Annotated in this window: 49 protein-coding genes, 9 tRNA genes, 1 pseudogene and 1 riboswitch (1 of these 60 running past the window's edge); of the genes and pseudogenes, 42 read left to right on the plus strand and 17 right to left on the minus strand. The window is 41.1% G+C overall.

The window, feature by feature from the left end:
• Window positions 1-53 precede the first annotated feature (53 nt).
• The 9 genes from PCY08_RS08570 to PCY08_RS08610 all read left to right on the plus strand — a co-directional run bounded on the left by PCY08_RS08570 (window position 54) and on the right by PCY08_RS08610 (window position 833).
• Window positions 54-126, plus strand: a tRNA-Val gene (locus tag PCY08_RS08570).
• Window positions 127-128: 2 nt separating this feature from the next.
• Window positions 129-201 (plus strand) — tRNA-Asp (locus PCY08_RS08575).
• A gap of 24 nt (window positions 202-225) precedes the next feature.
• Window positions 226-298: transfer RNA gene (locus PCY08_RS08580), tRNA-Lys, on the plus strand.
• A gap of 5 nt (window positions 299-303) precedes the next feature.
• Window positions 304-385 (plus strand) — tRNA-Leu (locus tag PCY08_RS08585).
• Window positions 386-397: 12 nt separating this feature from the next.
• Window positions 398-470, plus strand: a tRNA-Thr gene (locus PCY08_RS08590).
• A gap of 26 nt (window positions 471-496) precedes the next feature.
• A tRNA-Gly gene (locus PCY08_RS08595) sits at window positions 497-568 on the plus strand.
• Window positions 569-575: 7 nt separating this feature from the next.
• Window positions 576-661 (plus strand) — tRNA-Leu (locus PCY08_RS08600).
• An 8-nt stretch (window positions 662-669) separates the two neighbouring features.
• Window positions 670-743: transfer RNA gene (locus PCY08_RS08605), tRNA-Arg, on the plus strand.
• A gap of 16 nt (window positions 744-759) precedes the next feature.
• A tRNA-Pro gene (locus PCY08_RS08610) sits at window positions 760-833 on the plus strand.
• Between the two features lie 74 nt (window positions 834-907).
• On the opposite strand, the gene PCY08_RS08615 is transcribed toward PCY08_RS08610, so the two are convergent.
• Entirely contained in the window at window positions 908-1,972 is a 1,065-nt protein-coding gene (locus tag PCY08_RS08615; RefSeq protein WP_223140430.1) for an ISL3 family transposase, read from the minus strand.
• Window positions 1,973-2,278: 306 nt separating this feature from the next.
• On the opposite strand from PCY08_RS08615, the gene PCY08_RS08620 reads away from it, so the two are divergent.
• From PCY08_RS08620 to PCY08_RS08695, 16 genes are all read left to right on the plus strand, one after another.
• Window positions 2,279-3,430 carry an iron-containing alcohol dehydrogenase gene (locus PCY08_RS08620; RefSeq protein ID WP_301560064.1) on the plus strand — a complete coding sequence of 384 codons (1,152 nt, stop codon included), beginning with the start codon at window positions 2,279-2,281 and terminating at the stop codon, window positions 3,428-3,430.
• 185 nt (window positions 3,431-3,615) lie between these two features.
• Window positions 3,616-4,887: a glycosyltransferase gene (locus PCY08_RS08625; protein WP_301560065.1), complete on the plus strand. Its 1,272-nt coding sequence runs from the start codon at window positions 3,616-3,618 to the stop codon at window positions 4,885-4,887.
• Complete coding sequence (locus PCY08_RS08630; protein ID WP_045762793.1) at window positions 4,887-5,867, plus strand: NAD(P)-dependent oxidoreductase; 981 nt, start codon at window positions 4,887-4,889, stop codon at window positions 5,865-5,867. The genes PCY08_RS08625 and PCY08_RS08630 overlap by 1 nt, the downstream gene beginning before the upstream one ends.
• The gene (locus PCY08_RS08635) at window positions 5,842-6,657 is read left to right on the plus strand and encodes an MBL fold metallo-hydrolase (protein WP_045762784.1); all 816 of its coding nucleotides are present in this window, start codon (window positions 5,842-5,844) and stop codon (window positions 6,655-6,657) included. The genes PCY08_RS08630 and PCY08_RS08635 overlap by 26 nt, the downstream gene beginning before the upstream one ends.
• Window positions 6,635-7,897 carry a F390 synthetase-related protein gene (locus tag PCY08_RS08640; RefSeq protein ID WP_045762783.1) on the plus strand — a complete coding sequence of 421 codons (1,263 nt, stop codon included), beginning with the start codon at window positions 6,635-6,637 and terminating at the stop codon, window positions 7,895-7,897. The genes PCY08_RS08635 and PCY08_RS08640 overlap by 23 nt, the downstream gene beginning before the upstream one ends.
• Before the next feature lie 14 nt (window positions 7,898-7,911).
• A complete protein-coding gene (locus PCY08_RS08645; protein WP_301560066.1) occupies window positions 7,912-8,856 on the plus strand; it encodes a 3-oxoacyl-[acyl-carrier-protein] synthase III C-terminal domain-containing protein in 945 nt (314 codons plus the stop codon).
• 172 nt (window positions 8,857-9,028) lie between these two features.
• Window positions 9,029-10,561, plus strand: coding sequence for a cardiolipin synthase (gene cls / locus PCY08_RS08650; RefSeq protein ID WP_301560067.1), 1,533 nt, complete (start codon window positions 9,029-9,031; stop codon window positions 10,559-10,561).
• A gap of 107 nt (window positions 10,562-10,668) precedes the next feature.
• A riboswitch (TPP riboswitch) is annotated at window positions 10,669-10,771 on the plus strand.
• Window positions 10,772-10,847: 76 nt separating this feature from the next.
• On the plus strand, window positions 10,848-11,138 hold the full coding sequence (locus PCY08_RS08655) for a thiamine-binding protein (RefSeq protein ID WP_301560068.1): 291 nt from the start codon (window positions 10,848-10,850) through the stop codon (window positions 11,136-11,138).
• Window positions 11,101-11,859: an ABC transporter permease gene (locus PCY08_RS08660; protein ID WP_301560069.1), complete on the plus strand. Its 759-nt coding sequence runs from the start codon at window positions 11,101-11,103 to the stop codon at window positions 11,857-11,859. Before PCY08_RS08655 ends, PCY08_RS08660 begins: the two co-directional genes overlap by 38 nt.
• A gap of 34 nt (window positions 11,860-11,893) precedes the next feature.
• Window positions 11,894-12,901, plus strand: a complete 1,008-nt coding sequence (locus tag PCY08_RS08665; protein ID WP_301560070.1) for an ABC transporter substrate-binding protein — start codon at window positions 11,894-11,896, stop codon at window positions 12,899-12,901.
• Entirely contained in the window at window positions 12,901-13,629 is a 729-nt protein-coding gene (locus tag PCY08_RS08670; protein WP_301560071.1) for an ABC transporter ATP-binding protein, read from the plus strand. The genes PCY08_RS08665 and PCY08_RS08670 overlap by 1 nt, the downstream gene beginning before the upstream one ends.
• 115 nt (window positions 13,630-13,744) lie before the next feature.
• A complete protein-coding gene (locus PCY08_RS08675) occupies window positions 13,745-14,203 on the plus strand; it encodes a CtsR family transcriptional regulator (protein WP_001237459.1) in 459 nt (152 codons plus the stop codon).
• Window positions 14,204-14,209: 6 nt separating this feature from the next.
• Window positions 14,210-16,642 (plus strand): ATP-dependent Clp protease ATP-binding subunit, encoded by a 2,433-nt coding sequence (locus tag PCY08_RS08680; RefSeq protein WP_301560072.1) that lies wholly within the window; start codon window positions 14,210-14,212, stop codon window positions 16,640-16,642.
• Between the two features lie 246 nt (window positions 16,643-16,888).
• A complete protein-coding gene (locus PCY08_RS08685; RefSeq protein WP_301560073.1) occupies window positions 16,889-17,947 on the plus strand; it encodes an AAA family ATPase in 1,059 nt (352 codons plus the stop codon).
• A gap of 9 nt (window positions 17,948-17,956) precedes the next feature.
• A complete protein-coding gene (gene pnuC, locus PCY08_RS08690) occupies window positions 17,957-18,733 on the plus strand; it encodes a nicotinamide riboside transporter PnuC (RefSeq protein ID WP_301560074.1) in 777 nt (258 codons plus the stop codon).
• A 1-nt stretch (window position 18,734) separates the two neighbouring features.
• Window positions 18,735-19,508, plus strand: a complete 774-nt coding sequence (locus PCY08_RS08695) for an NUDIX hydrolase (RefSeq protein ID WP_301560075.1) — start codon at window positions 18,735-18,737, stop codon at window positions 19,506-19,508.
• Between the two features lie 211 nt (window positions 19,509-19,719).
• Here PCY08_RS08695 and PCY08_RS08700 read toward each other — a convergent pair whose 3' ends face one another.
• On the minus strand, window positions 19,720-19,950 hold the full coding sequence (locus PCY08_RS08700) for a hypothetical protein (protein WP_301560076.1): 231 nt from the start codon (window positions 19,948-19,950) through the stop codon (window positions 19,720-19,722).
• A gap of 280 nt (window positions 19,951-20,230) precedes the next feature.
• Here PCY08_RS08700 and PCY08_RS08705 point away from each other — a divergent pair, with 280 nt between their 5' ends.
• From PCY08_RS08705 to PCY08_RS08715, 3 genes and pseudogenes are all read left to right on the plus strand, one after another.
• Entirely contained in the window at window positions 20,231-20,923 is a 693-nt protein-coding gene (locus PCY08_RS08705) for a hypothetical protein (RefSeq protein WP_301560077.1), read from the plus strand.
• Window positions 20,924-21,135: 212 nt separating this feature from the next.
• Window positions 21,136-21,822, plus strand: coding sequence for a YoaK family protein (locus PCY08_RS08710; protein WP_301560078.1), 687 nt, complete (start codon window positions 21,136-21,138; stop codon window positions 21,820-21,822).
• A 77-nt stretch (window positions 21,823-21,899) separates the two neighbouring features.
• Window positions 21,900-22,247, plus strand: a pseudogene (locus PCY08_RS08715) (group II intron maturase-specific domain-containing protein); the annotation flags it as partial.
• Window positions 22,248-22,291: 44 nt separating this feature from the next.
• On the opposite strand, the gene PCY08_RS08720 reads toward PCY08_RS08715, so the two are convergent.
• The 5 genes from PCY08_RS08720 to PCY08_RS08740 all read right to left on the minus strand — a co-directional run bounded on the left by PCY08_RS08720 (window position 22,292) and on the right by PCY08_RS08740 (window position 27,649).
• A complete protein-coding gene (locus PCY08_RS08720; RefSeq protein ID WP_301560079.1) occupies window positions 22,292-24,943 on the minus strand; it encodes a valine--tRNA ligase in 2,652 nt (883 codons plus the stop codon).
• Window positions 24,944-24,954: 11 nt separating this feature from the next.
• On the minus strand, window positions 24,955-25,800 hold the full coding sequence (locus tag PCY08_RS08725; protein ID WP_301560080.1) for a hypothetical protein: 846 nt from the start codon (window positions 25,798-25,800) through the stop codon (window positions 24,955-24,957).
• Window positions 25,801-25,826: 26 nt separating this feature from the next.
• A complete protein-coding gene (locus PCY08_RS08730; protein ID WP_301560081.1) occupies window positions 25,827-26,396 on the minus strand; it encodes a GNAT family protein in 570 nt (189 codons plus the stop codon).
• Entirely contained in the window at window positions 26,383-26,961 is a 579-nt protein-coding gene (locus tag PCY08_RS08735; RefSeq protein ID WP_301560082.1) for a flavin reductase family protein, read from the minus strand. The genes PCY08_RS08730 and PCY08_RS08735 overlap by 14 nt, the downstream gene beginning before the upstream one ends.
• A 292-nt stretch (window positions 26,962-27,253) precedes the next feature.
• Window positions 27,254-27,649 (minus strand): helix-hairpin-helix domain-containing protein, encoded by a 396-nt coding sequence (locus PCY08_RS08740; RefSeq protein WP_301560083.1) that lies wholly within the window; start codon window positions 27,647-27,649, stop codon window positions 27,254-27,256.
• Window positions 27,650-27,864: 215 nt separating this feature from the next.
• On the opposite strand from PCY08_RS08740, the gene PCY08_RS08745 reads away from it, so the two are divergent.
• From PCY08_RS08745 to PCY08_RS08770, 6 genes are all read left to right on the plus strand, one after another.
• Entirely contained in the window at window positions 27,865-28,617 is a 753-nt protein-coding gene (locus PCY08_RS08745; RefSeq protein ID WP_301560104.1) for an isoprenyl transferase, read from the plus strand.
• A gap of 8 nt (window positions 28,618-28,625) precedes the next feature.
• The gene (locus PCY08_RS08750; protein WP_000613843.1) at window positions 28,626-29,429 is read left to right on the plus strand and encodes a phosphatidate cytidylyltransferase; all 804 of its coding nucleotides are present in this window, start codon (window positions 28,626-28,628) and stop codon (window positions 29,427-29,429) included.
• A 21-nt stretch (window positions 29,430-29,450) separates the two neighbouring features.
• Window positions 29,451-30,707, plus strand: a complete 1,257-nt coding sequence (gene rseP / locus PCY08_RS08755) for an RIP metalloprotease RseP (protein ID WP_301560084.1) — start codon at window positions 29,451-29,453, stop codon at window positions 30,705-30,707.
• Window positions 30,708-30,724: 17 nt separating this feature from the next.
• Window positions 30,725-32,578, plus strand: a complete 1,854-nt coding sequence (locus PCY08_RS08760) for a proline--tRNA ligase (protein WP_301560085.1) — start codon at window positions 30,725-30,727, stop codon at window positions 32,576-32,578.
• A 260-nt stretch (window positions 32,579-32,838) separates the two neighbouring features.
• Window positions 32,839-34,218: a glycoside hydrolase family 1 protein gene (locus tag PCY08_RS08765; protein ID WP_301560086.1), complete on the plus strand. Its 1,380-nt coding sequence runs from the start codon at window positions 32,839-32,841 to the stop codon at window positions 34,216-34,218.
• Window positions 34,219-34,476: 258 nt separating this feature from the next.
• Entirely contained in the window at window positions 34,477-35,529 is a 1,053-nt protein-coding gene (locus tag PCY08_RS08770; RefSeq protein ID WP_301560087.1) for an LLM class flavin-dependent oxidoreductase, read from the plus strand.
• A 175-nt stretch (window positions 35,530-35,704) separates the two neighbouring features.
• Here the strand turns inward: PCY08_RS08770 and PCY08_RS08775 are convergent, their stop codons facing one another.
• From PCY08_RS08775 to PCY08_RS08810, 8 genes are all read right to left on the minus strand, one after another.
• Window positions 35,705-36,379 (minus strand): rhomboid family intramembrane serine protease, encoded by a 675-nt coding sequence (locus PCY08_RS08775; protein WP_301560088.1) that lies wholly within the window; start codon window positions 36,377-36,379, stop codon window positions 35,705-35,707.
• Complete coding sequence (locus PCY08_RS08780) at window positions 36,363-36,902, minus strand: 5-formyltetrahydrofolate cyclo-ligase (RefSeq protein ID WP_301560089.1); 540 nt, start codon at window positions 36,900-36,902, stop codon at window positions 36,363-36,365. Before PCY08_RS08780 ends, PCY08_RS08775 begins: the two co-directional genes overlap by 17 nt.
• A 3-nt stretch (window positions 36,903-36,905) precedes the next feature.
• Complete coding sequence (locus tag PCY08_RS08785) at window positions 36,906-38,036, minus strand: N-acetyldiaminopimelate deacetylase (protein WP_301560090.1); 1,131 nt, start codon at window positions 38,034-38,036, stop codon at window positions 36,906-36,908.
• Window positions 38,037-38,097: 61 nt separating this feature from the next.
• Window positions 38,098-38,796 carry a 2,3,4,5-tetrahydropyridine-2,6-dicarboxylate N-acetyltransferase gene (dapD, locus tag PCY08_RS08790; protein WP_301560091.1) on the minus strand — a complete coding sequence of 233 codons (699 nt, stop codon included), beginning with the start codon at window positions 38,794-38,796 and terminating at the stop codon, window positions 38,098-38,100.
• Between the two features lie 84 nt (window positions 38,797-38,880).
• Window positions 38,881-39,792, minus strand: coding sequence for an EamA family transporter (locus PCY08_RS08795; RefSeq protein WP_301560092.1), 912 nt, complete (start codon window positions 39,790-39,792; stop codon window positions 38,881-38,883).
• A gap of 87 nt (window positions 39,793-39,879) precedes the next feature.
• Complete coding sequence (gene pbp1b, locus PCY08_RS08800) at window positions 39,880-42,420, minus strand: penicillin-binding protein PBP1B (RefSeq protein WP_301560093.1); 2,541 nt, start codon at window positions 42,418-42,420, stop codon at window positions 39,880-39,882.
• 148 nt (window positions 42,421-42,568) lie between these two features.
• Entirely contained in the window at window positions 42,569-43,468 is a 900-nt protein-coding gene (gene galU, locus PCY08_RS08805) for a UTP--glucose-1-phosphate uridylyltransferase GalU (protein WP_301560094.1), read from the minus strand.
• Between the two features lie 21 nt (window positions 43,469-43,489).
• Complete coding sequence (locus PCY08_RS08810; protein ID WP_049528397.1) at window positions 43,490-44,506, minus strand: NAD(P)H-dependent glycerol-3-phosphate dehydrogenase; 1,017 nt, start codon at window positions 44,504-44,506, stop codon at window positions 43,490-43,492.
• A 238-nt stretch (window positions 44,507-44,744) separates the two neighbouring features.
• On the opposite strand from PCY08_RS08810, the gene leuS reads away from it, so the two are divergent.
• The 5 genes from leuS (at window position 44,745) to PCY08_RS08835 (ending at window position 50,353) form a co-directional block, all read left to right on the plus strand.
• The gene (gene leuS / locus PCY08_RS08815) at window positions 44,745-47,246 is read left to right on the plus strand and encodes a leucine--tRNA ligase (RefSeq protein ID WP_301560095.1); all 2,502 of its coding nucleotides are present in this window, start codon (window positions 44,745-44,747) and stop codon (window positions 47,244-47,246) included.
• 258 nt (window positions 47,247-47,504) lie between these two features.
• Complete coding sequence (locus tag PCY08_RS08820; RefSeq protein WP_000447946.1) at window positions 47,505-47,918, plus strand: YjdF family protein; 414 nt, start codon at window positions 47,505-47,507, stop codon at window positions 47,916-47,918.
• 121 nt (window positions 47,919-48,039) lie between these two features.
• Window positions 48,040-48,735, plus strand: a complete 696-nt coding sequence (locus PCY08_RS08825; RefSeq protein WP_301560096.1) for a GNAT family protein — start codon at window positions 48,040-48,042, stop codon at window positions 48,733-48,735.
• A 411-nt stretch (window positions 48,736-49,146) separates the two neighbouring features.
• On the plus strand, window positions 49,147-49,800 hold the full coding sequence (locus PCY08_RS08830) for a DUF4352 domain-containing protein (RefSeq protein WP_061863481.1): 654 nt from the start codon (window positions 49,147-49,149) through the stop codon (window positions 49,798-49,800).
• A gap of 130 nt (window positions 49,801-49,930) precedes the next feature.
• Complete coding sequence (locus tag PCY08_RS08835; protein ID WP_301560097.1) at window positions 49,931-50,353, plus strand: GNAT family N-acetyltransferase; 423 nt, start codon at window positions 49,931-49,933, stop codon at window positions 50,351-50,353.
• 587 nt (window positions 50,354-50,940) lie between these two features.
• Here the strand turns inward: PCY08_RS08835 and PCY08_RS08840 are convergent.
• Window positions 50,941-51,819 (minus strand): AraC family transcriptional regulator, encoded by an 879-nt coding sequence (locus PCY08_RS08840; protein WP_301560098.1) that lies wholly within the window; start codon window positions 51,817-51,819, stop codon window positions 50,941-50,943.
• Window positions 51,820-51,893: 74 nt separating this feature from the next.
• A complete protein-coding gene (locus PCY08_RS08845) occupies window positions 51,894-53,093 on the minus strand; it encodes an OFA family MFS transporter (RefSeq protein WP_301560099.1) in 1,200 nt (399 codons plus the stop codon).
• 222 nt (window positions 53,094-53,315) lie between these two features.
• Between PCY08_RS08845 and PCY08_RS08850 the strand changes: the two genes are divergently transcribed.
• From PCY08_RS08850 to ruvB, 3 genes are all read left to right on the plus strand, one after another.
• The gene (locus tag PCY08_RS08850) at window positions 53,316-53,924 is read left to right on the plus strand and encodes an NADPH-dependent FMN reductase (RefSeq protein ID WP_000779599.1); all 609 of its coding nucleotides are present in this window, start codon (window positions 53,316-53,318) and stop codon (window positions 53,922-53,924) included.
• 25 nt (window positions 53,925-53,949) lie between these two features.
• A complete protein-coding gene (locus PCY08_RS08855) occupies window positions 53,950-56,361 on the plus strand; it encodes a flavocytochrome c (protein WP_301560100.1) in 2,412 nt (803 codons plus the stop codon).
• A 592-nt stretch (window positions 56,362-56,953) separates the two neighbouring features.
• Window positions 56,954-57,671: the 5' portion of a Holliday junction branch migration DNA helicase RuvB gene (gene ruvB / locus PCY08_RS08860; RefSeq protein ID WP_301560101.1), read on the plus strand. Its footprint extends 281 nt past the window's final position; the window shows 718 of its 999 coding nt (coding positions 1-718); its start codon is at window positions 56,954-56,956; its stop codon lies beyond the right edge, outside the window.

Here is a 57,671-nt window from a genome sequence, read left to right on the forward strand (position 1 = left end):
CCGGAAGTAGTTGGGGGTTGCCCCCTGTGAGATAAGGAAGTCGCTTAGCTAAAGGGAGTTTAGCTCAGCTGGGAGAGCATCTGCCTTACAAGCAGAGGGTCAGCGGTTCGATCCCGTTAACTCCCATAGGTCCCGTAGTGTAGCGGTTATCACGTCGCCCTGTCACGGCGAAGATCGCGGGTTCGATTCCCGTCGGGACCGTTTAAGATAACGGAAGTTATTTTAGACTCGTTAGCTCAGTTGGTAGAGCAATTGACTTTTAATCAATGGGTCACTGGTTCGAGCCCAGTACGGGTCATCATTGCGGGTTTGGCGGAATTGGCAGACGCACCAGATTTAGGATCTGGCGCTTAACGGCGTGGGGGTTCAAGTCCCTTAACCCGCATAATAGAAATAAGCCGGCTTAGCTCAGTTGGTAGAGCATCTGATTTGTAATCAGAGGGTCGCGTGTTCAAGTCATGTAGCCGGCATTTTTTAATATAACCAAGAGGTCGATGCGAACGTAGTTCAGTGGTAGAACACCACCTTGCCAAGGTGGGGGTCGCGGGTTCGAATCCCGTCGTTCGCTTAGAGAGGCCGGGGTGGCGGAACTGGCAGACGCACAGGACTTAAAATCCTGCGATTGGTAACGATCGTACCGGTTCGATCCCGGTCCTCGGCATATAATGAGCACCCTTAGCTCAACTGGATAGAGTACCTGACTACGAATCAGGCGGTTAGAGGTTCGACTCCTCTAGGGTGCATTTTTTCTATTTAACTCGGGAAGTAGCTCAGCTTGGTAGAGTACTTGGTTTGGGACCAAGGTGTCGCAGGTTCGAATCCTGTCTTCCCGATTGATATTACAGAGTAAGAACACTGGTTGTTCTTTTTTTAGGCTCTCTGTCAACTGTAGTGGGTTGATGAAAAGTTATAACCTGGAGAGGACCAACATGGTTCTCTCCTTTTTTATGTTCAAAGCAATGAGGATTCTGGTTTTAAAGTTTTCAAAGTTCCGGAAGCCAAAAGCATTTCGTTTGATAAGTTTGATGAGATTATAGTGGTGTTTCAACTTTTCTGAATAGCTCAAAAGCTTGTCTAGAATCTCTTTATTCGTTAAGTGCATGCGAAAAGTAGGGTGATAAAATCGTTTATCGCTGAGTTTACGACTATCTTGTTGGATGAGTTTCCAATACCGCTTGATAGCCTTGTATTCATGAGATTTTCGATCAAATTGATTTATGATTTGGACACGAACCCGACTCATAGCTCGGCTAAGATGTTGAACAATGTGAAAACGATCCAAAACGATTTTAGCACACGGAAAAAGTTGTCTAGCTAAGTCATAGTAAGGGCTAAACATATCCATAGTAATGATTTTCACCTGATAGCGAACAGCTCTATCGTAGCGAAGAAAGTGATTGCGGATGATAGCTTGTGTTCTTCCTTCAAGAAGGGTGATGATATTGAGCTTGTCAAAATCTTGTGCAATAAAGCTCATCTTTCCCTTGGTAAAGGCATACTCATCCCAAGACATAATCTCTGGAAGACGAGAAAAATCATGCTTAAAGTGAAAGTCATTGAGCTTACGAATAACAGTTGAAGTTGAAATGGATAGCTGATGGGCAATATCAGTCATAGAAGTCTTTTCAATCAACTTTTGAGCAATCTTTTGGTTGATAATACGAGGAATTTGGTGTTTTTTCTTGACGAGAGAGGTCTCAGCGACAGCCATTTTCGAGCAATGATAGCACTTGAATCGACTCTTTCTAAGGCGAATTCTAGTAGGCATGCCCGTCGTTTCAAGGTAAGGAATCTTAGACAGTTTTTGAAAATCATATTTCTTCATTTGATTTCCACAATCAGGGCAAGACGGGGCGTCATAGTCCAGTTTAGCGATGATTTCCTTGTGTGTATCCATATTGACGATATCTAGAAACTTGATGTTAGGGTCTTTGATATCAAGGAGTTTTGTGATAAAATGTAATTGTTCCATATGAATCTTTCTAATGAGTTGTTTTGTCGCTTTTCATTATAGGTCATATGAGGCTTTTTTTCTACAACAAAATAGGCTCCATAATTCCTACGGTGGTTTTACCCATTACAGAAATTATAGAGCCATTTTTTTTCAATAAAATAATCCATCTCAAATTTGTCTGGTTATCTGTTCCTTATGAAATTTTATTAAAATATTTTTTCAATCTCCTATTTGTTAAAAAAATCACAAATATTTGAAAATACAGAAAATATATTATACAATTAACCTAAATATATAGCGTGAAAAGCGCAAGGAGGATAAAATATGGCAACATTTTACGTTCCAGCAGTTAACCTTATTGGTAAAGGTGTGATAAATGAAGTTGGGCCTTATGTTAAGGAGTTGGGTTATAGTAAGGCTCTTTTGGTGACAGATAAGTTTATCGAATCAAGTGATATCTTGCCAAAAATTTTAAAACCTTTAGATGATGAAGGAATTGCTTACGTTATCTTTAGTGATGTTGAACCGAACCCTACTTGTAAAAATGTTATGGATGGGGTTGCTGCATTGAAAGAGCACAACTGTGACTTTATCATCTCGGTCGGTGGTGGCTCTCCACAGGATGCAGCTAGCTGTATTTCTGTAATCGCGACGAATGGTGGTAAACCGCAGGATTATGAAGGTTTGCATAAGTCTGCTCAAAAAGGTCTTCCAGTTGTCGCTATCAATACTACTGCAGGTACATCAGCAGAAATTACCATTAACTACGTTATCACTGATGAAGAACGTAAGGTTAAAATGGTAATGGTTGATAAGAACAGTCTTGCTCTTATCTCTGTTAATGACCCTGAATTGATGGTTTCAAAACCTCAAGCTTTGACTGCTGCTACTGGTATGGATGCTCTTACTCATGCTGTTGAAGCTTTGGTAACACCAGGTGCTTATGATGTGACTAAGAAACTCTCTATCGGAGCTATCGAGCTGATCAAAGAATATCTTCCACGTGCAGTAGAAAACGGACACGACATCGAAGCTCGTGAAGGTATGGTTAATGCTATCTTCCTTGGAGGAATGAGCTTTAACAATGCTGGACTCGGCTATGTTCACTCAATGGCTCACCAATTGGGTGCTGTCTATAACTTGCCTCATGGCGTTTGCTGTGCTATGCTTTTGCCAGTCGTTGAGCGTGAAAATGCCAAACGTGTACCTGTAGCCTTCCGTAATGTTGCTAAGGCCTTGGGTATGCAAATCGAAGGAAAATCAGATGAAGAATGTGCTGCTTATGCTATTTCTGAAATTGAAAAACTTTCTGAAACTGTCGGTATTCCTAAGAAATTGACAGAACTTGGTATCGAAGAAAAAGACTTTGACTTTGAATACCTTTCTAAGAATGCCTTGATTGATGCTTGTGCACCAGGTAATCCATTCATGCCAACTTTGGAAGAAACCATTGCTTTCTATAAGGAATTGTTCTAAGCAAAGCTACTTTTGAATTTTTTTAGGGATAGTAAATTTAAGATTCTTACATTATGAATTCCTCCCGAAAATTTAAATAATGTATTAGGAAATCAAATACTATTCCTATGATTTAAAACCAATAATATTTAAGAAGAACTATCCTTGTGATAGTTCTTTTTTGGAAAATTTGATATGCTAGGATTATGAAGAAAATCAAAATCGATGTTGTGATTGTTCCTTTAAGTGGACATTTGTATCCAACTATGAATTTATTACTACCTCTATTAGACAATCCTCAGTATGAGATTCGTTTATTTACAGGTCCCCAGAAAAAGGCTGTTGCAGAGGCGGTTGGTTTTCAAGTTCTTCCCATTTTAGAAGGACACGTAAAGGAATTTGAAAAAGCTGCCAACAATAAGGAGCAGTTAGGAATTATTTCAGCCTATCGGCAGTTGTCTGCTAGTCTTGATTTGGTAAACCTAGTTTCGGACCAATTAATCCAAGAATGGACAAATCATCGTCCGGATATTGTCATAGTAGACTTTATCACACTATCCGGTGGACTTGTAGCTGAGCAGATGGGGATCCCGTGGATAACAACTATGGCGACCCAGTTTGCGATTGAAACAACTGATGGACCACCTTGTTTCTTTGGGGGAATGGGGACTCCCCAGAATTGCTGGCAGGTTTTAGCGCAGTTTCTTGGGAGAAAAACAACTCGTTTGGGAAAACGGATAGTATCTTTATTATTACGAGACCGCTTAAGGCGTTATCATTTTAAACTTTACAATCAGAAAGGCCAAGAAACTATTTATTCTCCCTATTCTATCTTAGGTATTGGGATGAAAGAAGTGGAGTTGAAGAAAGGATTTCCAGAGCACTATCGCTGGGTAGGACCTTTTGGCGCTTCAGTTGAGGCTGGAGAGGATTATCCATTAGATTTGTCGGTTTTCCCTAATCGAAAAAAGGTTTTGGTAACTTGTGGGACACAACTGGCATGGGCCAAAGATAATCTAATCTTTCAAGCGAAGCAACTAGCCAAAGCGCATCCTGATTTTCACTTTTTTGTGACTCGTGGAGTTGGTGGAGAACCTTTTCAGTGTGAGAATCTGATGGAGAATTTGTCCCTTGTTTCTTATCTTCCTTACAAAGAATACATTCCTCAGATGGATTATGTGATTCATCATGGTGGAGCTGGAATTTTTTATCAGTGTATCATTTATGGTAAACCAGCTTTGATTTTGCCTCATGACTACGACCAATATGATTATGCTGTTCGTGGTGTGGAAGCGGGTGTTGCTTTCACAGCTAAAAGAGATAATAGCCAGGAGATTGGGCAGGCATTTGAAAAATTAATTGCTAAAGAAGATTGGTCAGAATTAGAAATTTTACGCCAGGCTGCACAATCCTATCATCCAACAGAAATTTTGGAAAGCGAAATCCACCGTCTGTTAGCAGATAAGGAGAAAGAATGATGAAAAAAGTATTAGTTACAGGAGCCACTGGTTTCTTGGGTAAATATGTAGTAGAAGAACTAGTAGAACATGGTTATCAAGTGCGAGCTTTTGGTAGAAACAGTCAGGTAGGGCAATCCTTGGAAGACTCTTCTGTCAGTTTTTTTCAGGGGGATTTGACAAAGGAAGAAGATTTATTAGAGGCTTGTCAAGGGATGGACATGGTTGTTCATGCTGGGGCTCTTTCAACTATTTGGGGGCCATGGGAAGATTTTTATCAGACCAATGTTTTAGGAACTAAATATGTTCTCGAAGCTTGTCGTCGAGTAGGTATGCAGCGTTTAGTCTATGTTTCCTCACCAAGCATCTATGCTGCTCCAAAAGATCAACTAGGAATCAAAGAAAGTGCTGCTCCAGAGGAAAATAATCTCAATAACTATATACGTAGTAAATTGGCTTCGGAGAGACTCTTTAAGGATTATCCAGATGTTCCTAGTATTATCTTGAGGCCTCGGGGACTGTTTGGGATTGGAGATACCAGCATCTTGCCACGGGTGATCAATCTTAGTCAAAAAATTGGCATTCCTTTAATTGGAGATGAGCGTCAGCTCATGGACATGACTTGCGTGGAAAATGTTGCTCTCGCAATTCGTTTAGCCTTAGAAGCCCCAGAAGCAAAAGGTGAGGTCTATAACATTACTAATGGCGAACCGAGGGCTTTTAGGGATTTGCTAGAGGAAAGTTTGAAAGGTTTGGGTTACCCAATCAAATATAGAAAAATTCCAGCATCTCTCTTATCAGGAATTGCAAGTAGTTTAGAATTTCTATACAAGACCTTGAACCTTAAAGGGGAGCCGCCTCTAACACGATATACCTATTACTTGCTTCGCTATAGTCAAACACTGGATATTAGCAAGGCTAAGAGGGAATTGGGGTATCATCCGAAAATTAGTATTTCAGAAGGGATTGAACAATATGTCCAAGATTATCGAAAGCATTGAGTATTTCCCAGCGGGATATTGTACGAGTTATGCCGGTTTGCTTTTTAAGGGTGTCAAGAATAGAAAGATGACTTTCCCAGCAGGCGTCTTTTTGATCAAACATAGGGATAAGGGCTATGTGCTTTATGATACTGGCTATCACTACAATATTAAGACAAAACTAAGATATGCTTTATATCGCTTGGGGACGCCCGTTCAAATGACAGAGCAGGATCAGATTTCGCATTTGCTGAAGGCTAAAGGAATTAAACCAGAAGAAATTAATTATGTCCTGCTGTCTCATCTACATCCAGATCATTTAGGAGGGGCTGGCTTCTTTCTGAATGCAACCTTTATTCTAACCCAGGAAGTGTATGATGTTTACAAGAAACCCAAACTAAAAGATTTAATTTTTAAAGAATTTTTGCCGAGTACTTTTGAGGAAAGATTGACTATCATTAAGGCAGATCAGCAAAACTCCAACTTCAATTATCGTTCCACCAATGATCTTTTTGGAGACGGGAGTATCCTTGTCTCATCTATTGATGGGCATGCAAAGGGCCAAGCCTGTCTCTTTATGCCAGATTATCGTCTCTTTATCGCAGCGGACCTTTGTTGGGGAATTGACCTTTTACCTTACACCAAACAGATGCATCTGATTCCTTCCTTGGTGCAAGATAGTAAGGCTGACTATATCAAAGGAACAGAGCTACTGGAAGAGGTGTTAAAGGATGGTATAGAAGTGCTTGTCAGCCATGACCCTATAGAAAGGATTGAGCGGATTTTGTATGAAAAAAATAACCTTTCTTAAAACTTTTATCCAAACTCGTTGGCTTCATAACTTTAAATCTCGAGAAGCCTTAGAAAGCTATCAGAAAAAGCAACTAGATGTCTATATGGAATTTCTAAAACATGAGTCACCTTATTTTAAAAATGGTGTACCCAGTGATTTTGATCATATGGATAAAGCATTTATGATGACGCATTTCAATGAGCTTAATACTCAAGGTGTGGATAGAGATGAGGCCTTGGCTTTGGCTATCGAAAGTGAAAAGACCAGAAATTTTACAGAGCTCAAGGGAGAAATAGCTGTTGGGTTGTCTTCTGGAACATCTGGACACCGGGGGCTTTTTATCACAACTGAAAAAGAGCGCAGTATGTGGGCAGCAGCTATCTTGGCAAAGATGTTGCCCAAAGGTCACCTTTTTGGACATCGTATAGCCTTTTTTTTGAGAGCTGATAATGAATTGTATCAGACCATCAATACGGCGCTCATTCGTTTAGAGTACTTTGATATTTTCAAGAATACAGATGAGCATATCGAGCGTCTCAATAATTATCAACCGACCATTGTGGTGGCACCTGCTTCTATGTTGATTGAATTGAGCAAACGTCTAAAAGCTGGGGAGTTAGTCATTCACCCACAAAAAATCGTTTCAGTAGCTGAAATCTTGGAAGATAGTGACAGAGAACGGATTTCTGCGGCTTTTGCACTACCAGTTATTGACCAGGTCTATCAAGCAACAGAAGGTTTTCTAGCTTGTACTTGTTCGGCTGGGAATCTGCATCTTAATGAAGACATCATCTTTGTGGAAAAGCACTACCTGGATGGCCGTCGTTTTTATCCAGTCATTACTGACTTTAAGCGGAGCAGTCAGCCTGTTTATCGCTATCAGCTCAACGATATCTTGGTTGAAAATCCTGAACCTTGTTCATGTGGATCTCATTACACAAGGATTGACAAGGTCGAAGGACGTTCTGATGATATCTTCTACTTTGAAGGACTGGATGGAGGTCAGGTAACGATTTATCCAGACTTCATCAGGCGTTGTATTCTCTTTGTGGAGAATGTTGGAGATTACCAAGTCAAACAACATTCTGAGGAGTTAGTGGAGGTTTGTCTGAGTCGAAGGGATGAGCAAGTAGAAACAGCCATCACAGAGCAGTTCCGACTCTTGGCTCAACAAAAAGAGTTTAAAGAACCTGAAATTCGATTTTCAGATTATCACTGGGATACAAGTCGTAAACTCAAACGTATCCAACGTTTATGAAAGGACAAAAGATTATGACAGAAGTAAAAAGACATGTAGAAATTGCAGGCTATGGAGTTTGCCTTCCCAAAAACGCAGTGCAATTTAAAGACCAAACCCGTTACCGTGTCGTAGAAAATGAAGAAACACAGCTAGATTTGGCAGAAGCGGCTATCCAACGTGCACTTGAAAATGCAAATTTGAATATTAAAGATATTGATTGCCTTGTATCAGCTAGCGCGGTAGGTGTTCAGCCTATTCCGTGTACAGCTGCTTTGATTCATGAGCGCGTGGCAAAAGGGCTCTCTATACCAGCTATGGATATCAACACGACTTGTACAAGTTTCATCTCTGCTCTATCGACGATGTCATATTTGATTGAAGCTGGAGAATACAAACGTGTTTTGATTGTATCTAGTGAAGTTGGTAGCTCGGGTCTCAATCCAAAGCAAAAAGAAAGTTATGAACTCTTTGGTGATGGGGCGGCAGCCTTTATTTTTCAAGCAAGTGACAAGGATAAGGGAGTGATAGCAAGTCTTCAACGCACTTGGTCAGAAGGAGCTCACGATACTGAAATCCGTGGAGGTCTGACTTCTTATCAACCAAAAGAGTACTCTGAAGAAACGAAGACCAATTTCATGTTTGATATGAAAGGGAAGAAAATCCTCTTGCTTTCTGCTCGTGTCATTCCAGAAATGTTTCAAGAATTCCAAGAGAAATCAGGTATTTCTAAAGATGCTGTAGACTATATTATTCCCCACCAAGCTAGCCGAGCATTACCACTTGTTATGGATAAACTAGGAGTTAGCAAAGACAAGTATCTCAATATTGTCAGTGAGTATGGGAATATGGTGTCCGTTGCTGTACCTTTTGGCTTGGCCTATGCACTCGATCATGGCTATGTGAAGGAAGGAGATACCATCTTCTTGATGGGAACTGCAGCTGGTATGACGGTCAATATGTTGGCTTTGAAATTGTAATATGAGAGCAGGCACATGTAAGTTGCCTGCTTTTTAAATTGATTTTATAGTTAGAACTATCGGCCTAAACAGAAAAGACTTGCTAAGTTCTCCTAAACTAAGTATACTAGACAGTAACAGGCGTTTTTTAGACGGTATATTAGGGAGTATACTTAGAAATTGAGAGGGAGTTATGGGAACTAGAAAATTTCGACTATTGATGTCCAAGTATGGTTTTAGCATTGCGATTATTCTGATAGAATTATTTGTAGTTTTTGCAGTCATTCTTTACATGAGCCAGATTGCTCCTCTTGTTTGGGTTGCTCTTGTATTTCTGGTCAGCGTGGCAACTGTTTTAGCCATTGTCAATCGTTCCATGTCTCCTGAAAGCAAAGTGACGTGGTTGATTGTTACTTTTGTCCCTGTTTTTGGTCCCTTGCTTTATATCATGTTTGGTGAGCGTCGGTTATCAAAAAAGGAATTTAAACAATTACAGGAACTTCGTTCTATCACATCTCATGAAAAGCGCGAACATAGTCTTCATCAAGACATACAGAAAACTGATAAATCTGCCTACGGGATTATCAATGCCTTATTGCATATGGACAGTAATGCAGAAGTTTATGATCAGACAGACTCACAATTCTTTTCAAATGGTGAGGAAATGTGGCAGCAGATGCTGGAGGATTTGAAGAGGGCTGAAAAATTTATTTTTCTAGAATACTACATTGTCGAAAAGGGGTTAATGTGGGATAGCATGCTTGAGATTCTGGAAGAAAAGGCAGCTCAGGGAGTTGAGGTCAAGATGCTCTACGACGATATTGGTTGTATGGTGACCTTGCCGGGAGATTATACGGTTTATTTGCGGTCTAAAGGGATCGATGCCCATAAGTTTAATAAGGTGATTCCTCGTATGACGGTGGCCTATAATAACCGTGACCACCGAAAAATATTAGTCATTGATGGGCAAATTTCCTATACTGGCGGGATTAATCTTGCAGACGAATACATCAATCAGATTGAACGTTTTGGACATTGGAAAGATAGTGGGATTCGGATAGATGGTCCGGCGACTCAAGCCTTTACAAGACTATTTCTCATGAACTGGTACATCAACCGTGGAGAAATCAGTGATTTTGATCAGTATCATTTGGAAAATCAGACACGACCAGGTGGCGGTCTATGTATCCCATATGGAAGTGGACCCAAGCCTATCTATAGAATGAAGGTGGGTAAAATTGTCTATCAAAACCTGATTAATCAAGCGGAAGATTTTGTCTATATCACCACGCCTTATCTCATTATTGATTATGATTTGACAGAGGATATCAAAAATGCGGCTATGCGAGGCGTAGATGTGAGAATTATAACTCCATTTATCCCAGATAAAAAGCTCATCCAGTTAGTAACTCGAGGGTCTTATCCTAATCTTTTGTCTGCTGGTGTACGTATCTACGAGTATACTCCTGGTTTTATCCATAGTAAGCAAATGATTGTTGATGATCGATTTGCGGTTGTTGGAACCATAAATCTTGATTATCGAAGCTTGGTTCACCACTATGAAAATGCAGTTTTATTGTACGAAACACCATCGATTGTAGATATTCGTAAGGACTTTGAAGAGATTTTTGAAGTATCACAAGAAATTTTTCCTGGAACAATCAAGCCTACTTGGTATCAAACATTAATCAAAGAAGTAGCTCAGTTATTCGCCCCTATGCTTTAATCGAAAGAGCTAGTTCATCTGTATAATTAGAGAAAGAGAAGTTTTGCCGTCTCTTTTTCTGTAAGCAGTTTCCTTGACATCTTGTTTATTTTGCGTTATCATATGTCCATATAATATATGGGAGTCTGTGTACAGTCTGAGAGGAAGTGTTAAACTTCGACCGCACCTGATCTGGGTAATGCCAGCGTAGGGAACGAATACTTGGCCTAATTTTGCACCTTTTTCATATATGAAAGAGGTTTTTCTTTTTTTACAAAGAAAAACTGTAACTTAGTAGGAGGTTTTAATGAAAGCAAGCATTGCTTTACAAGTCTTACCCCTGTCACAAGGGATTGACCGCATAGCCCTTATTGATCAAGTCATTGCTTATCTGCAAGCTCAAGGAGTGTCCATGGTAGTGACATCCTTTGAAACGGTCTTAGAGGGAGACTTTGATCAACTTATGCGCATTCTAAAAGAAGCGCTAGAAGTGGCAGGTCAAGGGATAGATAATGTTTTTGCCAATGTGAAAATAAATATAGGAGAGATTTTAAGCATCGATGAGAAACTTGAAAAGTATAATGAGACGGCATATTAGTCTGCTAGGATTTTTGGGTGTCTTATCTCTTTGGCAGGTGGCAGGTTTCTTAAAACTTCTACCAAAGTTTATCTTGCCGACACCACTTGAAATCCTCCATTCTTTTGTTCGTGATAGAGAATTTCTCTGGTACCATAGCTGGGCAACCTTGAAAGTAGCCTTGTTAGGTTTGGTCTTGGGTGTTTTAATAGCCTGTATCATGGCTGTCCTTATGGATAGTCTGGGCTGGCTCAATGATCTGATTTACCCCATGATGGTAGTTGTTCAGACCATTCCGACAATTGCTATAGCCCCTATACTGGTCTTGTGGCTAGGTTACGGAATCTTGCCCAAGATTGTCTTGATTATCTTGACGACAACTTTCCCGATCATTGTCAGTATATTGGACGGTTTTAGGCATTGTGATAAGGATATGCTGACCTTATTTAGTCTGATGCGAGCCAATCCTTGGCAAATCCTTTGGCATTTTAAAATCCCTGTCAGTCTGCCCTACTTTTATGCAGGACTCAGGGTTAGTGTCTCCTACGCCTTTATCACAACAGTGGTATCTGAGTGGTTGGGAGGCTTTGAAGGCCTAGGTGTCTACATGATTCAGTCCAAGAAACTGTTTCAGTATGATACCATGTTTGCCATTATTATTCTGGTATCGCTGATCAGCCTTTTGGGTATGAAGTTGGTTGATATTAGTGAAAAATATGTGATTAAATGGAAACGTACTTAAAGAGCGTTTTGGAAAAAGAAAAGAGGAAATAAAAATGAAGAAAACATGGAAAGTGTTTTTTACGATTGTAACAGCTTTTGTAGCTATTTTGCTTGTGGCCTGCGGCCAAGGAACTGCTTCTAAGGATAACAAAGAAGCAGAACTCAAAAAAATTGATTTTATCCTAGACTGGACACCAAATACCAACCATACAGGGCTTTATGTAGCTAAAGAAAAAGGTTACTTCAAGGAAGCTGGAGTGGACGTGGACTTGAAATTGCCACCAGAAGAAAGCTCATCTGACTTGGTTATCAATGGTAAGGCACCATTTGCAGTGTATTTCCAAGACTACATGGCTAAGAAATTGGAAAAAGGGGCAGGCATTACAGCCGTTGCAGCGATTGTAGAACATAATACATCAGGAATTATCTCTCGTAAGTCTGATAATATCAATAGTCCTAAAGACTTAGTTGGTAAGAAATACGGAACCTGGAATGACCCGACTGAGCTTGCTATGTTGAAAACCTTGGTAGAATCTCAAGGTGGAGACTTCGAGAAGGTTGAAAAAGTACCAAATAACGACTCAAACTCTATCACACCGATTGCCAACGGCGTTTTTGACTCTGCTTGGATTTATTATGGTTGGGATGGAATTCTAGCCAAATCTCAAGGTGTGGATGCAAACTTTATGTATTTGAAAGACTATGTCAAAGAGTTTGACTACTACTCACCAGTTATCATTGCAAACAACGATTATCTGAAAGACAACAAAGAAGAAGCTCGCAAAGTCATCCAAGCCATCAAAAAAGGCTACCAATACGCTATGGAGCACCCAGAAGAAGCTGCAGATATCCTCATCAAAAATGCACCTGAACTCAAAGATAAACGTGACTTTGTAATCGAATCTCAGAAATACTTATCAAAAGAATACGCAAGCGACAAGGACAAATGGGGACAATTTGATGCTGACCGTTGGAATGCCTTCTACAAATGGGATAAGGAAAATGGAATCCTCAAGGAAGACTTGACTGATAAAGGATTTACCAACGAATTTGTAAAATAATGACAGAAATTAGACTAGAACACGTAAGCTATACCTACGATGATGAGAAGATTTTAGAAGATATTAACCTACAAGTGACTTCAGGTGAAGTGGTTTCTATCCTAGGGCCCAGTGGTGTAGGAAAGACCACTCTCTTTAACCTGATTGCAGGGATTTTAGAAGTCCAGTCGGGGCGAATCATTCTTGACGGTGAGGAAAATCCCAAGGGGCGCGTGAGCTATATGCTACAAAAGGATCTACTTTTGGAACACAAGACCGTTCTTGGCAATATCATCCTGCCCCTCTTGATTCAAAAGGTCGATAAGGAGGAAGCCATTGCCCGTGCAGACGAAATCCTTGCTACCTTTCAGTTGACGGCTGTACGGGATAAGTATCCTCATGAGCTTAGTGGTGGGATGCGCCAGCGTGTGGCCTTACTCCGCACTTACCTTTTTGGGCACAAGCTCTTTCTTTTAGATGAGGCCTTTAGTGCCTTGGATGAGATGACCAAAATGGAACTTCATGCCTGGTATCTTGATATTCATAAACAGTTAGGCCTGACGACACTCATCATTACGCATAGTATAGAGGAAGCCCTTAACCTTAGCGACCGTATCTATATCTTGAAAAATCGCCCTGGGCAGATTGTTGCTGAAATTAAACTAGATTGGTCTGAAACTGAGGACAAGGAAGTCCAAAAAATTGCCTATAAACGACAGATATTAGCGGAATTGGGCTTAAATAATTAGAAAGATAGGGAGTTGGTGAGGATTATTCATTACCAGCCCCTTTTTCTTTTAAAAATGAAAAAATTTCGGTATAATAGTCAAAGATAGTCAAGGTTTAAAGAGAGGTGGGTTTGTTATGAGACTTAAAAATACATCAGATCATATTGAGGCCTACATCAAGGCAATTTTAGATCAATCTGGTATTGTGGAGTTGCAACGGAGTCAGTTGGCAGATACTTTCCAGGTTGTTCCTAGTCAGATTAACTATGTGATTAAGACTCGTTTTACAGAAAGCAGGGGATACTTGGTTGAAAGTAAGCGTGGTGGTGGTGGCTACATTCGAATAGGACGGATTGAATTCTCAAACCACCATGAAATGCTCCGCGATTTACTGTATTCGGTGGGCGAAGAAGTCAGCCTAGTTATCTTTGAAGATGTTTTAAGACTCTTGTTTGAACAGGATTTAGTGACTCGTCAGGAGATGAATCTATTACTAGCAATGGCGACAGACCGAGTTCTAGGTGAGGATGCCAATCTTATCCGTGCCAATATGCTCCGACAGTTATTACAAGAGGTAGATAGAAAAGGAAAATAGAACTAAATGAAATATTCAAAAGCATTGAAAGAATGTATAGACAGTGCCTTTCTGGTCGCAAGTCATTTTGGAGCAGAATACCTAGAGTCTTGGCACCTATTGATTGCTATGGCCAATCATAGTTATAGTGTAGCTGGGGCAACTTTAAACGAATTTCCATATGAGATTGATCGTCTGGAGGAAGTTGCTGTAGAGCTGACTGAAACAAAGTATAGCGATAAGGAAAATTATCAGGAGTTGCCTTTTTCACACCGTTTGAAGGTATTGTTGTTGGAAGCAGAGCATGTAGCTTCTGTTGTGCATGCCAAGGTTTTAGGAACAGAGCACGTGCTTTATGCTATCTTACATGATGGCAATGCCTTGGCTACTCGTATTCTAGAAAAAGCGGGATTTTCTTACGAAGATCAGAAGGATCAGGTCAAGATTGCTGGACTTCGTCGTAGTCTTGAAGCGCGTGCTGGTTGGACTAGAGATGATTTGAAGGCCCTTCGTCAACGCCATCGTACGGTAGCGGACAAGCAAAATTCTATGGCTAATATGATGGGCATGCCTCAGACACCAAGTGGAGGTTTGGAAGATTATACGCATGATCTTACAGAGCAAGCTCGCTCAGGTAAATTGGAACCAGTCATCGGGCGTGACCAAGAAATCTCTCGTATGATTCAAATCTTGAGCCGTAAGACAAAAAATAATCCAGTCCTAGTTGGAGATGCAGGTGTCGGTAAAACAGCTCTAGCACTTGGTCTTGCGCAACGTATTGCCAACGGGGATGTACCTGATGAAATGGCTAAGATGCGAGTTCTAGAGCTTGATTTGATGAATGTGGTTGCGGGAACTCGTTTCCGTGGTGACTTTGAAGAACGTATGAACAATATCATCAAAGATATCGAGGAAGATGGCAAGGTCATCCTCTTTATCGATGAGCTTCATACCATTATGGGTTCAGGAAGTGGGATTGATTCGACCTTGGATGCAGCCAATATCCTGAAACCTGCCTTGGCACGTGGAACTCTGAGAACTGTCGGTGCGACTACTCAGGAAGAGTATCAAAAGCACATCGAAAAAGACGCAGCCCTTTCTCGTCGTTTTGCTAAAGTGATGATTGAGGAGCCAAGTTTAGCAGATAGTATGGCTATTTTGCAGGGCTTGAAAGCAACTTATGAGAAACACCACCATGTCCAAATTACAGACAATGCAGTCGAAATAGCTGTCAAAATGGCACATCGTTATTTGACGAGTCGTCATTTGCCAGACTCAGCAATTGATCTCTTGGATGAAGCGGCAGCAACAGTGCAAAATAAATCGAAACACGCTAAACAAGAGGAGTCAGGTTTAACACCAGCTGATAAGGCCTTGATGGATGGCAAATGGAAGCAAGCAGCTCAACTCATTGCAAAAGAACAGGAAGTACCTGTTTATAAAGATGTAGTAGAAGAATCTGATATTTTGACCACCTTGAGTCGCTTATCAGGAATTCCTGTTCAAAAATTAACCCAAACGGACGCCAAGAAGTATCTCAACCTTGAAGCTGAACTGCATAAACGTGTGATCGGACAGGAACAGGCTGTATCTAGTATCAGTCGTGCTATTCGCCGTAATCAATCTGGTATTCGTAGCCATAAACGTCCAATCGGATCCTTTATGTTCCTAGGACCAACAGGTGTCGGTAAGACCGAATTGGCCAAGGCCTTGGCAGAAGTCCTCTTTGATGACGAATCAGCCCTTATCCGTTTTGACATGAGTGAGTATATGGAGAAATTCGCAGCCAGCCGTCTCAACGGAGCTCCTCCAGGTTATGTAGGCTACGAAGAAGGTGGAGAGTTGACCGAGAAGGTTCGCAATAAACCATATTCAGTCTTGCTCTTTGATGAGGTAGAAAAGGCGCACCCAGACATCTTTAATGTGCTCTTACAGGTTTTGGATGATGGTGTCTTGACGGACAGTAAAGGTCGCAAGGTTGACTTCTCTAATACCATTATCATCATGACGTCAAACCTTGGTGCGACAGCCCTTCGTGATGACAAGACAGTTGGTTTTGGAGCTAAGGATATTCGTTTTGATCAAGAAAATATGGAAAAACGGATGTTTGAGGAGCTGAAAAAGGCTTATCGTCCAGAGTTTATTAACCGTATTGATGAGAAGGTAGTCTTCCATAGCTTGTCAAGTCAAGATATGCAAGAAGTAGTTAAGATTATGGTCAAACCATTGATTGCTAGTCTTGCAGAAAAAGGAATTGACTTGAAACTCCAAGCATCTGCCCTTAAACTTCTAGCTCAGCAAGGCTATGATCCAGAGATGGGGGCTCGTCCACTACGCAGAACTTTGCAAACAGAAGTAGAAGACAAACTAGCAGAACTTCTCCTTAAAGGTGAATTAGAAGCTGGCAAGACTCTGAAAATTGGTGTTAAAGCTGGTCAATTAAAATTTGAGATTGTTTAAAAATGTGAGGTTGGAACAGATTGTTTCAGCCTCTTTTTTGAAAAGTTGTTGCCCAAATAGCTACTTGGATTGTGCATTTATTTTAAGGTTTTCAAAACAGAATTCTCCTGATCTGGTTTTGCATATCAAGTAAAAAATCTTATAATTTAGAAATGTTTTTATAAAAAATAATAAAAAAGTGTTGACAAAGGCAGAAAGATGAATTATAATACAAAATATAAAAAGTTATAAAAAGGTTAAACAGATATGAAAAAGAGTATAGCGGTGGTTTTTGGAACCTTTGCTCCCTTACATCAAGGGCATATTGATTTAATCCAAAGAGCAAAACGACAATGCGATGCTGTATGGGTGGTAGTTTCAGGTTATAAGGGAGATCGTGGTGAACAGGTTGGACTTACACTACAAAAGAGGTTTCGCTATATTCGTGAAGCATTTCGAGATGATGAGTTGACCTCTGTTTGTAAACTTGACGAAACCAATATTCCACGCTATCCAATGGGCTGGCAGGAATGGTTGGATCAGATGTTGCAGGCCATTTCCTATGACCAGACTGGTCAGGAGCTCATCTTTTTTGTAGGAGAGTCCGAATACCAACAAGAATTGTCAGAACGTGGTTTCGAGACTGTCTTACAGGAAAGAAAATTTGGAATTTCGGCTACCATGATTCGAGAAAATCCAAGCAAATATTGGAAATATATCGCTCAACCTTTCCGCCGTCAGTTTACGAAAAAAGTGTTGATTATGGGAAGTGCTAGTAATGGGAAAACAACTCTAGCCAAGGATTTAGCTCGCTTCTATGATGCGCCAGTCAGTCTGGAATATGCTCGTGAGTATCAGATAAAAAATAATGTCCGAGATGATGAACTTACTCCAAAAGACTATTATTACCTCCTTTTGGGCCAATATGACCAAACTTCCAAGTTAATCGATAGCAATGCCAATCGAGGCTTGGTCATTGCAGACACCAACTCATTGGTAACCAAGGGCTACTACGATTACTACATGGAAACTGAAGAGCAGGGGGATTTGTCTGTAGAGACCTTTGATAATCTCTTCGTTTCCATCTTAGCCAAGGAAAAGTGGGATTTAATCCTCTTTGTGCAACCTGTTGGCTCTTATGTCAATGATGGTTTTCGAGACATGACCATGGCAGAAGACCATATCCGTCATAGTTTTTCCCAGCATTTGGATATGATGAGGGAGCAATATCTAGCTACTATCCCTCATGTTTATCTAGCTGATGACTATCTAGGAAATTATGAAGCAGCAAAAGTAGCTATCGATGCCATTTACCAAGCAGATTAGGAGAAGAAAATGAAAAAAATAACTGAAAAAATTACTCGATTTATCGCAAATTTTAAAAATGTTCACGCAGAAGCTCGTAAAATTGGTTTTGCAGGAGTTATGCGTTTGCTTTGGAAAGACCTCTTTGTGGGACGCAGTCTTTTCCAGTGGCTCTATTTGATTGCTTTATCAAGTGTCCCTCTTATTCTGGAGTTTACACAAAACACGGAAAGTCATGACTGGGTTGGTCTCTTGGCCTCTTGGACAGGGATTGTCTGCGTTATCTTGGTTGCAGAAGGTCGGGCTAGTAACTACCTTTTTGGAGCTATTAACTCTGCTATCTATTTGGTCCTAGCTATGAATGCTACTTTCTACGGAGAAGTTTTGACAACAGTTTATTTCTTTGTCATGCAGCCCATTGGTCTCTATACTTGGTTGTCTAATCGGATCAATGAGCAAGGAAAACCAGAAGAATCCCACTTTGAAGCTAAGAAACTTGGTTTGATTGATTGGCTCAAATATTTGGCTTTGACTGCTATCATCTGGATTGGCATGGGCTTTGCCTACCAAAGTATCCATAGCGCTCGTCCTTTCCGTGACAGTGTTACCGATGCGACCAATGGTGTTGGTCAGCTCTTGATGACACGTCTTTACCGGGAGCAATGGATTTTCTGGATTGCAACCAATCTCTTTAGTATTTACCTCTGGTGGGGTGAAAATATCCATATCCAAGGTATGTACTGGGTTTATACCATCAATAGTTTAGTCGGTTGGTATCAATGGACAAAAGCTGTCAAGGAGGGATAAGATGACTGAAAGGATAATCCCGGATGGAATGACAGAAAGAGAATATTTTGAAATTCATGCGACTGAGAAGGAATTTTTAGACTGGTACTGCAAACAGGATCTTCCTCAGTATGAAAAACCGAGCGTGACGGTGGATATGGTAGCTTATTGCTTTGTGGAAGGGAAAATCAAACTCTTGCTGATCCGGCGCAAGGCTCATCCTTATCAAAACTGCTTGGCCCTGGTCGGTGGTTTTATGGATAAGAGCGAAGATGCAAGGCGTGCTTGCCAGCGTGAAGTGAGAGAGGAGGTTAACCTCGACCTTCCTTTGGAAAAAATCGAACAGTTGATGACGGTGTCTACCCCAGGTCGTGATCCGCGGGGCTGGACGGTTACTATCGCCCACTTGGTGTATCTACCTAGTCGAGCACTCGAACTCGTTCAAGCTGGAGATGATGCCAAGGATGTGGTTTTTGTCGATGTTGATTTTCAGACAGGCAAGTGCTTCCTAGAGGGACTAGAGTTGGAGGAGCACGCCTTCGCCTTTGACCATTATGCCATTATCCAAGAGTCTATTAAACGAATCCAAGGGCGTCTTGACTGGAATCCGACCTTCCTCTATCTGCTAGAGGAGGAGTTCACTGTCTATGAAGGGACCGAATTGGTCAATCTCATCAACCCAGGACGACCAATCGTCAGCAATAACTTTCTCGTAAAATACGGTGAGTATGTAGAAGAAGTTGGGCTCAAACGAGTGCCTAAAAAGAAACCAAGAAAAACCTATCGATTGAAATAAAAAGCTTTGGGACAGAAATCGATAGATCAAGTCTCGATTTCCTAGTCTCAGTCCTGAGAAATTTCAATAAACCTGATGGCTTGTTGAACTTGAGAATAGAGAAAATAAAGTTTGTATCAAAAGTCAATTCAGCTATCGTGTCAAAGGTTTATTGTTCATAAAAAATCGAGGTCGGGATTCTTCCCGGCCTCTTTTTGTTGTTATTTTTTGTTTAAGGATGTTTATCTTTTTTAGGATTACTCATAAAACGAATGAATAAATCTTTGTATTTATATTTTAAATAATGATCGTGTAAGTACATTAGAGCCACATAAACAATCATGAAGATTGTGCTTAAATAAAATAAATCAAATGTAGTTTGGGCATAGCGACTTGCAGACTGATAAGACCAGAAAGCACCAATAATCAACCAAGGAAGATATTTGTAATATTTGCTTAACATAGGCCTACACCTCCAATAACCTATTTCAATTTTATTATAGTCCTTCAAGAAAAAAATGCAAGCGATTACACTTTAAAATATAGCACTTTGTCAGGAAGAACTTTTGTGTTTTTTTAAATTCTTTACGAATAAAAGATATAGGAGGAGTAAGAAAATAAATGTACTAAAAAATAATTCTAAAAAATTTTAGATAAATAGTTGACAGATTTAAAAACAAATATTACAATAATGTTACAAAAATATTTCTTAACATTTCAAAAGTGTTACAAAGGAGCATGGAATGAAAAATAAAACTTCTATCAAATTAATGGCCGCAACTGTACTCGCTTCAACATTGCTATTGGGGGCTTGTGGTAATAAGAAAGAAAATACCACAAGTGATAGTTCTAGCAAGACAACACAAGCATCTTCTAGTTCTAAGGCCAGCTCTTCAAGTAAAGAGAACAAGACTCAGAAATCCTCAAGTTCAACTTCATCAGAAAAAGCTAAATCATCATCTTCTGATCAGTCAACGACTACTGCTAATCAATCGCAAGCAACACCAGCACCAGAAACAAAACAAAACCAAGAACCTTCTGCTAATCAAACCCCTTCGCAAGCTCCATCCAATCAACAAGGAACACAAGCAAAACAGAATCAGTCAGCTTATGATCCAGCAACTGATCGCAAACTTCAAGACAAGCAGGCAGAACATAACAAACGTTATAAAGGTGTCTTGACTATGGTGGATAAAGATTTTTCAGCTGCAGCTGGAAATTGGAAGGGTGCTAATGGTGAAACTATCACTGTTTCATCAGGTGGTCAATTTACAGTAGAATCTGCTGATGGCAAGAAAGAAAACTACTCTATTCAAAGCTATTCTTATACCCTTGATGATGGGAAATACAATGCTGAAGTAGGTGGTGGAAAAGTCATCCAAATTACAACAGGTGCAGATGGTACTGTTTCAAGTGTTACTTTGATTAAGCCATAGACTTCAGTACAGAAATAATTTGTTTAAAAATAGTTCAGTTGATGAGTACCTACAGCATTTGAAGTTGATAAGACGTCATAAATGAACTCCAGAGATGAGACGAACTTAGGAGTATATCTAATCATATCTACCTGAACTGACCGTTTTTCACTTAGTTTCTTTCAGAGAAAGTGGTATAATGAAAAAATCAAAGGGAAACGAGTGATGAATCAATGCCAGATAAATTAATTTTACCTCAAAATACACGACTCATGGGAGTGTTCCTTGGCTTTATCGGTGGTTCTTTGGATGTGTTCTGTCATATCCAGTACCATAGTTTGGTGGCAACACAGACAGGGAACATTCTCCTGCTGATATCAGATTGGCACGATTCACATGTCACCAATACCATGTTGAGATTCTGTTCTATTATATTCTTTTCCCTAGGCTTTCTTTTCGCCTTACACGTGAAAGAATATCGCAAAACAGCCTATTGGCGGGTTAAGATGCTACTTCCCTTATTTATCGGTACCCTTGTTCTTCCCTTCTTTTCCCGCTTTCCTCTATTAGAAGTTCCTTTTATTGCATTTGGAACAGGCATGATGATGCTAACATTTACGGGTAGTTTGATTGAAGATCATCCCTATGTCATTTTTATGACGTCTGGAAATTACCGAAAAATGTTGACTGCCTTGTATCGCATCGTTAGAGGAGAAGGAGATGTTCAAGAATATCGTCGTCAAGCCTTGAACTATGGCATTGTTGTAGGCAGTTTCGTAGTGGGTGCTATTAGCTTGGCTGTATCTATGCATTTTCTCCATGAATGGTCTATCTGGATTGTCAGCTTCAATTTGTTTTTGATTATGGCATACTATATTGCTAGAGTGAAGCAACTAGATTTGCAAGATGAAAATATATAAAAAAGGCAAATCTCAATTTGAGATTTGCCTTTTTTGGTACGATGGACATGTCGTACATCTGAGGTGGAAGTCCTCCGTGGACTCTCCGCTACCGGCGAACTCTTGAGCAACTGAATTTGTCCATTTGGGGATGGATAAACTATTTCTCATTGGGAAATATGAAGCGCATAGTCACCAGCATAGATGAGCACTTGCGTACTCGTCTACGAGTGATTATATGGAAGAAGAAATCTAAACGACTGTCGGGCCTACTTAAGTTAGAAATTCCTAAAAGGATAGCAGATAAGGATCTGGCTGGGGTGAACACTATCAATTAGGGCTCAGAGGTCGGTACTTAAACGTGATATATCAAAACCAGTCCTCGAAAACGTGGACTGGTTTCTGGTTTGTATTATCTTGAACAGCATGCGTTAAAAGTTAGTTGAACTGCCGTATTGTGAGAGGGGATAGTCTTATCCGCTACTCGATTTTATTTCACCAACTTCTTCATCTCATCAATACGAGCTACGGTTGCGTCGTACTTGGCTTGGTAGTCGGCTTGTTTGTCGCGTTCTTTTTGGACGACTTCTGGTTTGGCATTGGCTACGAAGCGTTCGTTAGAGAGCTTCTTGCCTACCATGTCCAGTTCTTTTTGCCATTTAGCGAGCTCTTTGTCGAGACGAGCCAGTTCTTCTTCGACATTTAGGAGGTCTGCCAGTGGCAAGTAAATTTCTGCTCCTGTGATGACGCTTGACATTGCGAGTTCAGGTGCAGGGATGTTTGATGCGATTTTCAAGTGTTCTGGATTTGTGAAGCGTTTGATGTAGTTGACATTGCTGTTAAAGAAGCTTTCCAAGTCGCTATCGCTTGTCTTAACAAGGATGGTGATTGGCTTGCTTGGTGCTACGTTTACTTCCGCACGCGCATTACGAACAGCACGGATCAAGTCTTTAAGGCTTTCTACACCAGTGTGAGCAGCGAGGTCTTCAAAGGCTGGATTAACAGTTGGGTATTCCGCTGTAACGATAGAACCTTCTGAGATTTGACCAAAGATTTCCTCTGTCACGAACGGCATGATTGGGTGAAGGAGACGAAGGATCTTGTCCAAAGTGTAAAGGAGAACAGAACGTGTGATGACTTTCTCTTCTTCGTTATCGCTATAAAGGACTTCCTTGGTCAACTCGACGTACCAGTCCGCAAACTCGTCCCAGATGAAGTTGTAGAGGATGTGGCCAGCAACACCAAACTCAAACTTGTCAAAGTTTTCAGTAACTTTTCCGATGGTTTCATTGAGGTTGTGGAGAATCCAGCGGTCAGTAACGTTTCCAGCTTCCTTGTTAACAACTTTTTCCACATTAGTAGTTGCTTGCTCAAGGGTAAAACCTTCATTGTTCATGAGGATGTAGCGAGAGATGTTCCAAATCTTGTTAATGAAGTTCCAAGAAGCATCCATTTTCTCGTAAGAGAAGCGGACGTCTTGACCTGGTGCAGAACCGTTTGAAAGGAACCAACGAAGGGCATCGGCACCGTATTTCTCGATAACATCCATTGGGTCAATCCCGTTACCGAGAGATTTAGACATCTTGCGTCCTTGCTCATCACGAATGAGACCGTGGATAAGGACATTTTGGAATGGCTGACGGCCAGTGAATTCCAAAGATTGGAAGATCATACGAGATACCCAGAAGAAGATGATGTCGTAACCTGTTACCAAGGTTGACGTTGGGAAGTAACGTTTGAAGTCTTCTGAGTCGACATCAGGCCAGCCCATGGTTGAGAATGGCCAAAGGGCAGAACTGAACCATGTATCCAAGACGTCTTCGTCTTGAGTCCATCCGTCACCTTCTGGAGCTTCTTCGCCGACATACATTTCACCCTCAGCATTGTACCAAGCAGGGATTTGGTGACCCCACCAGAGCTGACGAGAGATTACCCAGTCGTGAACATTTTCCATCCATTGGAGGAAGGTATCGTTGAAACGAGGTGGGTAGAATTCTACCTTATCATCTGTATCTTGGTTGGCAATGGCATTCTTAGCCAATTGGTCCATCTTCACGAACCATTGTGTAGACAAGCGTGGCTCAACCACAACACCTGTACGTTCTGAGTGACCAACACTGTGGACACGTTTTTCAATTTTAACGAGGGCACCGATCTCCTCCAACTTAGCAACGACTGCCTTACGAGCTTCAAAACGGTCCATACCTGCAAATTCGAAGGCCAAGTCATTCATAGTTCCGTCGTCGTTCATGACGTTAACTTGTGGCAAGTTATGGCGTTGACCAACCAAGAAGTCGTTTGGATCGTGGGCAGGCGTGATTTTCACGACACCAGTACCAAACTCAGGATCTGCGTGTTCGTCTCCAACGATTGGAATCAATTTATTAGCAATTGGAAGGATGACATTTTTACCAATCAAGTCCTTGTATCGTGGGTCTTCTGGATTGACCGCAACGGCAACGTCCCCAAACATGGTCTCAGGACGAGTTGTGGCAACTTCAAGGGCGCGTGAGCCGTCTTCCAGCATGTAGTTCATGTGGTAGAAGGCACCTTCGACATCCTTGTGAATAACCTCGATATCAGAAAGGGCTGTGCGAGCCGCTGGGTCCCAGTTAATGATAAATTCACCACGGTAGATCCAACCTTTCTTGTAAAGGTCCACAAAGACCTTGCGAACGGCTTTTGACAAACCTTCGTCAAGCGTGAAACGCTCGCGAGAGTAGTCTACAGAGAGACCCATTTTGCCCCATTGCTCCTTGATAGTAGTGGCATATTCGTCTTTCCATTCCCAGACTTTCTCGAGGAATTTTTCACGACCAAGATCATAACGGCTGATGCCCTCACCACGCAAGCGCTCCTCAACCTTAGCCTGAGTTGCAATCCCAGCGTGGTCCATACCTGGAAGCCAAAGCGTATCAAAACCTTGCATGCGTTTTTGACGGATGATGATATCTTGCAAAGTAGTATCCCAAGCGTGACCAAGGTGGAGTTTCCCAGTTACGTTTGGTGGTGGAATCACGATAGAATAAGGCTTAGCCTTTTTATCTCCTGAAGGCTTGAAAACATCTTCATCAAGCCATTTTTGGTAACGACCAGCCTCAACCTCGGCTGGATTGTATTTAGGTGAAAGTTCTTTAGACATGTGTGTTCTCCTTAATTTAAATTGTTTTTAATATAATCAATGAGGTTCATATAATTTTCTTCCTCACCATTAGTGTTTATAAAAATTTTGAATTCTATACTCATCATTAATACTGATATCAAAAGTGTGACAAGAAAACTATTTAAATCCATTTTTTCTTGAGGGATTACCCAATACAATAGCCCTTCTATACTATAATACATAGATAGAGAAAGTAGCATAATATAAATAGTATTACGTATAAGCTTTTTTTTAAAGTTCCTAGTAACTTTTTCAAGATAGAATATACCAGCCACCATAATATAAGAGGATATCGCAAGAACTATACTTTGACTTAAATCGTTTATTTTAAAGAGTATTAAGAGAGAATTGGATAAAGAGCCGATAATAAGAATAAAGTATATAAAACTATTAAAAGCATCGACTTTTATTTCACGTTTTGATCTTTCCCAATCATATTTTAAAAGTATTTCTAGATATTTAGTTAATAATTTTACACTTTTATTTGAATAATCAAAATTATCAACCAACTCCCAAATATGGCCATCATTCATGTAAAAATTATATCTATCTTCTTTAGAGATATATCTGCCATACGGATTTAACTGTGTTTCAAGCCTTTTTATTGCAGAAGATCGATTATTTCCCCCTAATAAATCAACTATAATTGACTTAATTTCTCTCCTCCACTCTGAACGCTCTTTAGTTATAAAATCAAGTTTATTCTTTTTGCTACTATTTATGAACGTTAAAAATGCACTTAGGACAGCTCCTATACCAGCTCCACTGATCAGAGTAATAATCTGGCTTGTTTCCAATTTTTCACCTCTCTTTCGAAATTCTTTAATAAGTCCCAACTGTTCGAAATTATCGAACAGTTCAACTAACAGTTATTAGCGTCCTCCCACTCACTCCTCAGCAAGCCATATATCAGACTGTCACAGCGATTGCCTTGGGCATCTTTGCGGTCTCGGATACGAGCTTCAAGGGTAAAACCAAGCTTCTCAGCGACACGTTGACTTTGGGCATTGTAACCAAAACAAGTTAGTTCAATCTTGTGTAGGTTCAATTCTTTAAAAGCTAAATCAATCAAGGCACGCGCCGCTTCAGGAACATAACCTCGGCCCCAATAGTCTGGGTGCAAGGTATAGCCAATCTCTAGCACATCATCTTCGTGGCGATGGGGGAAATCGACAGAACCAATGATTGTATCGGTCCCTTTAATCACAATTCCATAGCCTGCTGGGAGATTATCCTTTTGATTACGCTCGGGAAGGATATGTTCTAGGTAATAAATCTCATCTTCCAAGGTTTTGACAGGTGGAAACCCTGCTGGGTAAGAGACTTCTGGACGACTGGCATAGCCAAAGATATCCTCAGCATCCGCCACTGTACGTACTCGCAAGACCAGTCGCTCCGTTTCGATTTGTTCTGGCAGTTCAGTTCTTGTCATTCTTCTTCCTCGCTTTCTTGATGAAGCTCCCCATAGGATCGACTCGGTCATCTAGATAACGATAAACGCGCTGATGGCCATCCCCCATAAAGTAAGTAGGCGCAAAGTGGTCATTTTTAAAATGGCCCTTGTCATCTAAGAGCTCTTGGTCAGCCAGTCGCTCGAGAATTTTGGCAAAGATATGACAGATGCCCTCTTCCTCGATAATCCGATCAACCTGGCAATCCAAAACGACTGGACAGGCCTCCAAAATCGGAGCCTGAGTTCGTTCAGAAATCTCGTAGTCAAGCCCTAGGTGTTTCAATTTCTCCCGATGGCTGATAAAGCCAGCCTGCTCCATCTGGATCATGAGTTTTTCGTCAGGGATGTTGACAGTGAACTGTTGGTAATGCTTAATCTGGTCAGCTGCATTTTCCTCAGCACCAACACCTATGACCAACCAATCTCCCAGACTATAAGAGGAACTGCAGGTCGTGATATTGTGCCCAAAGTTCTGGTCCTGATAGCCCAAAATGAAGATAGGAAAACCATAGTAGAGCTTACTGGTGTTAAAAGATTGTTTCATGGCAACCTCCTTTGGCTAGGGGTGTAAAAGAAAAATCGCCCCTGTCATTAATCTGACAGGGACGAATATGTTTATCCGCGGTACCACCCAATTTCGGGCAGAGCCCGCATCTCTCGTCTTTTAAACAAAAAGACATTTATATTTCATTTTTTAATTTCATCCATTAGCAACCAGTTTTGACACATTTGTGGACTTCTCAGCTCCGCCACTTTCTGTAAAATGTGGGACTCAAAACACCTCTAATGGCTTTATTTTAACAAGTTTTTGACGGAAATGCAAGGAACAAGAAAGATTACTTGAACTTGATGCCGTTCTCTTTTAATTTCTTGATAGTTGCTGGACCGATTCCCTTCAAAGCAAGGAGTTCTTTTTCTGTCCAGTTTTTGAAGTCAGCTGCAGATTTGATTCCTTCATCGTAGAAAGTTTTAGCGCGATCTACTGAAAGTCCACCTAAGTTGGCTGCGAAATCTTCTACAGAAGTAGCAACTTTTTGAGCTTGCTCTTTGGTTGCTTCTACAGTTTTTTCAACCTTTTTAGAGACAACTTTACCTGCATCGCTTGCTGCTTTTTCAGCGTGTTTTACAACTTTTTTTGTTTCTTCGACAACCTTGTTTACAGTGTTTGAAAATGCACCTGAGCGACGGAGGCTGTTTCTCAATTGTTTTTTACGTTGGAGTGCCTTTGACATGATAAAATCCTTTCAATAAAAAATCCCTGTGGCTGAACAAGGATCGAATCTCTATGGTTTTATTGTATCAACTTTCTTTAGGAATTGCAAGGCTTGATATACTGGAAATATAGGAGATATATGGGAAATTTCACCATAGAATGATAGGTGATAATAGAAGAAAAGTGAAAAATATGGTATAATGAAACGATAGATTTTTGAATAGGAATACAATCATGTTTGGATTTTTAAAAAAAGATAAAGCAACAGAAACCCCCACAATGGTGCCAGACCACATCGGTGTTATCATGGATGGGAATGGCCGTTGGGCTAAAAAACGGATGCAGCCACGAGTCTTTGGCCATAAGGCTGGGATGGATGCTTTGAGAAAGGTAGCTATTGCTGCTAGTGATATGGGCGTCAAAGCCTTGACAGTCTATGCCTTTTCAACTGAAAACTGGACCCGTCCAGATCAGGAAGTCAAATTTATCATGAATCTGCCAGTTGAATTCTATGATAAGTTTGTTCCTGAATTGCATCAGAAGAACATGAAAATTCAAATGATTGGGGAGACTGATCGTTTGCCGAAGCAGACTTTTGATGCCTTGAAAAAGGCAGAAGAGCTGACCAAGCTAAATACAGGTTTGATTCTCAATTTTGCTCTTAATTATGGTGGACGAGCTGAGATTACACAAGCGGTCAAGTTGATTGCACAGGATGTTTTAGATGCTAAGATCAATCCTGGTGATATTACCGAGGAATTGATTGGGGAATACCTCTTTACGGGTCATTTGCCAAAAGTATTGCGGGATCCTGACTTGATTATTCGGACCAGCGGTGAACTTCGTTTGAGTAATTTCTTGCCATGGCAGGCTGCTTATAGCGAGCTCTATTTCACGGATGTCTTGTGGCCTGACTTTGATGAGGATGCCTTGAAAGAAGCTATCATCGAGTACAATCGTCGCAACCGTCGTTTTGGAGGAGTGTAGGAGATATTATGATACAGGATTTACAAAAAAGAACCCTTTTTGCTATCTTGGCTTTGGCTATCTTTATCCCAATCTTGGCGATTGGTGGCTTATGGCTCCAGATTGCCATGGGGATTGTAGCTATGTTGGGAGTACATGAGTTGCTTCGTATGAAGGGGTTAAATACCATGACGCCTGAAGGACTCTTGACTTTACTAGCAACCTTTTTTCTGACTATTCCTTTGGAAAACTACCTGAAGTTTTTGCCCGTGGATGGGAACGTTGTTGCTTATAGTGTCGTGATTCTCATTTTGCTAGGAGCAACGGTTTTTAGCAAGAACTATACCATTGAGGATGCTGTTTTTCCGATTGCCATGAGTTTTTATGTTGGCTTTGGCTTTAATGCTTTGGTCGATGCTCGTATTGCAGGTTTGGATAAGGCGCTTTTGGGACTTTGTATGGTCTGGGCAACCGATAGTGGCGCCTATCTAGTAGGGATGAAGTTTGGTAAGAGAAAGCTGGCTCCGAGAGTTTCCCCTAACAAGACCATAGAGGGTGCTATGGGAGGTATCTTGGCTGCTATGCTAGTGACTTTGATCTTTATGCTAGTTGATAGTACCGTTGCTTTACCTTATGGGATTTACAAAATGATGGTCTTTGCTATTTTCTTTAGTATAGCTGGTCAGTTGGGGGATTTGATCGAAAGTGCTATGAAACGTCACTTTGGTGTCAAAGACTCAGGCAAGTTTATCCCAGGTCATGGTGGGGTACTGGATCGTTTTGATTGCATGCTAGCTGTGTTCCCGATTATGCACCTCTTTGGCTTATTTTAAGGAAAGGTAAATAGAAATTAAATGATAGGATTACTAACATTTATCCTAGTTTTCGGGATTATCGTGGTAGTTCACGAGTTCGGGCATTTTTACTTTGCTAAGAAGTCCGGGATTTTGGTTCGTGAGTTTGCCATTGGTATGGGTCCCAAAATCTTTGCCCATATCGGAAAAGATGGGACTGCTTATACTATTCGTGTCCTGCCACTGGGTGGTTACGTTCGTATGGCAGGTTGGGGTGAAGATACGACAGAGATTAAGACTGGAACCCCTGCAAGTCTAACATTGGCAGCGGATGGTAAGATCAAGCGTATCAATCTCTCTGGGAAAAAGGTTGACCAGACTGCTTTACCCATGCAGGTCACTCAGTTTGATTTTGAGGATAAACTCTTTATTAGAGGCTTGGTCTTGGAAGAGGAAAAGACTTTCTCAGTTGACCATGATGCAACCATTGTGGAAGCTGATGGAACGGAAGTCCGTATTGCTCCCTTAGACGTCCAATATCAAAATGCGACTGTCTGGGGCAAATTGATTACCAACTTTGCTGGTCCTATGAATAACTTTATCCTAGGAGTTATCGTCTTCTGGATTTTGATTTTCATGCAAGGTGGCGTTCGTGATACGCAAACGAACAATTTCAGCATTATTCCAGATAGCGCTTTGGCTAAGGTTGGAGTTGAAAATACGGCCCAAATCACTAAGGTCGGAAGTTATGAGATTTCAAACTGGTCAGACTTGATCCAGGCGGTTGATGCAGAAACCAAGGACAAAACAGCGCCCGTTTTGGATGTGACAGTCTCTGAAAATGGCACTGAAAAACAAGTGAGTGTGACACCTGAGGAAAGCCAAGGGCGTTATATCTTGGGTGTCCAGCCGAGACTCAAATCTGATATTTGGTCTATGTTTATGGGCGGATTTACAACTGCGGCTGATTCAGCTTTGCGCATCCTCAATGCTTTGAAGAGTCTGGTTTTTCAACCGGATTTGAATAAGCTGGGTGGTCCCGTTGCTATCTTTAAGGCAAGTAGCGATGCTGCCAAGAATGGACTGGAAAATGTCTTGTACTTCTTGGCTATGATTTCCATCAATATCGGGATTTTCAATCTGATTCCGATTCCTGCGCTCGACGGTGGAAAAATCGTGCTTAATATCATCGAAGCTATTCGTCGCAAACCACTAAAACAAGAAATTGAAACCTATGTCACTCTGGTTGGAGTTGTCATTATGGTCGTCTTGATGCTCGCCGTGACATGGAACGACATCATGCGTACCTTCTTTTAAGAAATAGAGGAGTCATTATGAAACAAAGTAAAATGCTTATCCCAACGCTTCGCGAAATGCCAAGCGATGCTCAAGTTATCAGTCACGCCCTTATGTTGCGTGCTGGTTATGTTCGTCAAGTATCAGCAGGTGTTTACTCATACCTACCACTTGCTAACCGTGTTATCGAAAAAGCTAAGAAGATCATGCGTCAAGAGTTTGACAAGATTGGTGCGGTTGAGATGTTGGCTCCAGCCCTTCTCAGTGCTGACCTTTGGCGTGAGTCTGGCCGTTATGAAACCTACGGTGAGGACTTGTACAAATTGAAAAACCGTGAGAAGTCAGACTTTATCTTGGGTCCAACTCACGAAGAAACTTTCACAGCTATTGTCCGTGATTCTGTCAAGTCTTACAAGCAATTACCTTTGAACTTGTATCAAATCCAGCCTAAGTATCGTGATGAAAAACGTCCACGTAATGGACTTCTTCGTACGCGTGAATTCATCATGAAAGATGGTTATAGCTTCCATGCTAACTACGATAGCTTGGATGTAACTTATGATGAGTACAAGGCGGCCTATGAGCGTATCTTCACTCGTAGTGGTTTGGACTTCAAAGCTATCATCGGTGACGGTGGAGCCATGGGTGGTAAGGATAGCCAAGAGTTTATGGCCATCACACCTGCTCGTACAGACCTTGACCGTTGGGTTGTTTTAGACAAGTCAGTTGCATCATTTGACGAAATTCCTGATCAAGTGCAAGAAGAAATCAAGGCAGAATTGCTCAAATGGATGGTTTCTGGTGAAGATACCATTGCCTACTCAAGTGAATCGAGCTATGCAGCTAACTTGGAAATGGCTACCAACGAGTATAAACCAAGCAACCGTGTTGTGACTGAAGATGAAGTGGCTCGCGTGGAAACACCAGGTGTCAAATCGATTGATGAAGTCGCAGCCTTCTTGAATGTCTCTGAAGAGCAAACAATCAAGACCTTGGTTTATATCGCAGATGAGGAGCCAGTTGTGGCCCTACTCGTTGGCAATGATCAGCTCAATGAAGTCAAATTGAAAAACTACCTTGGAGCAGATTTCTTAGAACCTGCAACTGAGGCAGAAGTGAAAGAATTGTTGGGAGCTGACTTTGGTTCTCTTGGTCCAGTAGATCTTCCAGAAAATGTTAAAATCATCGCAGACCGCAAGGTACAAGATAGCCGCAATGCTGTTGTTGGTGCCAATGAAGATGGCTATCACTTGACTGGTGTCAACCCAGGTCGTGACTTCACTGCTGAGTATGTGGACATCCGTGAAGTGCGTGAGGGTGAAATTTCTCCTGACGGACAAGGTGTTCTCAACTTTGCGCGTGGTATCGAGATTGGTCACATCTTCAAACTCGGAACTCGTTACTCAGCAAGCATGGGAGCAGATGTCTTGGATGAAAATGGTCGTGCTGTGCCAATCATCATGGGCTGCTACGGTATCGGTGTCAGCCGTCTCCTTTCAGCAGTTATGGAACAACACGCTCGTCTCTTTGTTAACAAAACGCCTAAAGGGGAATACCGTTACGCTTGGGGTATCAATTTCCCTAAAGAATTGGCTCCGTTTGATGTGCATTTGATTCCGGTCAATGTTAAGGACGAAGCAAGTCTTGAATTGACTAATCGTATCGAAGAAGCCTTAGTCAATAAAGGCTATGAAGTATTGACAGATGACCGTAACGAGCGTGTTGGGGTTAAATTCAGCGATAGCGACTTGATTGGTCTTCCAATCCGTATCACTGTTGGTAAGAAAGCAGTTGATGGTATCGTAGAAGTGAAGATCAAGGCGACAGGGGATACAATCGAAGTTCATGCAGATAACTTGCTTGAAACCCTTGAAATCTTAACAAATAAATAAAATCTATAATCAGAAGAAAAACAAGACAAAAATGTAACTAGTTTTTGCCTTGTTTTTTCTGTATAATGAGAGAAAGTAAGACTCAATGAAAATCAAAGAGCAAACTAGGAAACTAGCCGCAGGTTGCTCAAAACACCGTTTTGAGGTTGTGGATAGAACGGACGAAGTCAGTAACGCATATACGGCAAGGCGATGTTGACGCGGTTTGAATTTGATTTTCGAAGAGTATAAACATTAAAAGCGTAAAAAGAGGTAGTACTATGCTAAAATTTCCAAAGGATTTTGTCTGGGGTTCCTCAACTTCTGGGCCGCAGACAGAAGGACGAGTGCCTAGTGATGGCAAGGGAGATAATCTCTGGGATTATTGGTTTCAAGTAGAGCCAAATCGTTACTACAATGGTATTGGACCAGACAAAACGTCGACCTTCTATGAAAACTGGGAAAAGGATATCGAACTCTTGTTAGAAACTGGCCACACAGCCTTTCGAACTTCTATCCAGTGGTCTCGTATTTTCCCACAGGGTCGTGGAGAAGTCAATCCTCAAGGTGTGGCTTTCTATCGTCATGTCTTTGAAGCTATTAAGGCTAAGGGAATTCGTCTTTTAGTCAATCTTTATCACTTTGACCTGCCTTTTGCCCTTCAAGAAGATGGGGATGGTTGGGAAAATAAGGCAACCATCAAGGCCTATGAAGACTATGCTCGTTTCTGTTTTGAAACTTATGGAGACTTGGTTGACCAGTGGATTACCTTCAATGAGCCTATCGTTCCTGTAGAGTTCGGCTATTTCTATGATGCCCATTACCCTCATAAGGTAGATGCCAAAGCAGCGGTTAAGGTTGCCTATCATACCCAGCTAGCCAGCACTCTTGCAGTTAAGGCTTGTCATGAAGTCTTGCCAGGTTCTAAGATTGGGATTGTCCTCAACTTGACACCAGCCTATCCACGTAGCCAGCATCCTGCCGATGTCAAGGCTGCACGCATTGCTGATCTCTTTCAGGCACAATCTTTCCTAGATCCGTCTGTTTTAGGAGCTTATCCAGAAGAGTTAGTGGAAATTTTGGCTGAGCATGACTTGTTACCAGAGTACACAGCCGAAGAGTTAGAACTTATTCGCGAGCACACAGTTGACTTCCTAGGAGTGAATTATTACCAACCTTTGCGTGTCATGGCGCCACGTTTTGCTAAGCATCCTGATAGCCCGCTTTTGCCAGAACATTTCTATGAACCTTACGTCATGCCAGGCCGTAAGATCAATCCACACCGCGGTTGGGAAATCTACGAGCAAGGGATTTATGACATTGCCCAAAACATCAAGGAAAACTATGGGAATATTGAGTGGATGCTGACTGAGAATGGTATGGGCGTTGAAGGTGAAGACAAATTCCGTGAAAATGGAATGATTCAGGATGACTACCGTATTGACTTTGTCAAAGGTCACCTTCGTGAACTCCATCGCGCTATTGAAGACGGTGCTAACTGTAAAGGATACTTGATCTGGACCTTTATCGATTGCTGGTCATGGCTCAATAGTTACAAAAATCGCTATGGTTTGGTCGAGCTTGACCTTGAAACGCAAGAACGTCGCCTGAAAAAATCAGGCCACTGGTTCAAAGAACTCAGTGACAATAATGGATTTTAAGAATAAGAAGAGTGAGATGATTTTCATCTCATTTTTCTTATAGAATCATCACCAAGCTCTCACCATCACAGAAGAGAATGTTGCAAGGGATATAGATGGTATCGTCCTTACAACGATTTACCCTCACCTCTCACCGCCACACAAGGAACTAAAAATGTCTACTTAAATAAGGCCTTTTCTAATGAGCAAATTCGTTGCAACTATAATTGACTAGTGATAAAATACCCAAATAACTAATAATAAAACGAGGAAATCAGTATGGTAGAACTAGGAATTTCAACATTTGGTGAAACAACAGCTTTAGAGGGGATTGGACAAGTTTACAGTCATGACGAACGAATCCGTCAGTTGGTGGCAGAGATTGAACTGGCTGACAAGGTTGGTCTGGATGTTTATGGCATTGGTGAGCATCATCGGGAGGACTTTGCGGTATCAGCGCCAGAGATTGTCCTTGCAGCAGGTGCAGTGAATACCAAGAAGATTCGTTTGACCAGTGCTGTCAGTATCCTCTCAAGTATGGATCCAATTCGTTTGTTCCAACAATATGCGACTATCGACGCCCTTTCAAACGGTCGTGCTGAGATTATGGCTGGGCGTGGTTCATTCACCGAGTCCTTTCCACTGTTTGGATATGACTTGAAAGACTATGAAGCCCTCTTTGATGAAAAATTGGACCTGCTCCAGCTGGCAAATGAAAACACCAAGGTGAACTGGCGTGGAGAATTGACCCAAAGCATTGCTGGAAAAGAAGTATATCCACGTCCAGTTCAGGAAAAATTGCCATTGTGGGTGGCGACAGGTGGTCATGTAGAGTCAACAGTGAAGATTGCTCAGGCTGGTTTACCGATTGTCTATGCCATTATCGGTGGGAATCCTCGCTATTTTAAAAAGTTGATTCAGGCTTATCGTGAGATTGGAAGTGAATCTGGTCATGCTGACAAAGACTTGAAAGTGGGAGCACATTCTTGGGGATGGATTGCTGAAGATGGCGAGCAGGCAGTGAAAGATTATTTCCATCCGACCAAGCAAGTGGTGGATGCTATTTCTAAAGACCGTCCACACTGGCAGGAGATGACCTATGAGCAATATTTGGAGCAAGTTGGTCCAAATGGCGCTATGTTTGTGGGAAATCCAGACCAGGTAGCAGAAAAGTTGATCCGCATGATTGAAGATTTAGACTTGGATCGCTTTATGTTGCACCTACCACTTGGTTCTATGCCACATGATCAAGTTCTCAAAGCTATTGAACTTTTTGGAACGCAAGTGGCACCCAAAGTGCGTGCTTACTTTGCCATGAAAGAAGGGTTATAAAAAAATCCAATCAAATTGATAAAAAATCTATATACCCGTCTGATCTTTAAAAAACTAGAAATAAAAGAAACTCTGGAAAGCTAATAAAAACAAGCTTTTCAGAGTTTTTTTTATATATGAGATAAGTGAATTAATCTTTGTTTGAAAATAAAGATACTCCCTAAATGAGACTATCTTAGAACAAGCCCACAAAAAGCATCAAGGCTGATAAAACAATGAAAGCTAGGCTTGCTAGACCACGTTGGCTTGGGCTGTATATCTTTCGTTCGCCTAGAACTGGGAATACGATAGCTAGTAATGCGCCACCGACAGCTCCACCTACGTGTCCAGCAAGGCTGATCCCAGGCATTAAAACACTTCCTACTAGGTTGATGACCAAGAGGGAGAGGTAGGATTGACCAAGCTGTTGGAGATAGGGATTGCGTGAAGCATATCGGAGAACAACAATTGAGGCAAACATACCGTAGAGGGCAGTTGAAGCACCAGCAGTAATGGCATTGGGACTAAAAACGAGGACAAAGAGATTTCCCATCATACCTGATAGAAGGTAGATAAAGAAAAACTGTTTGGAGCCAAAGATTTGCTCCATCTGACGTCCCAAGAAGTAAAGGGATAGCATATTGACTAAAAAGTGCTCCAAGCCAATGTGGACAAAGGTTGCTGAGAATAGGCGCCAGATTTGTTCAGGCATGGCTTTGATTGCTGGGGGATAAACAGCTCCGAATTTATACAAGGTGGCTGCGCTTGTGTAATTGAAACCACTGGTTAGAAACATGAGTATAAAAACCAGGCTTGTCACGAGGAGAAAGAAGCTCGTGACAGGATAACGACGATCAAAGATCTCTTTCATAGATGAGTACCTCCTCAACGGAAATATCGTGTGGATCAGGCTGGAAGTCCTGAATCTGACAAGGATAAAGTGTGCTGATGGTGTGACCAGTAAAATGCTCCAAGTAGCGGTCGTAATAGCCGCCTCCATAGCCAACCCGATAACCAGAAGGATTGAAAGCTAGACCAGGAACATGGATCAAGTCAATCTGAGACGGCTCAAAGACAATAGCTTCCCCCTGAGGTTCAAGGAGACCAAAAGAGTTTCTTTCGAGCTTCTCTGGTTCATAGAGCACCAAGTCCATTTTCCCATGTGGATAGGTTTTGGGAATGAGGATAGTCTTCCCATCTTTTTGAGCTTGTTCGATGAGCTCAGCTGTCTGAAATTCATGGGGAAAAGACAGGTAAGTAGCGATGGTTTTTGCTTCCTTATAAAAAGGATGTTGAAGGAGCTGATCTGTGAGCCAATCATTTATGCTCTGCTTTTCTTCTTTAGAAAGAGCTTTAAGTTCTTGCAAGACCTGCTTGCGTAAGCTTTTTTTCATAGTTTACTCCGCGGCTTTCTTTGCTAAAAAGCTTGATACAGCCTCAACTCCGATTGCTAGAGCTTCTTCCTTAGGACTCATCTGAGGATGGTGAAGAGCATAGGGGCTATCAATTCCAAGCCAGAACATGACTCCAGGAACCTTGGAGAGAAGATAACCAAAATCTTCTCCTGTCATAGCAGGTTCGATGTCGATTAGTTCAATGCCCTCTTTTTCATCAAAGAAGGTCATCAATTCCCGGGCTAGTTCAGGGTTGTTTTCTACTGGTAAATAACCTCCCTGCTTGAGTTCAACTTCCACATCCATATCAAAAGCAGCTGCGACACCTTCAGCGATAGCTTTGACACGTTTTTGAACCAAGAGGCTCATGCTGTGTGTGAGAGCTCGAATGGTTCCATGCAAGAAAGCTGTATCAGCTATGACATTATTGGTTGTACCAGCTTGAAAAACACCGAAAGTGACAACAGCTCCCTCGATAGGATCGACATTACGGCTGACGACTGACTGGACTTGGGTCACAAAATAGCTAGCTGCAACCAGAGCGTCGTTGGCTTCATGTGGAAAGGCAGCGTGTCCGCCTTTACCCTTAAAGCGAATCTTAACTTCACATGTTCCAGCAAAGAGTGTATGAGTATTGGTCGCAATTTGTCCAACTTTTAAGTCGGGGCGAACATGGAGTCCATAGAATTGGTCAGGCAACCAGTCACCAAAGGCATCATCTTCATACATGAGCATACCGCCTGCCTCATTTTCTTCCGCAGGTTGGAAGAGAAAGAGGAGGTTGTTTTTTGGTTGTTTTTCTAAAGCACGTTCGAGACTTCCAAGTGCAATAGTCATGTGAAAATCATGCCCACAAGCATGCATGCGGTCTGGATGTTGAGAGGCAAAAGGAAGGCCTGTTTGTTCAACGATTGGGAGGCCATCAATGTCTGTCCGCCAACCAATGGTACGTTCTGGCTGACTTCCCTGCAAGTAAACTAAAATACCTGTCCGCCAGGTTCGAATCTGAACAAAATCCTTACCAGCTGTTAATTTCTCAATAACATTGAGTAAATAAGCGTGAGTCTTGAATTCTTCTAAACCAATCTCCGGAATTTGGTGAAGATCGCGTCGAGTTTGAATTAAATCTAACATATCTAATTTCCTTCTATTAATACGATAAAGAGGCTGGAAATATTTCCGCCTCTGTTACTAATTACAAGGTGCGAAGCGCATCTTCTAGCGCTGTTTTTTGTTGGGTTTGGCTATCGATTTCCTTGATAACACGAGCTGGGACACCAGCTACCACAACATTTTCTGGAACATCTTGAGTGACGATGGCCCCTGCTGCAACAACAGAACCGCTACCGATTTGAACACCTTCGATAACCACAGCGTTAGCACCGATGAGAACATTGTCACCGACACGGACAGGCTCAGCACTAGCTGGCTCGATAACACCTGCAAGAACAGCACCTGCACCAACGTGGCTATTTTTACCGACAATAGCGCGTCCGCCAAGGATAGCTCCCATATCAATCATAGTGCCAGATCCGATTTCTGCACCGATATTGATAACAGCTCCCATCATGATAACAGCGTTGTCACCAATCTCAACCTGGTCACGGATGATAGCGCCTGGCTCGATACGAGCATTGATATCACGTTTATCAAGGAGAGGCACAGCTGAGTTGCGGGCGTCTTGTTCAACAACATAGTCCTTGTTTTCTGTAAGTCCATCAAGAAGTGGAGCGATATCTTTCCAGTCTCCAAAGAGAACATTCCCAAGCTTGATAACAGAGGCAGGGATAGCTCCGGCAAGTTGTCCCTCAAAGGTCACTTTTACACTTGTCTTTTTCTCAGCATTTGCGATAAATTGGATAATTTCTTGTGCATTCATTTTTGTAGCAGTCATAGGTGTCTCCTCACTCTTTGTAATGCTTACTATTCTACCAAAAAAGGCTTCAATTTTGAAGCCTTAAGTGTTAAAAGAAGGTGTTTAATTCTTGGATTTAGATTCTTCAATGGACAAGAAAACCATAGGAACGATAATCAAAATCATGGCTAGTACCAAGAAACCATCCAGAACCATGCCAAGGAAAAGGACACTGAGGATAGCAGAGGATAGAGGTTCGCTTGCGCTAACGACCGACACCACCAATGGGGAAACGAGAGAGACGGCCTTCATCGATAGGAAAAAGGCAAAGGCAGTTCCCAAAAAGGCAATAGTCAAACAAACACAGATACTGATGGCATCAACCTGGAAGCTAATCTTATAAACGGGGTAGAGAAAATTACTAAAAAGTCCAGCGATAATCATTCCCCAGCCAACAGTTGGCACAAAACCATATTTTTTAGCAAAGCGTTGGGGTAAGATGACATTGAACATGACGCCTAGGGCACTGAGAAGTCCAGTCAGTAAAGCAAGAGGAGTGATGGATAGCTTAGACAAATCGCCTTTGGTAGCCATCAAAAAGACCCCAAGCATAGCAGTCAGAACATAGAAGATCGCTTTTTTAGAGGCTTTTTTCTTGTAGATAATGCGGTTGTAGATAAGAATGAAGACAGGACTGATAAATTGTAGGATGGTTGCAGTTGTAGCGTTGGAGTACTCCACACAGAGATAAAAGAAAAATTGTACGGAGAAGATCCCTAAGATAGCATAGGCGAGAAAAGGAAGGTAGTTGTTTCGATTTCTCCAGATATCGAAAAGCTGGAACCGGAGTTTAAGGCTAGATAAGATGATTACGAAACTACCTGCGACGAGTAGACGCATAGAAGTAATCCACCCTGAAGAGACTTGATAATGTGAAAAAAAGTACTCTCCTAAGATTCCACAGATCCCCCAGATCAAGCCAGATAGGAGAGAATAAATGGTTCCCTTAAAAATATTTTTTTGATATTTATTCATGTTGCTATTGTACCATGAAATGAAAAAAGAAAAAAGAGAGTGGAGAAAAATCATTTCTTTCCCACTCTCAATAATTGTGCTGTTTAGTTAGCGCCGTTGATTGCTACTTCTGTTATTGGAACTCGAGCGATTATTACTGTTCCCGTTACTATTAGAAGTATTATTACGATTATTATTATTGTTGTTGTTATTGTTATTATTGTTACTGTTACTGCTATTGTTTGATGAGGAAGAAGATGCTTTAGGCAGACTTCCTAAAATGGTGTTCCAAGCATTTTGGTAGTCAGAATCGCTTCCACCAATAGCAAATTTGTAGCTAGTAGTTGGAGCACCAGCTTGGTTTGCCCAGTAGCTAGTCACCGTTTCTCCGCTCAGATTAATTTCTTTTCCATTAATAGTCACCTTTCCTGGCTTTTGACCAGTTGATTTGAGGACTTGTGATGAAGTGACACTTGAATCGAGTTTGAAACGTTCTGAACCCCAAGCAGAAGGGGCTGCTTGCTGAATGGCATTTACCAGATGAGCCATATATTTTGCATTGCGGTAGTAAGCTCCCTGGGCTAGAGAACTGTTGTCGTCATGTCCAACCCAGCCTCCCAGAGTTAATCTTGGAGTAGAGACCATGAGCCACATATCTCCTTCTTCATTGCTTGTACCAGTTTTTCCGATCCAGTCAGCACCTGCTAGACTGGAATTGATAGAAGCCAGATCAGTTTGGAAGCTTGTAGTAACTCGAGATGAAAGCACCTCTCTTAGCAGACTCTGCATAATGGTTGCAGTAGCTTTAGAGTAAACTTGGATGGGTTTAGCCTGATGCTCATAGAGAACCTCACCGCTCGTTTTCTCAATTTTTGAGATCATGTATTTCTTATGATAGGTACCATTGTTAGCGAGTGTTTGGTAACCATTGGTATGCTGGGCTACAGTAACTTCAATTCCTCCTCCCATAGGAAGACTTTCAATGCCGTATTCTGGGATTTCATAGCCCATTTTTTCCATGTAAGAACGGACATCAACCCCTTTTTCACGGAGCATTCGGTAGGTCCAGTAGGCTGGGATGTTCCAAGAATAGTTCAGAGCTTCTTTAAGGTCTATCATGGCTGTTCCAGGACTGTTGACATGCATGATTGGAGTTCCGTTAGAGAAGTTTGTTGGATAGTTAGAGAGGATGCTAGCACTTCCCATAAGCCCTTGGTCGATAGCAATACCGTAGGCCAATAGTGGCTTGGTAGTGGAGGCAGGGGAACGTTTGGTATCGAAGGCGTGATTGTTTTGATTGGTCTGATAATCTCGTCCACCTACAAACCCTAAAATCGCCCCAGTTTGATTGTCCATCAAGACATTCCCGACTTCAGGTTGACCCGAGCTATCATTTAGAAGGTATCCGTAGTTTGTTACGGCATTTTGCATAGCAGTATGAATCGTTTTATCGATGGTAGTTGTAATACGGTAACCACCGTTTTGGATTTCTTTTTCGGCCAATTCTCGATAAGATTTTCGGATCGATTCGTTCTGTAGTTCTTGGTCAGAAACATTGTCCTTTTGCACCAGATAATCATACATAATCTTGGTAGCCTCATCGAGTGCAGTGAAGTAGAGGAAGCCTTTAGAGGTAACGCTAGCATTTTCTGCTGGCAAGAAATCTTGCTTAATGTCATAAGCCTTGTAGGTTTCATAGTCTTGCTGGCTGAGGGCTCCTGTTCGATACATATTGTAGAGAACATCTTTTGAGCGCTTAATACCGAGTTCAATATCTTCCTCGCTCTTCATCTCACCAGTAGACTCGTAAGGTGAGTAGGAAATAGGGCTTTGTGGTAAACCTGCTAGGAAAGCCGCTTGAGGGATGGTCAGTTTGCTTGCATCCACACCAAAAATCCCTTTGGCAGCCTGTTGAGCCCCTGCTATATTTTGACCTTTATTGTTACGACCAAAAGGAGCGACGTTGAGATAGGTTGTTAGGATTTCGTCCTTGCTCATGGCTCTTTCTAAGGCCAAGGCGTCAACGATTTCACTGGCTTTACGGGCAAGCGTAGGAGCATCACCAACTACTTGTTGTTTGATGAGCTGTTGTGTTAGGGTAGATCCTCCACTGGAAGAACCAAGTCCGATGAATTTTCCTAGACTGGCACGAATAACCGCTTTAGGAACGACACCGTTGTGCTCTGCAAAGTGTTCATCCTCGGTTGCAACGATAGCTTGCTTGAGGTTATCTGAAATGGCATCTGATGATACAGATGTGCGCAGTAGATCGCTTTCGATAGCGCTAATCATGGAACCATCTGCATAGCGGATTTCAGAGATGGATGAAATATTATTGACCTGCTTGATCAAATCTTCTGTTTGAGGGACACTAACTTGATCAAAGAGAGAAACAGCATACCCCAAGGCAACCCCTGTTCCAAGGAGACTGCCAATAAAAGCTAGGATGAAAAGTGTGTTAAAAGTTGCCTTTATTCCAAGTAAAATTTTTGCAAATAAAGCCCAGATATCGAATGGTGTTTGCGTTTGCTTTTTCTTCTTAGAATTTTTTCCACTCTTTTTCTTTGTATTCATTTTAGAAATTGTTAATTTTAGAGACCCAAGTAAGGCCAGTCCTTTTTCTTTGATTCTTGTTACATGTTTGTTCATAGAATTCCTCACTCTTTATTATTATACCATAAAAGCATCTCTTACAAGAAATTAGGCTTAAATCAGGGCTTTGGATAGGGATTGGGTCTTGAGATTTAGACATCAAAAAAGCCAGATTTAAGCTAAATCTGACTGTTTGACAAATTGTTTATTTGTCTTCTGAAAGTTCTTTTCCCAGATTAATCAAGTAGTCCTTCAAGTGGTCTTTGACTTGTGGATGTTTAAGGGCGTATTCGATGGAAGTCTTCATAAACCCAAACTTGTCTCCGACATCGTAACGTGCACCTTTAAACTCACGAGCAAATACTCGTTGGGTTTTGTTGAGAGTATCGATAGCATCTGTTAGCTGGATTTCATTTCCTGCTCCTGGTGTTTGATTTTCAAGAATACCAAAAATCTCTGGTGTGAGAAGGTAACGGCCAATAATGGCTAGATCACTTGGTGCGTCTTCAGGTGCTGGCTTTTCAACGAAGGTTTCAACACTGTAAAGACCATCATTTCCTTCACCCTGAGGAGCGATGACACCGTATGAAGAAACGTCTTCATGTGGGACAGGCATAACAGCGATAGTAGAAGCATGAGTCTTCTCATAATCATTCATGAGCTGCTTGGTCAATGGAACAGCTTTGTCATCAGTGATATCCATGAGGTCATCTCCAAGCATGACCACAAAGGGTTCGTTTCCGACGAAAGCCTTTGCTTGTAAGACGGCATCTCCGAGTCCACGTGGGTGTGTTTGACGGATGAAGTGAAGACGCATACCAGTTGTTTCGTCAACTAGTTTCAAAAGGTCGGTTTTTCCTTTTTCCTTGAGGTTGTATTCTAGTTCAAAGTTTGAGTCGAAATGGTCTTCGATAGAACGTTTTGACTTTCCTGTTACCACAAGAATGTCCTCAATGCCAGACTTAAGAGCTTCTTCAACGATGAATTGAATAGTTGGTTTATCCACGATTGGCAACATTTCCTTAGCCAAGGCTTTAGTAGCAGGTAGGAAACGAGTTCCAAGTCCTGCAGCAGGGATAACGGCTTTTCTAACTTTTTGCTTCATGAGCTTCCTTTCTAACGGTGACTAAGACCACTCGTTCTCTGCCTTGAACTCATTGCTCATGAGTTCAGAAACGGCATCCTTAATATTAACATTTTCATAAATAACTTGGTAGATGGCTTGGGTAATAGGCATATAAACTCCTAGCTCTTGCGCCAATTCGTAAGCAGCTTTGGTTGTTGAAATACCTTCAATGACCATTCCCATATTTGCTTCGATATCTGCCAAGGCTTCACCACGACCAAGAGCATCTCCTGCACGCCAGTTACGTGAGTGGACAGAAGTTCCTGTAACGATTAAATCCCCAACTCCAGAAAGACCACTGTAAGTTAATGGATTTGCTCCAAGTTTAACCCCCAGACGGGTAATTTCTGCCAGCCCGCGCGTGATAATAGCAGCTTTTGCATTATCACCAAATCCAAGTCCATGGAGGGCACCTGCACCAACAGCGATGATATTTTTAAGAGCACCAGCTGTTTCCACTCCGATCACATCTGTATTGGTATAAAGTCGGAAGTAGTGGTTGCTAAAGAGTTTTTGAACATATTGAGCAGTCTGTAAATCTTTAGAAGCAGCCGTAATCAAGGTAATATCACGTACAATCGTTTCTTCTGCATGGCTAGGACCAGATACAACCACAATCTCACTACGCAATTCTTGAGGGATTTCTTCTTCTAGAATGGTTGAAAGGCGTTTGTGGCTATTGGGTTCGAGGCCTTTTGAAGCATGCATGACCACCACTTTATGATCCAAAACAGCAGCCACTTGTTGAGCTACCAATCTGGTCACCTTGGTTGGCACCACAAACAAGACAGCATCAACACCCTTCAAGGCTTCTGCCAAATCATGATAGGCAACAATTTTTTCGTCTAATACAGTATCCTTAAAATAGCGTTTGTTAGTATGTTGTGTATTAATTTCATCAATTTGATCAGGAATATTTCCCCAGATACGCACTTGGTGTCCGTTGTCATTTAGAACTTGTGACAGCGCAGTACCCCAAGAACCAGGCCCTAAAACAGCGATGGTTTGTTTGTCCATATTTTCCTCCTTCTGAGAAAGCACTTTCCTATATTCTACCATAAAAAGCCCCATCTTGCATCTATATTATTTATGAAGAATTAATTGAATGATAAATTATATATATTAGAGAATTTTTAGAATTTATTTGTAAAATAGTCTAGTGTTCATAGGTCAAAACAATAAAATCACGAAAAGAGAAACAATATTCCCCCTAAAAATGGTATAATAGGAGCATCACGAAAATTGGAGAGACGCTATGAGTTTTTACAATCATAAAGAAATCGAGCCTAAGTGGCAAAAATACTGGGCTGACCATCACACTTTTAAGACAGGAACAGATGCCTCAAAACCTAAGTTTTATGCATTGGACATGTTCCCTTATCCATCTGGAGCAGGTCTTCACGTAGGACACCCAGAAGGATATACAGCAACGGATATCCTCAGCCGTTACAAACGTGCTCAAGGCTATAATGTCCTTCACCCAATGGGTTGGGATGCCTTTGGTTTACCTGCAGAGCAATATGCTATGGATACTGGGAATGACCCGGCGGAATTCACAGCGGAAAATATTGCCAACTTTAAACGCCAAATCAATGCCCTTGGCTTTTCTTACGACTGGGATCGTGAAGTTAACACCACAGATCCGAACTACTATAAGTGGACTCAATGGATCTTCACTAAGCTTTACGAAAAAGGTTTGGCTTATGAGGCTGAAGTGCCAGTAAACTGGGTTGAGGAACTAGGAACAGCTATCGCCAACGAAGAAGTCCTTCCTGATGGAACTTCTGAGCGTGGAGGCTATCCAGTTGTCCGCAAACCAATGCGCCAATGGATGCTTAAAATCACTGCCTATGCAGAGCGTTTGCTCAATGACTTGGATGACCTTGACTGGCCAGAGTCTATCAAGGACATGCAACGCAACTGGATTGGTAAATCAACTGGTGCCAATGTCACTTTCAAAGTAAAAGGGACAGACAAGGAATTCACCGTCTTTACCACTCGCCCAGATACCCTTTTCGGTGCGACTTTCACCGTTTTGGCTCCTGAGCATGAACTAGTAGATGTCATCACAAGCACCGAGCAAGCTGAGGCAGTAGCAGACTACAAACACCAAGCTAGCTTGAAATCTGACCTAGCTCGTACAGACCTTGCCAAGGAAAAAACAGGGGTTTGGACTGGTGCCTATGCCATCAACCCTGTCAATGGCAAAGAAATTCCAATCTGGATTGCCGACTATGTCCTTGCTAGCTATGGTACAGGTGCCGTTATGGCCGTACCTGCCCACGACCAACGTGACTGGGAATTTGCCAAACAATTTGACCTTCCAATCGTAGAAGTCTTGGAAGGTGGAAACGTTGAAGAAGCTGCTTACACAGAAGATGGCCTTCACGTCAACTCTGACTTCTTGAACGGTCTCAACAAAGAAGACGCCATTGCTAAAATTGTGGCTTGGTTGGAAGAAAAAGGCTGTGGTCAAGAAAAAGTGACCTACCGCCTTCGCGACTGGCTCTTTAGCCGTCAACGTTACTGGGGTGAACCAATCCCAATCATTCATTGGGAAGATGGAACTTCAACAGTTGTTCCAGAAAGTGAATTGCCACTTGTCTTGCCAGTAACCAAGGATATCCGCCCTTCAGGTACTGGAGAAAGTCCACTAGCTAACTTGACCGACTGGCTTGAAGTGACTCGCGAAGATGGCGTCAAAGGTCGTCGCGAGACCAATACTATGCCACAATGGGCAGGTTCAAGCTGGTACTACCTCCGCTATATCGATCCACACAACACAGAGAAATTGGCTGACGAGGACCTCCTCAAACAATGGTTGCCAGTCGATATCTATGTGGGTGGTGCAGAACACGCCGTGCTTCACTTGCTTTACGCTCGTTTCTGGCACAAATTCCTCTATGATATCGGTGTCGTTCCAACCAAGGAACCATTTCAAAAACTCTTTAACCAAGGGATGATTTTGGGAACAAGCTACCGTGACCACCGTGGAGCACTTGTGGCAACTGACAAGGTTGAAAAACGTGACGGTTCCTTCTTCCATGTGGAAACAGGGGAAGAGTTGGAGCAAGCACCAGCTAAGATGTCCAAATCCCTCAAGAACGTTGTCAACCCAGACGATGTGGTGGAACAATACGGTGCGGATACCCTTCGTGTCTATGAAATGTTCATGGGACCACTTGATGCTTCCATCGCTTGGTCTGAAGAAGGTCTGGAAGGAAGCCGTAAATTCCTTGACCGTGTTTACCGTTTGATTACAAGTAAAGAAATCGTTGCGGAAAACAATGGCGCTCTTGACAAGGTTTACAACGAAACCGTTAAATCTGTTACAGAGCAAATCGAGTCTATGAAATTCAACACTGCCATTGCCCAACTCATGGTCTTTGTCAACGCTGCTAACAAGGAAGACAAACTCTATGTGGACTACGCCAAAGGCTTTATCCAATTGATAGCCCCATTTGCACCTCACTTGGCAGAAGAACTCTGGCAAACAGTCGTAGCAACAGGTGAGTCTATCTCTTACGTGGCTTGGCCAACATGGGACGAAAGCAAATTGGTTGAAGACGAAGTCGAAATCGTCGTTCAAATCAAAGGCAAAGTCCGTGCTAAATTGATGGTTGCGAAGGACCTTTCTCGCGAAGAATTGCAAGAAGTGGCTCTGGCTAACGAAAAAGTTAAAGCAGAGATCGATGGCAAAGAAATTGTGAAGGTGATTAGTGTCCCTAATAAACTCGTTAATATCGTCGTTAAATAACCAATTTAGTTGCTGATTTTCAACCTCAAACAGTTTCCCAAGCTGTTTGAGCCAACTAAACTCGTAAATATCATTGTTAAATAAGAAATGAATCCTTCAGAGCTAAGCTTTGGAGGATTTTTAAATTGGATTATGCTATAATTATCTCAACTAAGATAAAAACACAGTTCTGGTTGGTAGTCCAGACGTAGGCAAGCCTATCAGTAACCTTCCTCCTTGGTTGTCCATTCTTAGGGATAGATTTAAGGAGGTGCTGTCGTGGAAACAATTTCAATTGGATTGACAGTTTATTTTGAAGATGGATTTTGGCATGGTTTGTTTGAACAAGTGTATCGAGAAACTTATCAAGTTTGTCGTGTGACATTTGGTCAGGAGCCAAAAGATGATGAAATTCTAGAGATTTTACAGACTCAGTTTACTCAATTATCTTTTAGTCCAGAAACTACAGTTAAGCAACATGTAAAAATCAAGAATCCTAAACGATTACAACGAATGGTGAGGAAACAAGTAAATCAAAAAGTTTCTTCCAAGTCGAAAGAACTATTGCAGTTGCAGTATGAGGAAAGGAAAAAGATTTCAAAACATCAATCTAGTGTCCAAAAGCAATTGCTCAAACAAGAGAAATTCGAACGCAAACAGCAAAAACGTAGAGAGAAGCACAGGGGGCATTAACTCACTTGTTTCCATATTTGATCAATCCTCCATAAACTGGAGGATTTTTTGTAGATTACCTGTGAGATGTGATATACTATTCACATCTTTAAACTTATAAGTGTGAGGCAAGGAGAAAACTATGCCTGTAAATGAATATGGTCAGATGATTGGTGAACCTGTAGACGATACACCTGGAGTTTTACCGTCGCTTGTACGGATAGAAGGACAGTATACGATTATCGAAGCTCTGTCAGTGGAAAAGCATGCGGAGGATTTGCTGGCTGTTTATGGTCCAGAATCACCTCGAGAGATGTGGACCTATCTCTTTCAACCGCCAGTAGAAAATCTTGAAGAATTAATTGTTGCTTTAAAGCAGATGATTGAGCGCAAGGATCGCTTCTATTATGCGATTGTTGATAAAGCGACTGGAAAGGCGCTGGGGACTTTTTCTCTCATGCGTATTGACCAAGCTAATCGCGTGGTTGAAGTTGGCGCGGTGACCTTTTCGCCGGCTCTTAAACAGACAAGGATGGGAACAGAGGCACACTATTTGCTTGCTCGTTATGTCTTTGAAGAACTCAACTATCGTCGCTATGAGTGGAAATGTGATGCACTAAATCTCCCTTCTAGAAAAGCGGCAGAACGTTTGGGTTTTATCTACGAAGGCACTTTCCGTCAAGCTGTTATTTATAAAGGGCGTACCAGAGATACGGACTGGATGTCTATGATTGATAAGGATTGGCCAAAGGTCAAAGCTCGTTTTGAATCGTGGTTGCGTTCGGATAATTTTGATGAAAATGGGCAACAAAAACAGAAATTGGAGAGCTGTTGGTGATATTTAGGACTTATGCCAAAGCGAACGTCTATTTTAAACCCTAATTCATCATTATCTTCTGATAAATTAGAGTTTTTAACCAGTCTCTTTTCTTGCATCTAACTTAGATAAGGAATCGTCGACCGTTTTCTCTGTCTTTTATAATCTTTTTGGAATAGGAAATGATAAGTCTTCAAAGTTTCTCTTTGGAGATTTTTTGAGGTTTAATATATAAGTTGCAATAATTAGTATACAGGTAACCTTATTTTGAAAAGGATATTATTTTTATGCATGTTTGACATTTGAAAGTTTTAGGTAAAGGCATAGATAAAACATGGTACTGTGAATTTACATTTTATTCAAAAAACGCTTTTTTTTTTTTAGGAAATATATTATAATAGTTTAAAATAAAAATATTAAGGGAGATTTCTTATGGCTAAGAAAATCAAGGATGAAAATGGGAACATTTATGTGAAAAAAACGCCTTTTTATAAAAAATGGTGGTTCATACTACTTGTTGTACTTGTTGCATTTAGTGCTATTAAAGGAGGAAGTGGAAATAATTCATCGAAACAGTCAACTCCATCCAATTCAAGTGTCCAAGCAACATCATCAGAAGAAACTGTTCAACCAAAGGCATCGGAAGAAACTAAAAATACAAAAGAAAAAACAGCAACTAAGGTAGAACATAAGATTGGAGAAGTTGTTAAAGTTGGGGATGTTGAATACGTTGTAAATTCAAAATCCCTATCTCAAAATGTTGGTGGAGAATATGGAAAAACTGCAAATGGTATTTATTTAATTGTGAATGTAACAGTAAAAAATACTGGTAAAAAATCTATAACAGTTACTGATGATTTCTTTAAACTTTTAAAAGGTGATACGGAGTATGCAACAGATGGTGCTGCTGGTTTGTATGCAAATGAAGAAGCAAAATTTTTCTTATCAGAATTAAACCCCGAAAATAGTATTACAGGAAATGTGGTTTTTGACTTAAGTGATGAGACTGCCAATGCTTCAGGTTTACAGTTACAGGTACAAACAGGTATTTGGGGAACTCAAAAAGGAAAAATTAGTTTAGATTGATAAAATAGTGAAAAATGCATAAGTTCAGTTTTATTACTATGAGTTTATGCATTTTCTTGTTTCTTATTTGATCTTATGTTATTCTTTTATGAGAAATTCAGTAATTGAAAATTCTGATGGAGGAAAGAAAATGATTTTCATTAGAAATCAACAATCCGTCGATTTAGATGACGTTTTGCATCTCTACCAGGCAGTTGGTTGGACAAATTATACCAATCAGCCCCAAATGTTGTCCCAGGCTTTGTCTCATTCGCTAGCGACTTATCTTGCCCGTGATGGTGAGGAAATCGTTGGTCTAGTTCGCTTGATTGGAGACGGTTTTTCTTCGGTTTTTATACAGGATTTGATCGTCTTGCCTAGCTATCAACGCCAAGGGATTGGTAGCGCCTTGATGAAGCAAGCTCTAGCTGATTATAAGGATGCCTACCAAGTACAACTAGCGACAGATGAGTCAGAAAAGACTCTTGGATTTTATCGTTCCTTAGGTTTTGAAACCTTATCTAGTTTTCAGTGTACGGGTATGATTTTGGTGGACCGAAAAAAATTAAAATAATTTTTTTTTCACTTAAGCTAATTTTAAGTCTTGTCCTGTATTATGTAATCATTAAATAAAGACCTCCTAACTTTATTTAATAGAAATCCTAAACTTTTCTTTTTCATAATAATCTCCCTTAACTCCACCCAATCAGGTGGAGTTTTTTGGCTCTATTTCAGGCTTTTTGGAAATTTCCTAAAAATAATTTTCCGATATTTTCCGGTATTTTTCGGATTTTGGTCGGGGAATTGGCGGGGACTTTTTGGGTTGGATCTTGGTAATATTCATTAACTTTAGTCATTTGAAAAAAACTAAAAATAGTTAAGCTAACTTTAAGTCTGCCTGTGTATCATGTAACCATTAAATAAAGACCTCCTAATACTCTTCGAAAATCTCACCATACTTCGTTAGAGTCGACTTACCTAACTTTAGTTATGCTTGCGTCGCTCTGCCTAGTTTGATTTCGATTTTCATTGAGTAACCTTTATTTAATAGAAATCCTAAAACTTTTTTCATCATAATCTCCTAATAAAGTCACCCAATTTGGTGACTTTATTGTTTGATAAAGAAAAATCTCCCTAGTGAGTCACTAAGGAGAGAAATGGCTAAGATTCTTTTTTGAGTTGTTGATTTCGATACTGTCTGGGAGTTAACTGGAAGTGTTGTTTGAATTGTCGATTAAAATTTGAGAGGTTAGTAAAGCCAACCTGGCTTGCTATTTCTTGAATACTTTGATTGGTCTGTACGAGCTTTTCGCAAGCTTTTTCCAGGCGCAATCGTATGAGATACTCCATGCAGCTTGTCCCAGTGTGTTGTTTGAAAATATTCATAAAGTGATTTTTGCTATATCCAAACGTAGCAGCAAGCTGGTCAATTTGAATGGGCTCTGCATAGTGTTGCTCAAGATAACCAATCATTTCTTTTAATTTCTGATATTTTTGATAGGTATCATCTGTATAGTGTCGATTGACATACCTGTACCTAAAGAGAAGATAGAGAAATTCATAGAGTTTTGCCTTTAAAAGGAGATCATAATAAATACTCTGCTCTTCAAGGATAGAAAAAAGAGATAAAAGACAATCGCAAATCGGTTCATAAGCATGATCATCTGGCGAAATCCGAGGAGTGAGATAAAAATGCCCAGAGTATATAGGTTGAATATAGCGTTGGCTAAAGCTGTCAATTTGACTTCTACCTAAGAAATCTAAATGAATACGAAAAACTGTTGAAATTTGTTCTTGATTTTCAATAGGGTAGATAGCGTGAGGAGAAGTTGGCTGAATTAGAAAAATATCACCTTCATGACTTTCAAAGCGCTCAGAGTTGATATAGAAGGTAGCAGTTCCTTTTTTGACATAGACAATTTCGAGTTCAGGATGCCAATGATAAATGGTATTAGAAGATTGCTTAGATAAGATTTGTTTTTCAAAATCATAGTGAAAATCAGATGGGTTATCTCGTAAAAGTCTTGACTGCTGAGCCATGATAAAACCTCCCGATAAGCTATTTCTAGTTTTATTATACCAAAAAAACTTCCTTACATAGGAAGTTCTCTTTTTTAGCCTTTTTTCTTCATATAAAGGAAGTTGAGAAGAAGCCCCACAACTGCGAGAGCGATAGCAACGTAGAATGCGGCACTATAATTTCCATTGTTAGCTGCTGCCATTTGAACCGCAACTTTAGGTGCAAAAAATGCAGCTAAAGAATAACCTGTGAAGACGATACCGTAGTTGACTCCCTGATTAGCAGGTCCGTAGTTCTCCATGACAATAGATGGGAAGACACCCATAACACCACCGAAGCAGATACCAAGGCCGATGATTCCTAGAGTAAAGCCAAATTGTCCAGGGACGATTGTTAAGGAGAAGAGAGCCAATACGATAACAGAATAGATAATCAACAAGGTTTTTGAACGACCAATTTTATCAGAGAGTGAACCCCAGATAAAGCGGCCACTAGAGTTTGCGATTGAATAAAGAGAGACATAGAGAGCTGCTGTACCAGCAGATAGTCCAAACATGGATTGACCAATTGGGGATGCTTGAGAGGCAATCATCAAACCAGAGAAAGCACCGACAAAGAACATGCTGATAATGATGTAGAATAAAGGACTCTGTAGCATTTCTTTCCAGTTTTTATTGGCAGGTCCTTGTTTAGTCTGTACGGGAGCTTTCCAACCTGCTGGTTGGTAGCCACTTGGGGCTGCCTTGATGAAGAAAATGGCACAGATAATAACAACAATATAGACAAGTCCAATTGTTCGAAAAGCAAAGAAAGCATCTTGTTTTTGAATGAGACTACTTGCAACTGGTGACGCAATAACTGCAGCAAATCCCATACCTCCTGTTAGAATCCCAGAAGCTAAACCACGTTTATCAGGGAAGAGGCGAAGAGAATTTGAGAGGGCTCCTGAATAGGCGAATCCTTGACCAAGACCTGCCATCAAACCATAGGTCAAATAGAGCATAGCTGGTGAGCTTGCATAACCAGTTAGGAAAAAGCCACTAGCAAATAGAAGGGCACCAAGGGCGATTGTCCATTTTACATATCCCTTATCTACCAGATACCCTCCGAGAATCATAGGGATCGGTCCGATAGCTGAGTTGATGGCAAATGCAAGCATGATTTCGGACATAGACCAACCTGTTGAAGAACTTAGAGGTCCAGCGAAAACGGAAAAAGAATAGACAGCACCTGTACAGAGAAGAATAGCAGTTGATGCAGCTAAAACTTGCCAACGATTGAATGTCTCTTTCATAAAAAGACCCTCCTTTAACTTAATACATATTTTCACAAAGACTATAACATAGTTAAAAATAAGGGTCAATACTTTCTCGGAAAATATTGTTAATTTTTTCACTAACTTATACTAAACTAAGATAAACTGATAGAATAACACAATGTTTTAGGATTATCGATTTACATGATAGGCTAAAGTTGTATAATGATATTAAATCAAACAAATAAAGGGGGTAGCAAGATGAAATTAGTTGCTATCGTTGGAACAAATTCTGACCGCTCAACCAATCGGAAACTCTTGAAATTTATGCAAAAGCATTTTTCAGATAAAGCCGATATTGAGGTATTGGAGATCAAACAATTGCCAGCATTTAACGAACCTGAGGACAAGCTAGCACCAGCCGAAGTTCAAGCTTTTTCAGAAAAAATCCTCGAGGCGGATGGTGTGATTATATCAACACCAGAGTATGATCATACTATACCGGCCCCCTTAGCTTCAGCCTTGGAATGGATTGCCTATACCAGTCGTGCTTTGATTAACAAACCAACGATGATTGTAGGAGCTTCTCTTGGATTGCTTGGAACATCTAGAGCCCAAGCACACTTGCGTCAGATTCTTGATGCGCCTGAACTGAAAGCAAGAGTCATGCCAGGAACAGAATTTTTCCTAGGACATTCTGAACAAGTATTGGACGATGACTATAATTTGAACAATCCTGAAAAAGTCGCAGAGTTGGAAGAACATTTTGCAGAATTCCAAAATTTTGTTGAACTAACAAAGGCTTTGGTCAAACCAGAAGATACAAATCGTAAGAAATCTTTCATCTGGGAAGAATGGTTGAAAGCATAAGTATTTCAAGAAAGGAGAACAATCCATGAAATTAGTAGCTATTGTTGGTACCAATGCCAAACAATCCTATAACCGTAGTTTGTTGCAATTTATGAAAAGACATTTTGCGTCAAAAGCTGACATTGAAATTTTAGAAATTACCGATGTACCAATGTTCAATGAAACCGATGATCAAACAGATACACCTGTTATTCAGAAGTTTAACAAAGCAATTTCGGAAGCTGATGGTGTCATCATCTCTACACCTGAACACAATCATACAATCCCATCAAGTTTAAATAGTTTGCTTGAATGGTTGTCTTTTAACATTCATCCACTAGATGGGAAGCCAACCATGATTGTCGGAGCTTCCTATGATGTTCAAGGCTCTTCACGTGCCCAACTTCACCTTCGTCAGATCCTTGATGCACCTGGAGTAAATGCAACAGTTATGCCAGGAAGTGAATTTTTACTTGGTCGAGCTCATCGAGCATTTGATGCAAATGGAGATCTGATAGATGAGCGAACTGTTGATTTCTTAGATAGTTGTTTCTATCGTTTCCTTCGATTTGTCTCTGTTGCAAATCAACTAAACCTTCCTGAAGAAATCCGATTTGAACCAGGAACTTATCATGTTACAACTGAAGGTCACAATGGTAAATTACCGATGGAGGTCACAGTTTCTGAAGATCGTATTGAAAAAATTGAAATCGATTCTTCTGGAGAATCTTCAGGGATTGCAGATGTCGTATTTACCCGTATTCCAGCAGAAATCATTGAGGGGCAAACCTTAAATGTTGATGCGGTATCAGGAGCTTCTGTGACTTCAAATGGTGTTTTGGACGGAGTTGCGCGTGCGGTTAAACAAGCGGGTGCAAATCCAGATGTTTTACGCAAACGTTCAAAAGCACCATCTGCCCTAGATAAAGAAGATAAAACCTATCAGGCAGACGTTGTCATCGTCGGAGGTGGAGGTGCTGGCTTAGCTGCAGCAGCTGCAGTCTTACAAGCTGGTAAGAAGCCGATTGTTGTTGAGAAGTTCCCAGCAATTGGAGGAAATACCGTTCGTGCGGGTGGCCCAATGAATGCGCCAGATCCAGCATGGCAAGGAACCTTCGCAGCTCATCCAGGTGAGGCACATACGCTTCAAGAATTGATTGCGACAGATGAATCAACGATTGACCCAGAATATTTAGATGACTTTAGAGCCTTAAAGGTTGAGGTTGAGAAGTATTTGCAAGATCCAAGCTATTTGTTTGATTCTACCTTACTTTACCGTATCCAAACTTATATCGGTGGAAAACGAAAAGATTTACAAGGACATGAAATTCATGGCCAATATGATTTGGTTTCTGTATTGACTGAACGTGCCCTAGAGTCTGTTCGCTGGTTGGAAGACATCGGTGTTGAATTTGTTCGTAGTGAAGTAACAATGCCAGTTGGAGCCCTTTGGCGTCGTGGCCATAAGCCGGTTCAACCAATGGGTTATGCCTTTATCTCGGTTCTACAAAAATATGTTCTAGAAAATGGAGGCAAGATCTTGACGGACTCTCCAGTCAAAGAATTGCTTGTAGAAGAAGGGGTTGTCAAGGGTGTCAGAGCAGAAGGCCGTAACGGTCAAACCATCATCGTTCATGCAGAAGCCGTTGTTCTAGCTTCTGGAGGATTTGGTGCTAATACCAAGATGCTACAAAAATACAATACTTACTGGACCGAAATCGCGGATGATATTGCTACCTCTAATACACCAGCTGTAACAGGAGATGGAATCCTCTTAGGTCAAAGTGTAGGTGCAGATCTAGTGGGTATGGGCTTTAGTCAAATGATGCCAGTATCCGATCCAGTGACAGGAGCCCTCTTCTCAGGACTTCAAGTTCCTCCAGCTAACTTCATCATGGTAAATACTGAAGGTAAGCGGTTTGTAGATGAGTACGGTAGCAGAGACAAGCTATCTCAAGCAGCGATTGATAATGGTGGCTTGTTCTACTTGATTGCAGATGACCGCATCAAGGCAACAGCCTACAACACTAGCCAAGAAAAAATCGATGCCCAAGTTAAAGCAGGCACTCTCTACCGTGCAGATACGATAGAAGAGTTGGCGGTTCAGATTGGCATGGATCCACAGGTGTTAGCAGATACAATCAAGAAGTACAATTCTTATGTTGATGCAGGATTTGACCCTGAATTTAATAAGGGTAGTTTCGATCTCAAGTGTGAGGTTGCACCATTCTACGCAACACCAAGAAAACCTGCTGTTCACCATACAATGGGTGGACTCAAGATTGATACTTCAACACACGTTTTGAATGAACAAGGTCAGATTATTCCTGGTTTGTATGCTGCTGGAGAAGTCGCAGGAGGACTTCATGCAGGTAACCGTCTAGGAGGAAATTCACTTACGGATATCTTTACTTTTGGACGTATTGCAGGTCAAACAGCTGTTCAAGAAAATTGTTAATAATGGATTTAAATTCTTAAGCTAACTTTAAGTTTGCTTGTGTATTATGTAATCATTAAATAAAGACCTCCTAACTTTATTTAATGGAAATCCTAAAACTTTTTTCATAATAATCTCCCTAAAGAAGTCACCAAATTCGGTGGCTTTTTTCTTGTTTGCTTTTAGCAATTTCTAATTAGTATTTATTATTTTTGAACAAAATTAAAAACTAGAAAATCTTAAGTTAATTTTAAGTCTGCCTGTGTATCATGTAATCATTAAATAAAGACCTCCTAACTTTATTTAATAGAAATCCTAAACTTTTCTTTTTCATAATAATCTCCCTAAAGAAGTCACCAAATTCGGTGGCTTTTTCTTGTTTGCTTTTAGCAATTTTTAATTAGTATTTATTATTTTTGAACAAAATTAAAAACTAGAAAATCTTAAGTTAACTTTAAGCCTTCTCTTATATCATGTAGTTATTAAATAAAGACCTCCTAACTTTATTTAATAGAAATCCTAAACTTTTCTTTTTCATAATAATCTCCCTAATGAAGCCACCTAATCAGGTGGCTTTTTTGTTTGTGGGCTGGATTTTTGCTATAATAGGAGCATGAGTAGAATTTTAGATAATGAAATCATGGGCGATGAGGAGTTGGTAGAACGTACCCTTCGTCCCCAATATTTACGTGAATATATCGGTCAAGACAAGGTTAAAGACCAGCTTCAAATCTTTATTGAAGCAGCAAAAATGCGTGACGAGGCGCTAGACCATGTTCTTTTGTTTGGCCCTCCAGGTCTCGGGAAAACAACCATGGCTTTTGTCATTGCCAATGAACTGGGAGTCAATCTCAAACAAACGTCTGGTCCCGTTATCGAAAAAGCCGGTGATCTGGTAGCGATTTTGAATGACTTGGAGCCAGGAGATGTTCTTTTCATTGATGAGATTCATCGCTTGCCTATGTCGGTGGAAGAGGTACTTTACAGTGCTATGGAAGACTTCTACATCGACATCATGATTGGTGCGGGGGAAGGTAGTCGCAGTGTCCATCTAGAATTACCACCTTTTACCTTAATTGGTGCGACGACACGAGCAGGGATGCTGTCAAATCCTCTTCGTGCACGTTTTGGGATTACTGGTCACATGGAGTATTATGCCCATGATGACTTGACAGAGATTGTCGAGCGGACGGCAGATATTTTTGAGATGGAAATTACTCATGAAGCAGCTTCGGAGTTAGCTTTACGTAGTCGTGGGACTCCTCGTATTGCCAATCGTCTCCTCAAGCGCGTGCGCGACTTTGCGCAGATTATGGGCGATGGCTTGATTG

Source organism: Streptococcus sp. SO4, from assembly GCF_030440055.1.
Lineage (GTDB): Bacteria > Bacillota > Bacilli > Lactobacillales > Streptococcaceae > Streptococcus > Streptococcus nidrosiense.

Coding starts and splice junctions, on each gene's coding strand:
- leuS (WP_301560095.1), top strand. CDS start 44,745: ATGAGTTTTTACAATCATAAAGAAATCGAGCCTAAGTGGCAAAAATAC.
- PCY08_RS08695 (WP_301560075.1), top strand. CDS start 18,735: ATGACTGAAAGGATAATCCCGGATGGAATGACAGAAAGAGAATATTTT.
- PCY08_RS08780 (WP_301560089.1), bottom strand. CDS start 36,902: ATGAAAAAAAGCTTACGCAAGCAGGTCTTGCAAGAACTTAAAGCTCTT.
- PCY08_RS08670 (WP_301560071.1), top strand. CDS start 12,901: ATGACAGAAATTAGACTAGAACACGTAAGCTATACCTACGATGATGAG.
- PCY08_RS08705 (WP_301560077.1), top strand. CDS start 20,231: ATGAAAAATAAAACTTCTATCAAATTAATGGCCGCAACTGTACTCGCT.
- PCY08_RS08745 (WP_301560104.1), top strand. CDS start 27,865: ATGTTTGGATTTTTAAAAAAAGATAAAGCAACAGAAACCCCCACAATG.
- PCY08_RS08735 (WP_301560082.1), bottom strand. CDS start 26,961: ATGAAACAATCTTTTAACACCAGTAAGCTCTACTATGGTTTTCCTATC.
- PCY08_RS08625 (WP_301560065.1), top strand. CDS start 3,616: ATGAAGAAAATCAAAATCGATGTTGTGATTGTTCCTTTAAGTGGACAT.
- PCY08_RS08655 (WP_301560068.1), top strand. CDS start 10,848: ATGAAAGCAAGCATTGCTTTACAAGTCTTACCCCTGTCACAAGGGATT.
- PCY08_RS08785 (WP_301560090.1), bottom strand. CDS start 38,036: ATGTTAGATTTAATTCAAACTCGACGCGATCTTCACCAAATTCCGGAG.
- PCY08_RS08770 (WP_301560087.1), top strand. CDS start 34,477: ATGGTAGAACTAGGAATTTCAACATTTGGTGAAACAACAGCTTTAGAG.
- dapD (WP_301560091.1), bottom strand. CDS start 38,796: ATGACTGCTACAAAAATGAATGCACAAGAAATTATCCAATTTATCGCA.
- PCY08_RS08835 (WP_301560097.1), top strand. CDS start 49,931: ATGATTTTCATTAGAAATCAACAATCCGTCGATTTAGATGACGTTTTG.
- cls (WP_301560067.1), top strand. CDS start 9,029: ATGGGAACTAGAAAATTTCGACTATTGATGTCCAAGTATGGTTTTAGC.
- PCY08_RS08635 (WP_045762784.1), top strand. CDS start 5,842: ATGTCCAAGATTATCGAAAGCATTGAGTATTTCCCAGCGGGATATTGT.
- pnuC (WP_301560074.1), top strand. CDS start 17,957: ATGAAAAAAATAACTGAAAAAATTACTCGATTTATCGCAAATTTTAAA.
- PCY08_RS08630 (WP_045762793.1), top strand. CDS start 4,887: ATGAAAAAAGTATTAGTTACAGGAGCCACTGGTTTCTTGGGTAAATAT.
- PCY08_RS08685 (WP_301560073.1), top strand. CDS start 16,889: ATGAAAAAGAGTATAGCGGTGGTTTTTGGAACCTTTGCTCCCTTACAT.
- rseP (WP_301560084.1), top strand. CDS start 29,451: ATGATAGGATTACTAACATTTATCCTAGTTTTCGGGATTATCGTGGTA.
- PCY08_RS08660 (WP_301560069.1), top strand. CDS start 11,101: ATGAGAAACTTGAAAAGTATAATGAGACGGCATATTAGTCTGCTAGGA.
- PCY08_RS08675 (WP_001237459.1), top strand. CDS start 13,745: ATGAGACTTAAAAATACATCAGATCATATTGAGGCCTACATCAAGGCA.
- PCY08_RS08720 (WP_301560079.1), bottom strand. CDS start 24,943: ATGTCTAAAGAACTTTCACCTAAATACAATCCAGCCGAGGTTGAGGCT.
- PCY08_RS08840 (WP_301560098.1), bottom strand. CDS start 51,819: ATGGCTCAGCAGTCAAGACTTTTACGAGATAACCCATCTGATTTTCAC.
- PCY08_RS08645 (WP_301560066.1), top strand. CDS start 7,912: ATGACAGAAGTAAAAAGACATGTAGAAATTGCAGGCTATGGAGTTTGC.
- PCY08_RS08700 (WP_301560076.1), bottom strand. CDS start 19,950: ATGTTAAGCAAATATTACAAATATCTTCCTTGGTTGATTATTGGTGCT.
- PCY08_RS08730 (WP_301560081.1), bottom strand. CDS start 26,396: ATGACAAGAACTGAACTGCCAGAACAAATCGAAACGGAGCGACTGGTC.
- PCY08_RS08850 (WP_000779599.1), top strand. CDS start 53,316: ATGAAATTAGTTGCTATCGTTGGAACAAATTCTGACCGCTCAACCAAT.
- PCY08_RS08710 (WP_301560078.1), top strand. CDS start 21,136: ATGCCAGATAAATTAATTTTACCTCAAAATACACGACTCATGGGAGTG.
- PCY08_RS08830 (WP_061863481.1), top strand. CDS start 49,147: ATGGCTAAGAAAATCAAGGATGAAAATGGGAACATTTATGTGAAAAAA.
- PCY08_RS08765 (WP_301560086.1), top strand. CDS start 32,839: ATGCTAAAATTTCCAAAGGATTTTGTCTGGGGTTCCTCAACTTCTGGG.
- PCY08_RS08620 (WP_301560064.1), top strand. CDS start 2,279: ATGGCAACATTTTACGTTCCAGCAGTTAACCTTATTGGTAAAGGTGTG.
- PCY08_RS08825 (WP_301560096.1), top strand. CDS start 48,040: ATGCCTGTAAATGAATATGGTCAGATGATTGGTGAACCTGTAGACGAT.
- pbp1b (WP_301560093.1), bottom strand. CDS start 42,420: ATGAACAAACATGTAACAAGAATCAAAGAAAAAGGACTGGCCTTACTT.
- PCY08_RS08615 (WP_223140430.1), bottom strand. CDS start 1,972: ATGGAACAATTACATTTTATCACAAAACTCCTTGATATCAAAGACCCT.
- PCY08_RS08665 (WP_301560070.1), top strand. CDS start 11,894: ATGAAGAAAACATGGAAAGTGTTTTTTACGATTGTAACAGCTTTTGTA.
- PCY08_RS08810 (WP_049528397.1), bottom strand. CDS start 44,506: ATGGACAAACAAACCATCGCTGTTTTAGGGCCTGGTTCTTGGGGTACT.
- PCY08_RS08640 (WP_045762783.1), top strand. CDS start 6,635: ATGAAAAAAATAACCTTTCTTAAAACTTTTATCCAAACTCGTTGGCTT.
- PCY08_RS08760 (WP_301560085.1), top strand. CDS start 30,725: ATGAAACAAAGTAAAATGCTTATCCCAACGCTTCGCGAAATGCCAAGC.
- PCY08_RS08855 (WP_301560100.1), top strand. CDS start 53,950: ATGAAATTAGTAGCTATTGTTGGTACCAATGCCAAACAATCCTATAAC.
- PCY08_RS08740 (WP_301560083.1), bottom strand. CDS start 27,649: ATGTCAAAGGCACTCCAACGTAAAAAACAATTGAGAAACAGCCTCCGT.
- PCY08_RS08775 (WP_301560088.1), bottom strand. CDS start 36,379: ATGAAAGAGATCTTTGATCGTCGTTATCCTGTCACGAGCTTCTTTCTC.
- PCY08_RS08795 (WP_301560092.1), bottom strand. CDS start 39,792: ATGAATAAATATCAAAAAAATATTTTTAAGGGAACCATTTATTCTCTC.
- PCY08_RS08750 (WP_000613843.1), top strand. CDS start 28,626: ATGATACAGGATTTACAAAAAAGAACCCTTTTTGCTATCTTGGCTTTG.
- PCY08_RS08845 (WP_301560099.1), bottom strand. CDS start 53,093: ATGAAAGAGACATTCAATCGTTGGCAAGTTTTAGCTGCATCAACTGCT.
- galU (WP_301560094.1), bottom strand. CDS start 43,468: ATGAAGCAAAAAGTTAGAAAAGCCGTTATCCCTGCTGCAGGACTTGGA.
- PCY08_RS08680 (WP_301560072.1), top strand. CDS start 14,210: ATGAAATATTCAAAAGCATTGAAAGAATGTATAGACAGTGCCTTTCTG.